Annotated in this window: 52 protein-coding genes (1 of these 52 running past the window's edge); 20 read left to right on the top strand and 32 right to left on the bottom strand. The window is 66.1% G+C overall.

Annotated elements, in window-relative coordinates; translation table 11 throughout:
- A protein-coding gene (locus HU735_RS16970) for an error-prone DNA polymerase (protein ID WP_186714451.1) crosses the window boundary here: on the top strand, positions 1-2,665 show its 3' portion. The gene continues 410 nt to the left of window position 1, outside the view; only the last 2,665 of its 3,075 coding nucleotides appear in the window; its start codon lies off the left edge, out of view; its stop codon occupies positions 2,663-2,665.
- Between the two features lie 17 nt (positions 2,666-2,682).
- Here HU735_RS16970 and HU735_RS16965 read toward each other — a convergent pair whose 3' ends face one another.
- Together HU735_RS16965 and HU735_RS16960 are read right to left on the bottom strand one after the other, a co-directional pair.
- The gene (locus tag HU735_RS16965; protein WP_186714450.1) at positions 2,683-3,969 is read right to left on the bottom strand and encodes a HAMP domain-containing sensor histidine kinase; all 1,287 of its coding nucleotides are present in this window, start codon (positions 3,967-3,969) and stop codon (positions 2,683-2,685) included.
- Positions 3,966-4,706: a response regulator gene (locus tag HU735_RS16960; protein ID WP_050705623.1), complete on the bottom strand. Its 741-nt coding sequence runs from the start codon at positions 4,704-4,706 to the stop codon at positions 3,966-3,968. The genes HU735_RS16965 and HU735_RS16960 overlap by 4 nt, the downstream gene beginning before the upstream one ends.
- Positions 4,707-4,925: 219 nt before the next feature.
- Between HU735_RS16960 and HU735_RS16955 the strand changes: the two genes are divergently transcribed.
- Positions 4,926-5,201, top strand: a complete 276-nt coding sequence (locus HU735_RS16955) for a DUF2790 domain-containing protein (protein ID WP_186714449.1) — start codon at positions 4,926-4,928, stop codon at positions 5,199-5,201.
- Positions 5,191-5,736 (top strand): thioredoxin family protein, encoded by a 546-nt coding sequence (locus tag HU735_RS16950; RefSeq protein WP_186714448.1) that lies wholly within the window; start codon positions 5,191-5,193, stop codon positions 5,734-5,736. The genes HU735_RS16955 and HU735_RS16950 overlap by 11 nt, the downstream gene beginning before the upstream one ends.
- A 109-nt stretch (positions 5,737-5,845) precedes the next feature.
- Here the strand turns inward: HU735_RS16950 and HU735_RS16945 are convergent, their stop codons facing one another.
- From HU735_RS16945 to xthA, 5 genes are all read right to left on the bottom strand, one after another.
- A complete protein-coding gene (locus HU735_RS16945) occupies positions 5,846-6,853 on the bottom strand; it encodes a helix-turn-helix domain-containing protein (protein WP_186714447.1) in 1,008 nt (335 codons plus the stop codon).
- 130 nt (positions 6,854-6,983) lie between these two features.
- Complete coding sequence (locus tag HU735_RS16940; protein WP_186714446.1) at positions 6,984-9,428, bottom strand: TonB-dependent receptor; 2,445 nt, start codon at positions 9,426-9,428, stop codon at positions 6,984-6,986.
- 230 nt (positions 9,429-9,658) lie between these two features.
- A complete protein-coding gene (locus HU735_RS16935) occupies positions 9,659-11,323 on the bottom strand; it encodes a cyclic peptide export ABC transporter (protein WP_050705627.1) in 1,665 nt (554 codons plus the stop codon).
- A gap of 130 nt (positions 11,324-11,453) precedes the next feature.
- Entirely contained in the window at positions 11,454-12,332 is an 879-nt protein-coding gene (locus HU735_RS16930) for a formylglycine-generating enzyme family protein (RefSeq protein ID WP_186714445.1), read from the bottom strand.
- 185 nt (positions 12,333-12,517) lie between these two features.
- Positions 12,518-13,330, bottom strand: a complete 813-nt coding sequence (gene xthA / locus HU735_RS16925; RefSeq protein WP_186714444.1) for an exodeoxyribonuclease III — start codon at positions 13,328-13,330, stop codon at positions 12,518-12,520.
- Positions 13,331-13,493: 163 nt separating this feature from the next.
- On the opposite strand from xthA, the gene HU735_RS16920 reads away from it, so the two are divergent.
- From HU735_RS16920 to HU735_RS16910, 3 genes are read left to right on the top strand one after another with little or no spacing between them, the layout of a single operon-like run.
- Complete coding sequence (locus tag HU735_RS16920; protein ID WP_186714443.1) at positions 13,494-14,144, top strand: GNAT family N-acetyltransferase; 651 nt, start codon at positions 13,494-13,496, stop codon at positions 14,142-14,144.
- Positions 14,145-14,197: 53 nt separating this feature from the next.
- Complete coding sequence (locus tag HU735_RS16915; RefSeq protein WP_186714442.1) at positions 14,198-15,940, top strand: autotransporter assembly complex family protein; 1,743 nt, start codon at positions 14,198-14,200, stop codon at positions 15,938-15,940.
- On the top strand, positions 15,940-19,611 hold the full coding sequence (locus tag HU735_RS16910; protein WP_186714441.1) for a translocation/assembly module TamB domain-containing protein: 3,672 nt from the start codon (positions 15,940-15,942) through the stop codon (positions 19,609-19,611). The genes HU735_RS16915 and HU735_RS16910 overlap by 1 nt, the downstream gene beginning before the upstream one ends.
- A 54-nt stretch (positions 19,612-19,665) precedes the next feature.
- On the opposite strand, the gene HU735_RS16905 is transcribed toward HU735_RS16910, so the two are convergent.
- The 11 genes from HU735_RS16905 to HU735_RS16855 form a co-directional block, all read right to left on the bottom strand.
- Complete coding sequence (locus tag HU735_RS16905) at positions 19,666-20,721, bottom strand: hypothetical protein (RefSeq protein ID WP_186714440.1); 1,056 nt, start codon at positions 20,719-20,721, stop codon at positions 19,666-19,668.
- An 89-nt stretch (positions 20,722-20,810) separates the two neighbouring features.
- A complete protein-coding gene (locus tag HU735_RS16900) occupies positions 20,811-23,207 on the bottom strand; it encodes a hypothetical protein (RefSeq protein ID WP_186714439.1) in 2,397 nt (798 codons plus the stop codon).
- Between the two features lie 10 nt (positions 23,208-23,217).
- The gene (locus HU735_RS16895) at positions 23,218-24,372 is read right to left on the bottom strand and encodes a hypothetical protein (RefSeq protein ID WP_186714438.1); all 1,155 of its coding nucleotides are present in this window, start codon (positions 24,370-24,372) and stop codon (positions 23,218-23,220) included.
- Positions 24,351-25,787, bottom strand: a complete 1,437-nt coding sequence (locus HU735_RS16890) for a nucleotide pyrophosphatase/phosphodiesterase family protein (RefSeq protein WP_186714437.1) — start codon at positions 25,785-25,787, stop codon at positions 24,351-24,353. Before HU735_RS16890 ends, HU735_RS16895 begins: the two co-directional genes overlap by 22 nt.
- Positions 25,774-27,009 (bottom strand): metabolite traffic protein EboE, encoded by a 1,236-nt coding sequence (gene eboE, locus HU735_RS16885; protein WP_186714436.1) that lies wholly within the window; start codon positions 27,007-27,009, stop codon positions 25,774-25,776. Before eboE ends, HU735_RS16890 begins: the two co-directional genes overlap by 14 nt.
- Positions 27,006-27,890, bottom strand: coding sequence for a TatD family hydrolase (locus HU735_RS16880; protein ID WP_186714435.1), 885 nt, complete (start codon positions 27,888-27,890; stop codon positions 27,006-27,008). Before HU735_RS16880 ends, eboE begins: the two co-directional genes overlap by 4 nt.
- Positions 27,891-27,949: 59 nt before the next feature.
- Positions 27,950-28,690 carry an EboA domain-containing protein gene (locus HU735_RS16875; protein ID WP_186714434.1) on the bottom strand — a complete coding sequence of 247 codons (741 nt, stop codon included), beginning with the start codon at positions 28,688-28,690 and terminating at the stop codon, positions 27,950-27,952.
- Positions 28,687-29,577: a UbiA family prenyltransferase gene (locus HU735_RS16870; protein WP_186714433.1), complete on the bottom strand. Its 891-nt coding sequence runs from the start codon at positions 29,575-29,577 to the stop codon at positions 28,687-28,689. The genes HU735_RS16875 and HU735_RS16870 overlap by 4 nt, the downstream gene beginning before the upstream one ends.
- Positions 29,574-31,448: a 3-dehydroquinate synthase gene (locus HU735_RS16865; RefSeq protein WP_186714432.1), complete on the bottom strand. Its 1,875-nt coding sequence runs from the start codon at positions 31,446-31,448 to the stop codon at positions 29,574-29,576. The genes HU735_RS16870 and HU735_RS16865 overlap by 4 nt, the downstream gene beginning before the upstream one ends.
- A 60-nt stretch (positions 31,449-31,508) precedes the next feature.
- On the bottom strand, positions 31,509-31,730 hold the full coding sequence (locus tag HU735_RS16860; protein WP_186714431.1) for a hypothetical protein: 222 nt from the start codon (positions 31,728-31,730) through the stop codon (positions 31,509-31,511).
- A 41-nt stretch (positions 31,731-31,771) separates the two neighbouring features.
- Positions 31,772-32,140: a Mor transcription activator family protein gene (locus HU735_RS16855; protein WP_186714430.1), complete on the bottom strand. Its 369-nt coding sequence runs from the start codon at positions 32,138-32,140 to the stop codon at positions 31,772-31,774.
- A 436-nt stretch (positions 32,141-32,576) separates the two neighbouring features.
- On the opposite strand from HU735_RS16855, the gene HU735_RS16850 reads away from it, so the two are divergent.
- On the top strand, positions 32,577-32,765 hold the full coding sequence (locus HU735_RS16850; protein WP_011533313.1) for a hypothetical protein: 189 nt from the start codon (positions 32,577-32,579) through the stop codon (positions 32,763-32,765).
- Positions 32,766-32,801: 36 nt separating this feature from the next.
- Here the strand turns inward: HU735_RS16850 and HU735_RS16845 are convergent, their stop codons facing one another.
- Positions 32,802-33,164 carry a fe2+ zn2+ uptake regulation protein gene (locus HU735_RS16845; RefSeq protein ID WP_050706026.1) on the bottom strand — a complete coding sequence of 121 codons (363 nt, stop codon included), beginning with the start codon at positions 33,162-33,164 and terminating at the stop codon, positions 32,802-32,804.
- Between the two features lie 214 nt (positions 33,165-33,378).
- Between HU735_RS16845 and HU735_RS16840 the strand changes: the two genes are divergently transcribed.
- On the top strand, positions 33,379-35,670 hold the full coding sequence (locus HU735_RS16840) for an acylase (RefSeq protein ID WP_238349837.1): 2,292 nt from the start codon (positions 33,379-33,381) through the stop codon (positions 35,668-35,670).
- A 150-nt stretch (positions 35,671-35,820) separates the two neighbouring features.
- On the opposite strand, the gene HU735_RS16835 is transcribed toward HU735_RS16840, so the two are convergent.
- Positions 35,821-36,543, bottom strand: coding sequence for a UDP-2,3-diacylglucosamine diphosphatase (locus tag HU735_RS16835; protein ID WP_186714428.1), 723 nt, complete (start codon positions 36,541-36,543; stop codon positions 35,821-35,823).
- Positions 36,540-37,043: a peptidylprolyl isomerase gene (locus HU735_RS16830; protein WP_110699387.1), complete on the bottom strand. Its 504-nt coding sequence runs from the start codon at positions 37,041-37,043 to the stop codon at positions 36,540-36,542. The genes HU735_RS16835 and HU735_RS16830 overlap by 4 nt, the downstream gene beginning before the upstream one ends.
- A 247-nt stretch (positions 37,044-37,290) precedes the next feature.
- Here HU735_RS16830 and HU735_RS16825 point away from each other — a divergent pair, with 247 nt between their 5' ends.
- Positions 37,291-38,994, top strand: coding sequence for a glutamine--tRNA ligase/YqeY domain fusion protein (locus HU735_RS16825; RefSeq protein ID WP_050706022.1), 1,704 nt, complete (start codon positions 37,291-37,293; stop codon positions 38,992-38,994).
- 9 nt (positions 38,995-39,003) lie between these two features.
- Positions 39,004-40,386: a cysteine--tRNA ligase gene (cysS, locus tag HU735_RS16820; RefSeq protein ID WP_186714427.1), complete on the top strand. Its 1,383-nt coding sequence runs from the start codon at positions 39,004-39,006 to the stop codon at positions 40,384-40,386.
- A 157-nt stretch (positions 40,387-40,543) separates the two neighbouring features.
- Here the strand turns inward: cysS and HU735_RS16815 are convergent, their stop codons facing one another.
- The 6 genes from HU735_RS16815 to HU735_RS16790 form a co-directional block, all read right to left on the bottom strand.
- Positions 40,544-41,923 carry a HAMP domain-containing sensor histidine kinase gene (locus HU735_RS16815; RefSeq protein ID WP_186714426.1) on the bottom strand — a complete coding sequence of 460 codons (1,380 nt, stop codon included), beginning with the start codon at positions 41,921-41,923 and terminating at the stop codon, positions 40,544-40,546.
- The gene (locus HU735_RS16810; RefSeq protein ID WP_050706019.1) at positions 41,901-42,581 is read right to left on the bottom strand and encodes a response regulator transcription factor; all 681 of its coding nucleotides are present in this window, start codon (positions 42,579-42,581) and stop codon (positions 41,901-41,903) included. Before HU735_RS16810 ends, HU735_RS16815 begins: the two co-directional genes overlap by 23 nt.
- Before the next feature lie 259 nt (positions 42,582-42,840).
- A complete protein-coding gene (locus HU735_RS16805) occupies positions 42,841-43,860 on the bottom strand; it encodes a branched-chain amino acid aminotransferase (RefSeq protein WP_028690746.1) in 1,020 nt (339 codons plus the stop codon).
- 125 nt (positions 43,861-43,985) lie between these two features.
- Entirely contained in the window at positions 43,986-44,228 is a 243-nt protein-coding gene (locus HU735_RS16800; RefSeq protein ID WP_186714425.1) for a hypothetical protein, read from the bottom strand.
- A gap of 308 nt (positions 44,229-44,536) precedes the next feature.
- Positions 44,537-44,890, bottom strand: coding sequence for a hypothetical protein (locus tag HU735_RS16795; protein WP_186714495.1), 354 nt, complete (start codon positions 44,888-44,890; stop codon positions 44,537-44,539).
- The gene (locus tag HU735_RS16790) at positions 44,887-45,255 is read right to left on the bottom strand and encodes a glyoxalase superfamily protein (protein WP_186714424.1); all 369 of its coding nucleotides are present in this window, start codon (positions 45,253-45,255) and stop codon (positions 44,887-44,889) included. The genes HU735_RS16795 and HU735_RS16790 overlap by 4 nt, the downstream gene beginning before the upstream one ends.
- Before the next feature lie 283 nt (positions 45,256-45,538).
- On the opposite strand from HU735_RS16790, the gene HU735_RS16785 reads away from it, so the two are divergent.
- The 10 genes from HU735_RS16785 (at position 45,539) to HU735_RS16740 (ending at position 51,912) form a co-directional block, all read left to right on the top strand.
- Positions 45,539-46,372 carry an urease accessory protein UreD gene (locus HU735_RS16785; protein ID WP_186714423.1) on the top strand — a complete coding sequence of 278 codons (834 nt, stop codon included), beginning with the start codon at positions 45,539-45,541 and terminating at the stop codon, positions 46,370-46,372.
- 11 nt (positions 46,373-46,383) lie between these two features.
- Complete coding sequence (locus HU735_RS16780; RefSeq protein ID WP_038706005.1) at positions 46,384-46,686, top strand: urease subunit gamma; 303 nt, start codon at positions 46,384-46,386, stop codon at positions 46,684-46,686.
- Between the two features lie 10 nt (positions 46,687-46,696).
- A complete protein-coding gene (locus HU735_RS16775) occupies positions 46,697-47,014 on the top strand; it encodes an urease subunit beta (protein WP_186714494.1) in 318 nt (105 codons plus the stop codon).
- Complete coding sequence (ureC, locus tag HU735_RS16770) at positions 47,011-48,714, top strand: urease subunit alpha (protein ID WP_186714422.1); 1,704 nt, start codon at positions 47,011-47,013, stop codon at positions 48,712-48,714. Before HU735_RS16775 ends, ureC begins: the two co-directional genes overlap by 4 nt.
- 10 nt (positions 48,715-48,724) lie before the next feature.
- A complete protein-coding gene (ureE, locus tag HU735_RS16765; protein ID WP_186714421.1) occupies positions 48,725-49,210 on the top strand; it encodes an urease accessory protein UreE in 486 nt (161 codons plus the stop codon).
- 19 nt (positions 49,211-49,229) lie between these two features.
- Positions 49,230-49,775, top strand: a complete 546-nt coding sequence (locus tag HU735_RS16760) for a HupE/UreJ family protein (protein ID WP_186714420.1) — start codon at positions 49,230-49,232, stop codon at positions 49,773-49,775.
- Positions 49,775-50,449, top strand: coding sequence for an urease accessory UreF family protein (locus tag HU735_RS16755; RefSeq protein ID WP_186714419.1), 675 nt, complete (start codon positions 49,775-49,777; stop codon positions 50,447-50,449). Before HU735_RS16760 ends, HU735_RS16755 begins: the two co-directional genes overlap by 1 nt.
- An 11-nt stretch (positions 50,450-50,460) precedes the next feature.
- Positions 50,461-51,102, top strand: a complete 642-nt coding sequence (ureG, locus tag HU735_RS16750; RefSeq protein ID WP_186714418.1) for an urease accessory protein UreG — start codon at positions 50,461-50,463, stop codon at positions 51,100-51,102.
- A gap of 165 nt (positions 51,103-51,267) precedes the next feature.
- Positions 51,268-51,510, top strand: a complete 243-nt coding sequence (locus HU735_RS16745) for a hypothetical protein (RefSeq protein WP_186714417.1) — start codon at positions 51,268-51,270, stop codon at positions 51,508-51,510.
- A 201-nt stretch (positions 51,511-51,711) separates the two neighbouring features.
- On the top strand, positions 51,712-51,912 hold the full coding sequence (locus tag HU735_RS16740; RefSeq protein ID WP_186714416.1) for a hypothetical protein: 201 nt from the start codon (positions 51,712-51,714) through the stop codon (positions 51,910-51,912).
- A 133-nt stretch (positions 51,913-52,045) separates the two neighbouring features.
- Here the strand turns inward: HU735_RS16740 and HU735_RS16735 are convergent, their stop codons facing one another.
- The 5 genes from HU735_RS16735 to HU735_RS16715 form a co-directional block, all read right to left on the bottom strand.
- On the bottom strand, positions 52,046-52,657 hold the full coding sequence (locus HU735_RS16735; RefSeq protein ID WP_186714415.1) for a cell wall hydrolase: 612 nt from the start codon (positions 52,655-52,657) through the stop codon (positions 52,046-52,048).
- Positions 52,658-52,704: 47 nt separating this feature from the next.
- Positions 52,705-53,622: an AEC family transporter gene (locus HU735_RS16730; protein WP_186714414.1), complete on the bottom strand. Its 918-nt coding sequence runs from the start codon at positions 53,620-53,622 to the stop codon at positions 52,705-52,707.
- A gap of 120 nt (positions 53,623-53,742) precedes the next feature.
- Complete coding sequence (locus tag HU735_RS16725) at positions 53,743-54,606, bottom strand: LysR substrate-binding domain-containing protein (protein ID WP_186714413.1); 864 nt, start codon at positions 54,604-54,606, stop codon at positions 53,743-53,745.
- A gap of 55 nt (positions 54,607-54,661) precedes the next feature.
- A complete protein-coding gene (locus HU735_RS16720) occupies positions 54,662-55,510 on the bottom strand; it encodes an ABC transporter permease subunit (protein WP_050706005.1) in 849 nt (282 codons plus the stop codon).
- On the bottom strand, positions 55,507-56,523 hold the full coding sequence (locus HU735_RS16715; protein ID WP_186714412.1) for an ABC transporter substrate-binding protein: 1,017 nt from the start codon (positions 56,521-56,523) through the stop codon (positions 55,507-55,509). The genes HU735_RS16720 and HU735_RS16715 overlap by 4 nt, the downstream gene beginning before the upstream one ends.
- Positions 56,524-56,612: the final 89 nt, after the last annotated feature.

Raw genomic sequence — 56,612 nt, 5'->3', positions numbered from 1 at the left:
GCGGCCGCTGTTCGGCGAGCGCCTGTGGCTGGCGGTGCACCTGCACCGCGGGGCCGATGACGGCCAGCGCCTGGCGCAGCTGCGCGCCCTTGGGGCACGACTGGATATCCCGCTGGTGGCCTGCGGCGATGTGCACATGCATGTGCGCGGGCGGCGGGCACTGCAGGACTGCATGACGGCCATCCGCGAACATTGCGCGGTCGCCGAGGCGGGGCGCTTCCTGTTCGCCAACGGCGAGCGTCACCTGAGGTCGCTCGACCAGCTGCGCGAGCTGTACCCCGCCGACCTGCTCGCGCAGACCACCCAGGTTGCCGGGCGCTGCACCTTCGACCTGTCACAGTTGAAGTACCAGTACCCACGGGAACTGGTGCCCGAAGGGCAGACCCCGGCCAGCTGGTTGCGCGAACTGTGCCGGCGCGGCCTGCCCGAGCGCTGGCCCCAGGGCCCGAGCGACAAGGTGCGCACGGTGCTGGAGCGGGAGCTGGCACTGATCGAGGAACTGGGCTACGAGAGTTACTTCCTGACCGTCCACGACATCGTCGCCTTCGCCCGCCGCCAGCGCATCCTCTGCCAGGGGCGCGGTTCGGCGGCCAACTCGGTGGTGTGTTTCGTCCTCGGCATCACCGAGCTCGACCCCATGGAGCATCGCCTGTTGTTCGAGCGCTTTCTCTCCCGCGAGCGCAACGAGCCGCCGGACATCGACGTGGACTTCGAGCATGACCGCCGTGAAGAAGTGATCCAGTACGTGTTCCGCCGCTACGGCCGGCACCGTGCGGCACTCACCGCCGTGGTCAGCAGCTACCATGCCGCTGGCGCGGTACGCGACGTGGCCCGGGTGCTCGGCCTGCCGACCGACCAGGTGGACGCCCTGGCCAAGTGCTGCGGGCGCTGGAGTGATCGCATCCCCGATGCCGGGCGCCTGGCCGAGGCCGGTTTCGACGCGCACAGCCCCTCGCTGCGGCGCATCCTGGTGCTGGCGGGGGAACTGATCGGCTTTCCCCGGCACCTGTCGCAGCATCCCGGCGGCTTTGTCATCTCCGAGCAGCCGCTGGACCGGCTGGTGCCGGTGGAGAACGCGGCGATGGCCGAGCGCACGGTGATCCAGTGGGACAAGGACGACCTGGACATGGTCGGCCTGCTCAAGGTCGATGTGCTGGCGCTGGGCATGCTCAGCGCCCTGCGCCGCTGCTTCGACCTGATCGCCCGGCACCGGGGGCGCGAGTACACGCTGGCGACCCTGCCCAAGGAGGACCCGGCCACCTACGCCATGATCGGCCGCGCCGAGACCATGGGCGTGTTCCAGATCGAGTCGCGGGCACAGATGGCCATGCTGCCCCGGCTCAAGCCGGTGAAGTTCTACGACCTGGTGATCGAGGTGGCCATCGTCCGTCCCGGGCCGATCCAGGGCGACATGGTCCACCCGTACCTGCGCCGCAGGCTCAAGCAGGAGCCGGTTACCTATCCATCGGAAAAACTCCAGGCCGTCTTCGAGCGCACCCTGGGCGTGCCGTTGTTCCAGGAGCAGGTGATGGAGCTGGCCATGGTCGCCGCCGACTACAGCCCGGGCGAGGCCGACCAGTTGCGCCGCAGCATGGCTGCCTGGAAGCGCCATGGCGGCCTGGAACCGCACCGCGAGCGGTTGATCGCGGGCATGCTGCGCAATGGCTACGAACTGGCGTTTGCCGAGCGCATCTTCGAGCAGATCAAGGGCTTCGGCAGCTACGGTTTTCCTGAGTCCCACGCCGCCAGTTTCGCCCTGCTGTGCTACGCCAGCAGCTGGCTCAAGTGCCATGAGCCGGCGATCTTCACCTGCGCGCTGGTCAACAGTTGGCCGATGGGCTTCTACAGCCCCGACCAACTACTGCAGGAGGCGCGCCGCCAAGGGATCGAAGTGCGCCCGGTGGATGTGTTCCATAGCGACTGGGACTGCACGCTGGAAGCCGTGGGTGAGGGCGCGCTGGCCATCCGCCTGGGGCTGCGTCAGATTCGTGGCTTCGGGGAAGACGATGCCCGCCGCCTGGCGCAGGCGCGGGCACAGCGTCCGTGGCGCGACGTCGAGGACCTGTGCCTGCGTGCCGGGCTCGACGCTCGGGCCCGTGCGCGCCTGGCGGATGCCGGGGCCTTGCGCGGGCTGGCCGGTGACCGCCACCAGGCGCGCTGGCAGGTGGCGGCGGTGCAGGCGCAGTTGCCGCTGTTTGCCGAGGTCGACTCCGTGCCCGAGCAGGCGGTGATGTTGCCGCTGCCGAGTGTCGCCGAGGACCTGGCCGCCGACTACGACACCCTGGGCACCACCCTCGGACCGCATCCCTTGACCCTGCTGCGTTCACGCTTGCGGGCGCTGGGTTGTCGCAGCTCGACGGAACTGGCGGGGGTCGAGCATGGCGACACGATTGCCGTGGCCGGCATCGTGGTCGGCCGGCAGCGCCCGCAGACCGCCAGTGGCGTGACCTTCGTCACCCTCGAGGATGAGCACGGGATGGTCAACGTGGTGGTCTGGCGCGACCTGGCCGAGCGCCAGCGGCGGGCGCTGGTGGGCTCGAAATTGCTCAAGGTGAGCGGGTGCCTGGAGCAGGAGAGCGGGGTGCGGCACCTGATCGCCCGACGACTGGAGGACATCAGCCCCTTGTTGCAGGGGCTGGATGTGCGCAGCCGGGACTTTCACTAACAGGCAATGCATGGATCTCAGCGCAGTTCGACCTGCGCGCACAGCCCCCCTTCGGCACGGTTGCGCAGGGTTAGGCTGCCGCCCATGGCCTGGGTCAGTTGCTGGGCGATCGCCAGCCCCAGCCCGGTACCGCCGGTGCTGCGGTTGCGCGAACCCTCGACCCGGTAGAACGGCTTGAGCACGTCGTCGAGTTCCGCCTCGGGGATGCCCGGGCCATCGTCGAGCACGCGGATCAGTGTCACGCCGTTTTCGCAGCCCACCTCCAGCTGCGCGGCGCCGGAGAACTTGAGGGCATTGTCCACCAGGTTCACCAGCACCCGGCGCAAAGCATGGGGACGGGTTTGCAGGGTCGCCTGGGCGCTGCCGCGGCGGTCCACCCGGGCGCCGCTGTCCTGGTAGTCGAATACCAGGCTGTCGAGGAAGGCGTCGAGGTTGACCCGGCACGGCGCCTCGGTGCCGCTGTCCATGCTGCGGGCATAGGCCACGCCCTCGCGCACCAGGTGTTCCATGGCGTCCAGGTCGTGCGCCAGCTTGTCCTTCTCCTGGCCGTCGTCCATCTGCTCGACCCGCAGCTTCATGCGCGTGATCGGTGTCTGCAGGTCGTGGGAGATGGCGGCGAGCAGCTGCATGCGCTCCTTGAGGTAGGCGCCGATGCGCGCCTGCAGCGCATTGAAGGCAACGGCGGCGTAGCGCACCTCGCGTGGGCCGCTCTCGTCGAGCTGCGGGCCGGGGCTGTTCGGGTCGAGGTTGTCTACCGCCTGGACCAGGCGGGTCAGCGGGCCGATGGCCAGGCGCACGGCCAGCCAGGTGCAGGCCAGCAGCACCGCCAGCTGGATCAGCAGCACCACCGGCAGCCAGGTGGCCACCGGCACGGCGGCGGGGGTGACATCGATGGTCAGCGGCGCGCCGTCGGCCAGGCGCAGGTGGGCCTGGAAGTGCGCGTTGGGGCCGGGGATTTCCTGGAAGGTCAGGGCGTAGCGGTCACCGATGGCCTTGACGATGGACTCGGCGGCCATCGGCGGGTCGGCGCTGGGCATGGCTTCGCCGGGCAGGCCGCCGTCCAGCCGGTAGCGGTAGGTGCGTCGCTCCAGGCGTGACAGCCAGGCCGGGCGTTCGGCGGCGGGCAGGCGGTCGAGGATGGCCACCGAGGTCGAGACATCCAGCTCCAGGTTGCTGAGCATCATCGAGCGGCTGCTGACGTAACGCTCGTAGGCCTGCAGGCTGAACGACAGGCCGTAGGCCAGCACCAGCCCGGTGAAGAAGATCAGGGCCAGGCGCGAAGCCAGGGTGCGCGGCCATTTCATGCCGGCGACTCCAGCAATTGCACCGGTAGCGAGAACACGTAGCCTTCGCTGCGCACGGTCTTGATGCAGGTCGGCTCGCGGGCGTCGTCGCCCAGGCGCTGGCGCAGGCGGCTGACCAGCAGGTCGATGGAGCGGTCGAAGATGTCCGCCTCGCGGCCCTGGGTGAGGTTGAGCAGCTGTTCGCGACTGAGCACCCGCTGCGGATGGTCGAGGAACACCCGCAGCAGGCGGTACTCGGCACCCGACAGTGCCACCAGGGTGCCTTCGTTGTCGAGCAGGTGGCGGGCGGTGGTGTCCAGCCGCCATGGGCCAAAGGCGATCAGCCGGCTGCTCTCGCTGATGGTCAGGTTCGGCGGCAGCATGCGTGTGCGGCGCAGCACGGCGTTGATCCGCGCCAGCAGCTCGCGGGCGGAGAACGGCTTGGTCAGGTAGTCGTCGGCGCCCATCTCCAGGCCGATGATGCGGTCGGTCTCGTCGTTGCGCGCGGTGAGCATCAGCACCGGCGTGTTGCGGTGCTTGCCGGCGCGCAGTTCGCGGCACAGCAGCAGGCCGTCGTCGCCGGGCATCATGATGTCGAGGACGATCAGGTCGACGGCGTTGTTTTCCAGGAAGGCGCGCATCTGCCGGCCATCGGCGACGATGCTGGTGCGCAGCCCGTTCTTCTTCAGGTAGTTGCCGACCAGTTCGCGGATCTCGCGGTCGTCGTCGACGATCAGGATGTGATCGGCGTGTTCCATCGGGGTGTCCTTGTACGTGGGGAATGGGCGCAGTGTACCGAGTGGATCCGGGCTTGCCTGCCCGGGTTTGTATTGCAGTGTATCTGCTGGCGACATAGATACAGGAAGAAGCACGGCGGCCCCTGGCCGGACACATGCGCGATACCTGGCAGGCGTGAAATGGCTCTCGACCGGGGAGGGAAGCCTTCCCAAACCAGAATCCGCACAAGGAGACACGCCATGAACCTCAAGACCCTTGCCAGCGCCGCCCTGTTCGCCGTCCTCGGCCTCGGCGCCCTGACGGCCCAGGCCAGCAGCAGCTCGCTCAACGACGCCAGCGTGATGCAATACCACTACGGCGACCGGCTGGATGTGAAGAAGGTGCTGTCGGTCAAGGATGCGCCAGGCACCACCTGCGGGCCGGTGAAGACCCGCATGGACTACCTCGACTCCCAGGGCAAGCCGCAGAGCGTCGAGTACCGCTCCTACGCCACCAGTGGCTGCCATGACAACTGAGGCGCGCGGCAAGCGCCGCCTGCTCAAGGCCGGCGGCGTGGCCCTGGCCCTGCTCGGGCTGGGCCTGGCCGGCCACCTGCTGGCCCGTGACAGCTACGGCCCCATGCCGTCGCTGGCGGGGGCCGAGCAGTGGCTCAACTCGCCGCCACTGGATGGCACCGCGCTCAAGGGCAAGGTGGTGCTGGTGGATTTCTGGACCTACGACTGCATCAACTGCCGGCGTAGCCTGCCCCATGTCAACGACTGGGCGCGGCGCTATGGCGAGCAGGGGCTGGTGGTGGTCGGGGTGCATACGCCGGAGTATGACTACGAGCACGACCTGGGCAATGTCCGGGCGCAGGTGCAGCAACTGGGCATCGCCTACCCGGTGGCGGTGGACAATGGCTACCGGATCTGGAACGCCTGGGGCAACCAGTTCTGGCCGGCGCATTACTTTGTCGATCGCAAGGGGCAGGTGCGCCATGTGCACTTTGGCGAGGGGGATTATGCGGGGCAGGAGCGGGTGATTCAGGCGTTGTTGAATGAGCCGGGTTGATTCGTTGTCCGCTCTGGCCCTATCGCGGGGCAAGCCCGCTCCCACACAGGCGGCCAGATGGCGGGCGTGGGAGCGGGCTTGCCCCGCGATAGGGCCGGCCCAGGCAACATCATTCCCCGAGCCGCTGCTCCCGCGACGGCGGATAGCCGAAGTACGCCGCATAGCACTTGCTGAAGTGCGAAACCGAGACGAACCCGCAGGCCACCGCCACCTCCATCACCGACAGGTCCGAATACTGCAGCAATCGTCGGCTCTTGGTGATGCGCAGCTCCATGTAGTAGCGCCTGGGCGAGGTGCCCAGCTGGGCCTGGAACAAGCGGTCGATCTGCCGCCGCGAACGCCCGGAGTAGGTGGCCAGCTGGTCGAGGCTCAGGGTCTCCTCGAGGTTGTTCTCCATCAGCTCGACGATGGTGCGCAGGTGCAGGCTCATGGACTTCTTCGCCCCCGGCCCGACCTGGCGATAGCGCGCCCCGGAGAACGACAGGATCTCCTCGACGCCTTCGGCCAGGGCATCGCCGTACAGCCGCCGGACCAGCCCGAGCATCAGCTCCATGGCGCCGTTGGGACTGGCGGCGCTCAGGCGGTCGCGGTCGAGGGTGAAGCTGGCCGGGGTGATGCGCGTCTGCGGGCTGATCTCGGCCAGGCTGGCGCGCTGCTCGGGGTGCACGCTGCAACCATAGTCGTCGAGCACCCCGGCGCGGCCGAGGAACCAGGCGCCGTTCCACAGCCCGCCGAGGGTCATGCCGTGGCTGGCGCAATCGCCCAGCAGGCGGTCGAGGTCGGGGTATTTCAAGGGTGTGCGCAGGCCGCCGCAGATCACCAGCAGGTCGAGGTCCTGCAGGCTGCGCGGCGCCAGCGGGCTGGCCACCAGTTCCAGGCCCAGGTCGCTGAGCACGCGATCACCCGCCAGGGACAGCGGGGTGGAGGTGAAGCTGTCGGCACGCAGCAGGTTGGCGGTGACCAGCACGTCCATCGCCACGGTGAAGCTGGCCATGGAGAAATGCTCGAGCAGGACGAAGTCGACGCGGTAGGGGCGCTGGTTGCCGGTATCGCCGGACTTGAGCCGCAGCATGTTGCTGGTGCTGGTCTTCTTGCTGAACTGACGTGGCGTGGGCACTGCGGACTCCGCTTCCTGGCTGGCGCGCACGAGTGTGCGGCGGGACGCGGGGAAAGACAACAGGGGCGCTCGCTGGCGCTGAAAGCACAGCGCCCCCTCGAGAGGGGGCGCCGGTCATGCAACGCGGGGCTTAGAAGTCGCCGCGCAGGGTGAACATGTAGCTACGCGGGGTGCCGTAGGTGGTGCCGCGGGTCCAGTAGCCCATGGAGTCGAAGTACTTGCGGTCGAACAGGTTCTCGACGTCCACGCCGACGGTCCAGTGCTCGTCGAGCTTGTAGGCGGCGCGGGCGTCGAAGATCGCACGGCCGCTGTTGTACGCCTCGTTGTAGGCATCGACATAGGAGTTCTGCGCCGAGACACCACCACCGACGCTCAGGCGGTTCCATTCACCCGGGAAGGTGTAGTTGGTGTTCACGCGCACCATGTGTTTCGGGGTCTGCGCCGAGATCGGGCCGCCCTCGGACGAGCTGGTGGTGTTGTAGGTGTAGCCGGCCGCGACCTGCAGGCCCGGCAGCAGTTCGCCGGTGGCCTCGGCCTCGAAGCCCTTGCTGCGGTTGATGCCATCGCCATTGGTCCAGCAGCGGCCGGCCGGGTCGGTCGGGCACTTGCCGCGGTTGGCCGCGTCTTGCTGGGCCACGTCTTCCTGCTCGATGTAGAACACGGCGAAGGACACGTTCAGGCGCTTGTCGAACAGCTCGCCCTTGATACCGGTCTCGTAGTTCGAACCGATGGACGGGTCGAGCACGCTGCCGCTGACGGTGCGGTAGTTGGCCTGCGGCAGGAAGATATCGGCGTAGCTGGCGTACCACGACCACTGGTCGTTCAGGTCGTAGATCGCACCGACGAAGGGCGTGAACTCTTCATCCTGGCGACTGGTCGTCACCTTTGGGCCGTTCCAGGCTTCGTTCTTGTACCAGCTCAGGCGACCACCGAGGACGAAGCTCAGGTCTTCGGTCGCGTGCAGGCGGGCGCTCAGGTAAGTGCCGTAGCGGGTGTCGATGGTGTCGTCCATGGACTTCCAGCCGTTACGCTGCAGCTCAGGGATATTGCTGTGATTGGGATCAAACACATTGAGCGGGATCGGGCTCGGTAGCGCGATGGTGTTGTCCTTGTCGTTCATCTTGCGCTTGGACCAGTTGGCGCCGAGGGTCAACTGGTGGGTCAGGCCGAAGGCCTCGAAGGTGCCGTCCAGGTGGCCGTCGACGGCATTGGAGGTCACATCGAACTTGTGATAGCTGACGGTGTTGACCGTCGGACCGCCGGGAGCGTTGTACTCCAGGGTTTCCCGCGCACCCCACTCGATGGCGCTACGGTTGTAGCCACCCTCGGAATGGGACAGCGCCAGCTTGGCGGTCCAGTTGTCGTTGAAACGGTGGGTGAGGTCGGCAAACACCTCGTCCATGTCGGTCTGCAGCTTGGTCCAGTCCTGGCCCAGGTAGGTCGAGCGCTTCAGGTGCGGGTTGCTGCCATCGGGGTTGTTGGGGATGCCCAGCACGCTGTAGCCGTCGATGCGCGAAGTCTGGCGGCGCAGGCCCAGGGCGACGGTGGTGGCATCGTTCAGGTCGGCCTCGACGATCCCGTACAGCAGTGGCCGCTTGGACTTGGTGACGTCGGTGAAGTAGCCGCGGTCCTCATAGGAGGCGACCATGCGCCCGCGCAGGGTGCCCTGGGGGTTGAGACGGCCACTGGCATCCAGGTCCAGGCGGTAGTTGTCCCAGGAGCCGGCGCGGGTGATCACGGTGAAGCGCGGGTCGGCGGTCGGGCGCTTGCGCACCAGGTTCACCGCGCCGCCCGGGTTGCCGGCGCCGACCAGCAGGCCGGAAGCACCACGCAGCACTTCGACGCGGTCGAAGATCGCCATGTCCGGGGTCATCCAGCCGGTGTAGGCGTAGGCCTGCCCGGGCACGCCGTCGACCATGTAGCTTTCGTCGGTGAGGTCGAAGCCGCGGGAGCTGAAGTGGTGGTTGCCGTAGCCGCGGTTGGCGCGGGTGATACCGGTGGTCTGGGCCATCACTTGGTCCAGCGACACCAGGTTCTTGTCGTCCATCAGTTTGCGGGTGACCACGGTCACCGACTGCGGGGTTTCACGCAGCGACTGCGCGGTCTTGCCGATGGTCACCGCACCGGTGGTGTAGGAGTTGCTGCCCTCGGTGGTGGCGCCGAGCACCTGGCCGTTGATGGTGGTGGCGTCCAGGGTCATGGCCGAGCCGGACTCCGCCGCGCCGCTGATGATCAGGGTGTTGTCCTGCACGCTGTAGCGAATCCCGCTGTTCCTGAGCAGCTCCCCAGCTGCCTGGGTTGGCGAGAAGCGGCCCTTGACCGGGCTGCTGCGCAGGCCCTGGACGGTTTCCGGGCTGAACAGCACCTGCAGGTTGCCCTGGCGACCCAGCTCTTGCAGGGCGCTGGCCAGCGACTGGGCCGGGATGTCGAAGTCCTGCTCCTGGGCCTGCACCTGGGCGGCCAGCGGCAGGGACAGGGCGAGGCCGAGGGTGGCCATGGCCGGCGAGGAGCGCAGCATCCGGCGCAGCATCAGCGCTTTGCTCAAGGGGGTCAGGGTGTTGGCTGGTATTGGCATTTTTATGCTCTGGCTCAAGGTACGCAAAGTAAATGAAAATTATTCCGTTGCGAGTAGGACGCATGCGAATGCCAAAACCGGAAAAATAATTATTGCGGTTGGTAGAGGCGTGACCTGCGACTTCCCTGTAGGCAGGGTTGATTCAGCGTGCGGCAATAGGGGAACGAGCGGTGCGGCGGGGAATTTAAGCGGCGCGGGCGGTGACAGGGCCACCGCCCGTGGAGGAGGGGTCAGGCGGGCAGGGCCGGTTCCTGGTTGCGTTCGACCAGGATCTTGCCGCTGTGCATGCGCACCAGCTGGTCGGCCACCGGGAAGTAGCGGTCGTCGTGGGAGATGACGATGATGGTCTTGCCTTGCTGTTTCAGCTCCGGCAGCAGCTCGGTGTAGAACACCCGGCGGAAGGCCGGGTCCTGGTCGGCGGCCCACTCGTCGAACACCAGCACCGGACGCTGGTCGAGCCAGGCGTTGATCAGCGCCAGGCGCTTGCGCTGGCCGGTGGACAGGTCGGTGGTGGTGAAGCTGCCGTCGCGGATCCCGACCTTGTGGGCGATGTCCAGGCGTTCGAGGTACTTGGCGGCCTCAGGCGGCAGCTCGGCGAGGCCCGGCAGCGGTTCGTCGAACAGGTAGTAGTCGGCGAAGATGGTGGTGAACAGCTGGCGGTAGTCGTCCAGGCGCTGCGGTGTGACCGCTTCGCCGTTGAGGCGCACCTCGCCCTGTTGCGGGGTGTACAGGCCCAGCAGCAGCTTGATCAGGGTGGTCTTGCCGCAACCGTTCTCGCCGACGATGAAGACGATATCGCCCTGGCGGATGGTCAGGTCCACCGGGCCCAGGTGGAACGGCTGGCTGCCTTCGACCTGAGGGTAGTCATAGCGCAGCTGACGCAGTTCGATGGAGCTGACCTCGGTCACCTGCGGTGCACGGTCGCTGACCAGCAGGTGCGGTTCGGGCGAGGAGAAACGCTGGGACAGTTCGGCGATACGGCGCAGGGCGATCTGTGCCCGGCTGATGCTCGGCAGGTTGGTGATCAGCTGTTCCAGTGGCCCCTTCATGTACAGCATCACCAGCACAAAACCACCCAGCACGGTCTTGTCGGTGCTCGGCCACAGGGCCTGGAAGGCGATGGCGATGCCGATCACCGCGAAGAACAGCATCGAGCCGAAGGTCTCGGCGCTGACGAAGATGTTCGCCGCGCGGATGTTGGCCTTGCAGATGCGTTCGGTGGCGCCGTGGATCAGCTGGTCGTGCATGTGCTGGCGGCGCTGGCGCTGGATGCGCAGCTCCTTGGCACCACCGGAAAGGGCCTGGTAGTGCTTCTGCAGCTCGTCCTCGTTGTTACGCGCGGTGAGGATGTTCTTCATGCCGTGGCGGTGGGCGAGGAACTGCGCGCCGGTGCCGATCACCACGGTCAGCACGGTGACCAGCAGGATCTGCCAGGACAGCAGCGCCAGGTAGGACAGGCAGCCGAGGGTGACGGTGAAGGCGATGACCATCGGCGCCACCGACAGGGCGAAGGCGCTGATGGTGCTGACGTCGTTGAGCAGTACCGGGATCAGGCGGTGGGCGCGGTAGCGCTCCAGTTGCGCGATCGGCGCCACCAGCACCTTGGCGGCCAGTTCGCGGCGCAGGCGCGCCACCACCTTCTGCCCGACGTAGTTGGTCAGCAGGTTCGAGCCGGTGGAGCAGGCCAGGGTCAGCAGGCACAGGCCGCCGAACAGCAGGGCGGTGCGGGTGTCCGGCCCGCCCACGGCGTTCATCGCGCTGTTGATGGTGGCCAGCAGGGCGGTGACGCTCAGGCCGCTGACCACGCCGAGGGCCGCCGAAAGCGCGACCAGCATCCAGAACGGCTTGAGTATCCGCAGGGTTTCCTGGGCGAGGCTGGGGGTCTTGGACGTCATGGAGTCATCTCGTGAGTATTCGTTGGCGCAGGGCGGCGGACCAGGCCCTGATCTTGGTAGACGAGAGGGTTTTGCGCGGATTTAGTGGCGAGGCGGATCCGGCGCCAGGGGCGCCGGAAGTGGGGAGGGCTTAGAGTTCGCGGGCGACGCGGAAACCGATCCAGTCGCCGCGCAGGGTGGAGCTGCGTTCGTTGCGGTTGCCCGAACGGGAGAAGATCGGCGCCTCGGTGTAGTCGTTGCCGCGGATCACTCGGCGGTCCTCGCATTCGCTGCTGTTGGTCTGCGGGCTGCCGTCGGTGGGGGCGCTGGCGTAGCTGTCGACGTAGCAGTCGCGGGTCCACTCGTAGACGTTGCCGTGGCCGTCGTAGACGCCGTAGGCGTTGGGCGGGAAGCTGCCGACGGGTGAGGTGAAGGAGAAACCGTCCGTGGGGCCGTAGGTGTTGGCGTGCTTGGAGATCTGGTACTTCTGCTCGTCGTTGTCATCGAGCGGGAAGGGGAACGGCCCGGTGCTGCCGCCGCGCACGGCGTATTCGCGCTGGGACTCGCTGAGCACCTTGTAGACCTTGCCGGTCTTCTTCGACAGCCACGAGGCGTAGGCCTCGGCTTCGTGGAAGTTCAGGCACACGGCGGGTTGGCGGTCACCCTGTTGGTAGCGCGGCACGCCCGCGATGCATTCACGGCCCGGGCGGGTGTCGCCGTTGGGGACCTTGTAGCCACTGGCCTTGAGGTAGGCTTTCCATTCCCCGTTTGTGATCTGGTACTGGCTGACGGCAAAGGCCTTCTTGAAGGTTACCTGGTGCAGTGGGCCTTCGTCGTCCTGGCGGCCTTTTTCGTCGTCCGGGGTACCCATCATGAAGCTGCCGGCGGGCAGCACCACCATTTCCGGGCAGGTCTTGGCGCAGTCGCGGAACACCGTGCCGGGTTTGTGCGCGGGCGCCGCGGCCAGGGCCGGCAGGCTGCAGGCGACCAGCAGGGCGGCCAGGGTGAGGCGGTTCAGGGGTGCGGTCATGGGGAAGCCTTGTTCAGGGTTGCTGGGCAGACAGCGGGAGTTCGTGCTGATGGACGAAATGAACGAGGCGATGTTTAAGGGGGATTTGTGTAAGTGTTTGACGAGAGAGGTGTGGCGCCTATGAGATCGAGCGCCGCTCGATCTCATAGGCGCTGCAAGGCTATCGCCCAGCGCCTGATAGCGGCTCAACCCAACTCAAGCCAGATCGGCGCATGGTCCGAAGGCTTTTCCATCCCGCGCAGCTCATAGTCGACCCCGGCGGCCTTGACCCGTGGCAGCAAGCCCTGGGAGGCCATGATCAGGTCGATGCGCAGGCCGCGCTTGGGCTCGTCCTCGAAGCCGCGGCTGCGGTAGTCGAACCAGCTGAAGCGGTCGGCCACTTCCGGGTGCAGGTGGCGGAAGCTGTCGACCAGGCCCCAGCCCTTGAGCCGCTCCATCCATTCGCGCTCCTCGGGCAGGAAGCTGCACTTGCCGGTCTTCAGCCAGCGCTTGGCGTTGTCCGCGCCGATACCGATGTCGCAGTCCTGGGGCGAGATGTTCAGGTCACCCATCACCACCAGCGGCTGGCTGTTCTGGAACTGGCTTTCCAGCAGCGCCTGCAGGTCGCTGTAGAAGCGCTGCTTGGCCGGGAACTTGGTGGGGTGGTCGCGGCTCTCGCCCTGGGGGAAGTAACCGTTCATCACGGTGATCGGCGTGCCGTCGGCATCGGCGAAAGTGCCCCAGATGAAACGGCGCTGGGCGTCCTCTTCATCGCTGGCAAAGCCTTTGAACAACGACAGCGGCGCCTGGCGCGAGAGCAGGGCGACGCCGTAGTGGCCCTTCTGGCCGTGGTAGTGCACGTGGTAGCCGAGCGCCTCGACGTCGGCCAACGGGAACTGATCGTCGCTGACCTTGGTTTCCTGCAGGCCGATCACGTCCGGCTGGTGTTTGTCGATCAGCGCCGCCAGCTGGTGCGGACGGGCGCGCAGGCCATTGATGTTGAACGAGACGATCTTCATGGAAAGATGATCCTGGTAAAAGCCACGGATGCTAGCCGACATCGCCGGCCACGGCCAGCATGGCGCCGCGCGGCGGGCACTGCTAACGTGCTGGAGGAGGTGAACCCAGCGCCGGAATCTGGCTCCAAGGCACTGTACGCCCATTCCAGGAGGACTGCCCGCAATGCCCGACGTCATCGCCGCCCCGGCCCGGACCTGCCTGCTCGACGCCGGCTACGCCCGTGAGGCGCGTTCGCTGCTCTACCATGCCTATCGCCACGAGCCGACCTTCGCCTGGCTGTTCGAGGGCCAGCGCCCCGGCTACGAGCGTCGCCTGCGGGTGATGGTGCGCGAATGGGTGCGCCAGCACTTCTACTTGCAGTTACCGGCGATCGGCCTGCTGCTGGAGGACCGCCTGATCGGCCTGGCGCTGATCGTGCCGCCGCAGCGGCGCCTGGGCGTAGCCGACAGCTGGGCCTGGCGCCTGCGCATGATCCTCGGCACCGGCCTGCGCTGCACCCGGCGCTACCTGGACTACCAGGCCGCGCTGGCCGGCTGCCTGCCGGGCGACAATGTCCATGTCCTGCCGCTGCTGGGCGTGCACCCGCAGTTCCAGGGCCGGCACTACGGCGAGCAACTGCTGCAGGCCGTGCACGACTGGTGCGCGGAGGACGCCAGCACCGAGGGCGTGGTGCTGGACACCGGTAATGCGCACTACCTGGCGTTCTACCAGCGCCAGGGCTATGAAGAGATCGGCGAGATCGCGGTGGGACCGATCAGGGAGCGGGTGTTCTTCCACCCCAATCCCCGATCGTCCAGGGTGGCGAACCTGTGACAGGTGGTTGCCGACAACCCTCTTGACCCCTTTGCTCTGGTAGCATGCCGCGCATGACGTATTCAGGAAGACTTGGCTGGGGCCTGCTGTTGCTGGCCGCCAGCTCCATGGCATGGGCGCAGAGCGAATTGCTGGTGCGGGTCAAACCCGCCAACAAGGCGCTCAAGTCCAATATCGAAGGGTATATCGGCAGCCTGGGCGAGCGCGACGAAGAAGCCCTGTTGCGCTTCAGCCGGGGCGCCGAGGAGCAGACGCGCAAGGCGGCCCAGGCCCTGGGCTACTACCAGGCGCGGGTCGAGACCGAGGTCAAGCCCGCCAGCGACAAGGACAAACCCGCGCAACTGATCATCCGGATCGAGCCCGGCGAGCCGGTGCGCCTGCGCAACGTGACCGTGCGCATCGACGGGCCGGCCAGCGAACTCAAGGCCTTTCGCATCCCCGACAGCAAGGCGCTGCGCCCGGGCGAGCAACTCAACCACGGCACCTACGAGGATGCCAAGCGGTTGATCCAGAACCAGGCGTCGCGCTACGGCTTCTTCGCCGGCCGTTTCGAGCGCCAGCGCCTGGCAGTGGACCCGCAGGCCGGCGTGGCCGACATCGAGCTGGTCTACCAGAGCGGCCCGCGCTACCGCCTGGGCGCGGTGACCTTCGGCGGCGACGCGCCGCTGGACAACGACCTGCTGCAGCGCATGGTGTCGTTCAAGCCCGGCACCCCCTACGACTCGGAACTGATCGCCGAACTCAACAACGACCTGCAATCAAGCGGCTATTTCGACAGCGTGCGGGTCGACGCCGCACCCACCGCCGCGGTGGGCGAGGACATCCCGGTGGACGTGCGCCTCGATACCCGCAAGCCGCGTACCTTGGGCCTGGGCCTGGGCTTTTCCACCGACGTCGGGCCGCGCGGCAAGGCCAACTGGACCCGCCACTGGGTCAACCCGCAAGGGCACAGCTATGGTTGGGAAACCGAGCTGTCGGCGCCCCGGCAGAACGTCGGGCTGTGGTACGACATCCCGCTCGACCCGCCGCTCACCGACAAGCTGCGCTTCGCCGGCGGCTACCAGAACGAGGATATTTCCGGCACCGACACCTTGAGCAAGCTGCTCACCGTTGGCCCCGAGTGGCACAGCAAGCTGCCCAGTGGCTGGCAACGGGTGATCTCGCTCAAGTACCAGCGCGAGGAATACCGCCTGGGCGACGATTCGGGCTTGAGCAACCTGCTGATGCCGGGCGTCAGCTTCTCGTACCTGCGCAGCGACAACCGCATCGACCCGCACAACGGCTACCGCCTGCAGTTCGACCTGCAGGCGGCCAAGGAAGGCCTGGGCTCGGACACCAACCTGATCCACGGCAACGTGCTGCTCAAGGGTTTGACCACCCTGGGTCAGAACCATCGCTTCCTTGGACGCGTGCAGTTCGGCGGCAGCGCCACCAACGGCTACCAGCAGAACATCCCACCGTCGCTGCGCTTCTTCGCCGGTGGCGACCAGAGCGTGCGCGGCTACGACTACCAGTCGCTATCGCCAAAGAACAACCAGGGCGACCGCATCGGCGGCCGCTACCTGGTGGCCGGCAGCGCCGAGTACCAGTACTCGATCGCGGAAAAATGGCGCCTGGCGACCTTCGTCGACCAGGGCAACTCGTTCAACTCGCTGGAGTTCCCCAGCCTCAAGACCGGTGTCGGCATCGGTGTGCGCTGGGTGTCGCCGGTCGGGCCGCTGCGCCTGGACCTGGCCCGCGCGCTGGATGATGACGGTGGTTTTCGCTTGCACTTCTCCATGGGGCCCGAGCTGTGATGCGTGTGTTCAAACCGATCCTGCTGGTGCTGGCGGGCCTGCTTTTGCTGATCGTCCTGGCGCTGGGGCTGGTGCTCGGCACCCAGGCGGGCAGCCGCTGGGCGCTGGCGCGGGTGCCGGGGCTCGAGGTCAGCGATTTTACCGGGCGCCTTGGCGGCAGCTGGCAGGCCAGCCTGCTGCGCTGGTCCGCCGGCGACGATCGGGTCGAGCTGCTGGCGCCACAATTGGCTTGGTCGCCGACCTGCCTGCTGCGTGCCACATTGTGCGTCGAGCGCCTGCAGGCCGAACGCATCGACATGGCCTTCGCGTCGGGTGAGGACAGCCCCGACAGCGGCCCGCTGCAATTGCCGGCGCTGAAGCTGCCGCTGGCCATCGAGCTGGGCGAAGTCAAGGTGGGCCGGTTGCGCCTGGATGGCAGCGACCTGCTGGGCGACCTGAGCCTGGCCGCGCACTGGACCGCCAGCGGGCTGCGGGTGGATAGCCTGCAACTGCGCCGCGACGATCTGCACCTGGATGTTCAAGGTGACCTGACGCCCCAGGGTGATTGGCCACTGCAGCTGCAAGGCACGCTGCTACTACCGACGGTGGATGGCAAACCGTGGCAGCTGGCATTGAACGCCAAGGGCGAGCTGCAGAAGACCCTCGTCATCGAGGCCACCAGCAGCGGTTACCTGGACGCCCGGCTGAACGGCGAATTGCAGGCGCTGGCCGAGCACCTGCCGGCCCGCCTGAGCATCCGCTCGGAGGCCTTCAAGCCCGCCGGCGAGTTGCCCGACACCCTGCAACTGAACCAGCTCAAGCTCGATGCTCAGGGCGACCTGCTCAAGGGCTACCAACTCTCAGGCTCGGCCACCTTGCCCGCCGAGCAAGGGCCGGTGGGCCTGGTGCTGGCCGGTAAGGTGGACGCCAAGGGCGCACGGGTCGATGCCCTGGACCTTAATGCCAGCGACACGCAGCGGCTCAAGCTGCAGGCCAGCGCCGACTGGCAGCAAGGCCTGAGCGCCGAGGCTAGCCTCGACTGGCTGGACTTCCCCTGGTTGCGCCTGTATCCGTTGGAACAGCCGCCCCAGGTCACCCTCAAGCGCTTCAACGCCCAGGTGCAGTACCGCGACGGCAACTACAAGGGCACATTCAACGGCGACCTGGACGGCCCGGCGGGCGCTTTCAGCCTGGCCAGCCCGTTCGAGGGCGACCTGGGCCAGGTGCGCCTGCCGCAGTTGCTGCTCAGCGCGGGGCAGGGCAAGGCCGCCGGTAGTGTCGCCTTACGCTTTGCCGATACCCTGGCCTGGGATGTCGACCTGCAATTGTCGGCGCTGGATCCGGCCTATTGGCTGGCGGAGCTGCCGGGCACCCTGGCCGGGCCGCTGCGCAGCCAGGGCGAACTGAAGCACGAGCAGCTGGCGCTCAAGGCGCAACTGGACCTCAAGGGTCGCCTGCGCGGCCAGCCGGCGCTGGTCAAGGTCGACGCCGAGGGCGCTGGCGAGCGCTGGACCCTCGGCAGCCTGGCGGTGCAACTGGGTGACAACCGCATCAGCGGCAGCGCCAGCCTGCAGCAGCGCCTGGCCGGGCGCATCGACCTCGACCTGCCGCGCCTGGGCCAGCTCTGGCCGCAACTGCAAGGGCAGGCCAAGGGCCGTCTGGACCTGGCCGGTACCCTGGCCGCGCCCCAGGGCACCCTGACCCTGCAGGGCCAGCAACTGGGCCAGGCCGACAACCGTGTGCAGCGCCTGGACCTCGATGCGCGACTGGACAACGCCCAGCGCGGCCAGCTGACGCTCAAGGCCGGTGGGATCCGCCTGGGGGACACCGCCCTGGGCAGCCTCGATGTGCAAGGCAAGGGCGATATCCGCCAGCAGGCCGCGACGCTGGCCCTCGATGGCCCGCAACTCAAGCTCGACCTGGCGCTGGACGGTGCGCTGAACAAGGGCGACTGGCGTGGCCGCCTGGCCAGCGGGCGCATCCAGGCCGGCGGCCAGGATTGGCAGCTGCAGGCACCGGCGCGCCTGCAACGCCTGGCCAGCGGCCAGCTCGACTTCGGTGCCCACTGCTGGCGCTCCGGGCAGGCCAGCCTGTGTGGAGAGGACCAGCGTCTGGCGCCGGAGCCGCGCCTGCGCTACCACCTCAAGCAGTTCCCGCTGGACAGCCTGGCCCAGTGGCTGCCCAAGGACTTCGCCTGGCAGGGCCTGCTCAATGCCGACATCAACCTCGACATCCCCGCCAGCGGGCCAAAGGGCAGCATTCGCATCGATGCCGGCGGCGGCACCCTACGGGTGCGCGACAAGGACCGCTGGATCGACTTCCCCTACCAGGTGTTGCGCCTGGACAGCACCCTGGCGCCGCGCCGGGTCGACACCCGCGTGGATTTCCGTGGCGAGCGCCTGGGCGAGCTGAGCCTGAATGCCCGCATCGACCCGCTGGGCCGCAACAAGCCGTTGTCCGGCGACTTCCGCCTGGCCGGGCTCGATCTGTCGGTCATCCGCCCGTTCCTGCCGATGGTCGAGCGCCTGGCCGGCCAGCTCAACGGCAGCGGGCGCCTGTCGGGCAGCCTGCTGGTGCCCCAGGTCAATGGCAACCTGGCCTTGAGCGGCGGCGAAGTCAGCGGCGCGGAGCTGCCGGTCAGCCTCGAGGACCTGTCGCTGCAGGCACTGATTGCCGGCGAGCAGGTGCAGTTGAACGGCAACTGGCGCAGCGGCGCCGCCGGCCGTGGGCAACTGGCCGGTCACCTGACCTGGGGGCAGGCGCTGGGCATGGACCTGCGCCTGCAGGGCCAGCAACTGCCGGTCAGTGTCGAGCCGTACGCGGCACTGGAGGTGGCGCCCGACCTGACCCTACGCCTGCTGGACGACCGCCTGGCGGTCACCGGCAAGGTGCTGGTGCCCAAGGGCAAGATCACCGTGCGCGAGTTGCCGCCGTCGACGGTCAAGGTCTCGGATGACACGGTGATCGTCGGCCACCAGACCGAGCAGGGCAAGCCGCCGATGGCGGTGGCCATGGACATCGATGTCGAGGTCGGCAGCGAAAAGCTGTCGTTCAAGGGCTTCGGCCTGACCGCCAACCTGCTGGGCCATGTACATATCGGCGACAATCTCGACACCCGCGGCGAACTGAGCCTGGCCGACGGGCGCTATCGGCAGTATGGGCAGAATCTGACCATCCGCCGCGCGCGGCTGTTGTTCGCCGGGCCCATCGACCAGCCGTACCTGGACATCGAGGCCATCCGCCAGGTCGATGACGTGATTGCCGGTATCCGCCTGAGCGGCAGCGCCGAACAGCCGACCACCAAGGTGTTCTCGGAGCCGGCGATGAGCCAGGAGCAGGCATTGTCCTACCTGGTGCTGGGCCGGCCGTTGAACAGCTCCGGCGAGGACAACAACATGCTTGCCGAGGCGGCGCTGGGCCTGGGCCTGATGGGCAGCGCCGGCCTGACCGGCGGCCTGGCCTCGAACCTGGGCATCGACGACTTCCAGCTCGACACCCAGGGCACGGGCAACAAGACCAGTGTGGTGGCCAGCGGCAATCTCACCGAGCGCCTGAGCCTGCGCTATGGCGTCGGTGTGTTCGAGCCGGCCAACACCATCGCCTTGCGCTACAAGCTCAGCAAGAAGGTCTACCTGGAGGCCGCCAGTGGCCTGGCCAGCTCGCTGGACATCTTTTACAAGCGCGATTTCTGAGCAGGCAATCAGTAGCGGCAACGCTGGCTCCCTCGGGGCCCGCGTTGCCGGGCGTCAGAGTGCCACACGGCGCAACCGGCCTTCCAGTGGCACCACTCGGCCATCGGGCGTCGGCAGCGGACGGCCTGGCAGGCCCATGCCTTCGCTGACCACCACCGCAGCCTCCACCAGGCACAGGTTCGACGGTGTATCCAGTTCGCGGGCGAGGATGCTCACCACGCCGCTGTGCAGGTCGCAATGCAGCAAGCGTCCGCTGAAGCGGGTGAAGCCGCCGTGCAGCGCCTCGCCGTTCCAGTCGGCGCGCAGGGGTTGCTGCAGGCTGGCGCAGAGTTCCAGGACCAGCACGTTGCCCTGCGCGTCCAGGGCCAGGCCGGTGGGCAGTTGCAGGCCGTCGATCAGCACCTCGAGGCGCCCGCTGTCCGGCCAGACCCGGACCACCTGGCCGGCCTTGTCGGCGAAATCCACGCCCTTGCGCGCCGGATCGCCATGCAGCTCGCCGGAGAACAGGCTGACCAGCACCGCTCCGGTAGCCGGCTCGTATACCAGGGTGACAGGCACGGCCTCCTGGTTCTGCGTCAGGTTCGGCAGGTGCACCAGCACCTGTTCTGGTGCGCCGGGGCGCAACTCCACCAACTCGTTGGTATCCGGCTTGACCGCCAGCCAGCTGCGCCGGCCGGGGTAATAGCACAGGGCATTGAGATTGCCCTGGCTGTGACACACAGGTTCCGGTGGGCTGTATTGCAGGTCGAGGAGTTTCGAGCCGGCGACGTAATCGGTCTGGCTGACCAGGCAGCGACCGTCGCCAAAGGCGATGTCCGACAGGCCCATGATCTCGTCGCGCAGCATGCGTGCCTGCATGTTCATGGCACGGTAGCCCTGGGCGAGGGTTTCGCGGGGTAGGTACGCGCCTGGCTTGCCCGGATCGACAGGCAGGCGGCTGATCCGTCCGCTGAACGGGTCGTCGGGCAGGCCGCTGCCGGCTTCGACCAGCAGCAGGCTGCCGTTGTCCTCGGCGTGGACGCCGCGGGGGTTGAGCAGGCCTTCGGCGATGATCGAGGAGGGGCGCAGGGTTTCGCGGGGGTGTTGCGGAATATGCAGTGTCGTTGGCATGGATCCTTCCTGTCGCGGGGGTTCTCGGGCCTTGTTCCCTGAACCATGAAAAGCGCCGGGCGACATCACTGCCACCCGGCGCTCGTGCCTCAGTTGATCTTCAGATGGTTGTAGTCATCCATGCTCAGCTGCTTCGGTGGGTACTTCAGTTGCACCAGCTTCTGCGCCCAGAGTTCGAGCACCGATCGACGGCTTTGCGGCATGTCCCGGGTGATCGGCATGGCCACGGTGCTTTCTTCCTGGTACGCCTTGCTGATCAGGCGGGTGAGCTGGTCCACCGCGCCTTCGATGCGCGACAGGTCATTGAGCGGCATGTACTTGCCCATGATCGGGTACAGGTAGTAGTAGGGCTCGAAGATCCTCGGGTAGATGAAGCTGTCCCAGATCAGTTGTCCCGAGTCGGGTTTCGAATAGACCTTGTTCCATTGGTCGACGAACTCCTGCTTCAGCGTGGGTTCCTCCGGCAGTACCCGCAGCGGCGCGAGGAAGTCCACATAGGCGCCCAGGTAGTTGAAGCTGAAGACGATATCGGCCTTGCCGTCTTCGTTGGGGAAGAAGCGCAAGGTCGGGAAGCCGGGAAGCTTGCCGGTGACCGTCACGCTGGCGATGCCGTTGTCGTCGGTGGTGATCTGCAGGTAGTTGTAGGTCACCTGTTCGTTCGCCGGCTCCTGCAGGTCTCGGCTGGCGATCTTGGCGCCCTCGAGGACCAGGCAGGCGCCCAGCGATATGCCAGCGGGGGTGGTCTTGTACTGCTGGTACGTCACCTGCGTGCCGCCATCGGTCGCCACCTCGCTGCGCAAACCCACCAGCTTGCGTCCCGCGCCCTCGGTGGCCATGGCAGCGACCTCGGGAGCACCGACGAACTGCGGCCAGACTTCGACGTTCTGCGTGCGATCAGCCGGGAAGTCCTTGAACAGGGTAAAGTTCGGATTGTTGCTGAAACCCAGGTAGTAGCTGGAGGTGCCCAGCAGATAGGGGTTGTTGTATTCCGCCACCAGCAGGTTGGTGTTCTTCGCCGGCACGCCGTTCTTCTGCACCATGATCTGCAGGGTCCTGGTTTCGCCCACGTCGATGAAACTGCCGCTCTGGATCACTTCGGCGGTCCAGATCGCCTGCGTGGAGGTCGGGATCCCGGTCGCCTGCTGTTGCAGCGCCAGCGGTGCGCCGCTGGTCAACTGCGCCTGCTGGCTCTCGGTGAGCAGCAGGTCAAGGATGCCCGAGCGCTGCTCGAACATGCTCTGCTGGTAGTCCGCGTAGGTGAAACTGGTCACCGGGACGAACGTGCCGCCTTGGTCGATGCCCACGTCGAAGCTGCCGAGATCGAGTTTTTCCGCCGTCGGGATATCGGGATTTTGACCTGCTTGTGGTGTGGCGGGTTTGAACGGGAAGGTATTCATCAGGTCCAGCGACAGCATGCTGTCGTGAACCTGCGCCGAGACGACACCCAGTTGTACCTCGGGCGGAGACTTGAAGTTGTACTGCGGGGGCACGGCCACTGCAAGGTCAGGCACCAGGCGCACGCCGGCCGGAGCGGTCGGGTACTCGTCATCGAGCCACAGGCCGAGGACACCGGAGGTGCAGCTGTAGGCCGGGTTGAAGAAGATGTCCGCGGGATTGCTCAGGCCTTTCTGGTACAGCGTCTGGACCCTGGCCATGTCCATCGGGCTCTGGGATTTGGCACTGATGGGAGGCTGGTCGTTGAACACGCCGTTCTTGTCGTAGAAGGTCAGGTAGGTGCAGAAACGGAACATCAGGCCCTGCACACCCGGCGCGTCCAGTTGCGCCTGGAGGTTCTTCAGCAGCGCCGAATCGCCGACCACCCAGCTCAGGTTTTCTTTCGGGAAGCAGGTCTGCCAGGTGGTGGTGACATAGTTCAGCCCGCCGAACGCGCCCCAGTTGAAGTTGAGGAAGCGATCGAGCATGCGGAACTGCCGCTTGGCGGTCAGGCCGCAGGTGGCGTCGCCCAGGACCAGCCTGTCGAAGTACAGCGCGGTGAAAGTGTTCTGCCAGGGGCTGACGTCGACGAAGCGCGCCGGGCTCGGATTGGTGCTGCCGAACGGATTGCCGTACAGGTTGTAGGGCAGGGTGATCAGCGGGTCGCTCTTGACATAGCCACCTGTGGGCAGCTCGCCGCCGATGATGGTGGAGGTGGTCTCTTTGTAGGTGACGGTGCCGCAGCCGTTGTCGCCGAACAGATCCCACTCGGCGGGCATCATGGTGGGGTAGGGATTGCGCGGTGACTGCGCGTTGGGCGGCGCCTGGGTGACATAGTCCGGCGCCTCGTGCAGCGCCCGGGGCGTGATCATCCAGTTCAGCAGCAGGTCACCGGCATTGTCCTTGTTGATGTTGTAGTACTGGAGGAAGCGCCAGTTCATCTCCATGTTCACCGCGTCGTACAGGGGGAACATATCGTTGTTGTTACCCGTTGGCGGGTTCCAGAACATGTGGCCTTTCAGGTAGATGCGGGGGAAGTTCAGTACGCTCATGTCATGCTCCTCAAGGACGCTGCCACTGGGCGCGCTTCAGCGACCAGACAAAATCGAGTTTGTTGTAGCCCTTGAACTCGGACGCGGGCACCGGCTCGGTCGGGTAGACGATGCCACCCTGGCCGGCCTCGCCGCCCTGGGCGAAGTTGAAGTAGCCGTCGCTCTTCGAATAGGCCGCCGTGCCGTGGCAGGCAAAGCACGAGGACTGGGTCTGGAAGGCCGACTCCAGCTGGGAGTTGGCCAGCAGAGTGGGGTTGGTCTGCAGTTGCGTGCCGATCAATTCGTAGCGCGACAGATCCCCGTACCAGCCCTGGAACTGCGTGTTGACCGGGACCGCCGCCGGCGTCGGCCCGGTGCTGTTGGTCATCGGCTGGGACGGTATGGCGTTGGTCACGGTGTACAGGTGATTGTTGACGTTCTCGAAGGTGGTCCAGACCCAGCCGGTGACCAGCTTGTTGATCACGTGCAGGGCCGTGAGCGCGGCGTAGCCGACCTCGTAGGTGCCGTCCTTGTTCTGGTAGTAGGCCTGGGCGATGTAGTAGCCGTCCTTCTCCAGTTGCGCCTGGTAGGTGGCGTCGCTGCCGATCCACAACCAGCCGGCCTTCACTTCCCAGGCGGTGGCCGGGAAGTCCAGGCCGGTGGTGAGGGCGTCCTGGCCATTCATGTTGTAGACGCCCTGGTCGACGATGTAGTTGAAGGTGGACTCGCCCATCAGCAACTGGAAGCGCACGGGCTTGCCGCGTTGCGATTCCGGTACCGCTCCGCCCATTTCCAGGGACAGGCCGTCGACCTGCTGGGTGGCGTTGAGGTTGTGGAAGGCGCGCTTGAGGTTCATCCCGGGAATCGCGGCGGCCTGTTTCGTCACGTCCTCCGGAGGGGTGAAGGGCGTGCCGTAGGGCGTGGGTTTGGCACCATCGGCCAGGTACACCTGGTCCGACGGCTTCATGGTTTCCCAGACCCGGTCGAGACCGTTCGGCGCCAGCTGGTTCAGGCAGTTGAACCAGTTCCAGCTCAGGGTTTCCTTGCTCGTCTCGAGCAGGGCCTGGGCCTGCGCCTGATTGCCGTTGAAGGTCAGGAAGTTGCTGCAACTGAAGGTGTTGGTGTTGTCAGCCTGGGCCAGTCCGGCCAGTGTACTGAGAACGGTTATCGTGATGGCTCGCCGCATGTGTGCTCCTTGGCATTGGCCAGGTCATGTTGGTTCTGCTCCAGGAAATGCAGAAGCAGCAGGTGCTTGACCGCCGTTGCCGCAATGTTCCGCGGCAGCGGTACGTCGCAATCGGTGATCAGCAACGGGCCTGTCTGCTCGCTGGCGGGCGGGCGGCCGTGACTGCCACGGACCAGGCCGCTGTCCAGCGGGATCAGGTCCATGTAGTAGCGCATGCCGAGCTTCTTCTGCAGCAGACGGCGCGCCACCTTCAACCTGGGGAAGCGGATGGCCGGGTCGACGAACAGCTCCACCGGGTCGTAGCCGGGCTTGCGGTGGATATCCACGGTGCGGGCGAAGTCCGGCGCCTTGCGCTCGTCGAACCAGTAGTAGTAATCGAACCAGAATCCCGGGGCGGCCAGCGCCACCAGCTCGCCGCTGCGCGGATGGTCCAGTTGCCAGGTGCGCTGCCCGGCCCGGTCCAGCACCTGCTCGATGCCGGGCTGGCGCAGCAGCAGGGCCTTGATGCGCGGAACATCCTCCTCGCGCCTGACATAGACATGGGCGATCTGGTGATCGGCCACCGCGAAGGCCGCGCTGGCACCGGGGTCGAGTAATTCCCAGGTCAGCGACTGGCGCACCTGCAACAAGCCTTGCTCGCGCAGTACGCGGTTGATGGACACCGATTGCCCGACCGCTTCGATGCCGTACTCCGACAGCAGCATCACCGCCGCGCCCTGGTCCCGGGCGAAGCTCAGCAGGCGTCCGACTTCATGGTCGATGGCCCGCACCTCAGCGGCGATCGATGGGTGCTCGGGGCCGACCCTCTGCAGGCTGTAGTCGAGGTGGGGCAGGTAGACCAGTTGCAGGTCGGGGCGATTGATTTGGAATTCGAGCAGGGCGCAATCGACGATCCAGCGGCTCGAGGCGATGCCTGCCGCCGGCCCCCAGAAGCCGGGGAAGGGGAACTCGCCGATCTGCGCTTCGATCCGTTCGTGCAGGCCCGGCGGCGACGAATACAGCCCGAAGAGCTTGCGCCCGTCGGCCGGGTAATGCGGGCGCGGGGTGATCGAGGCATCGACGTTGGCGTACATGTTGTACCACCAGAACAACTGGCTGCAGCGAAACCCGGGCAGCTCGCGCTTGAGCGTGTCCCAGACCTTCTCGCCCTGGATCAGCGCGTTGGGTTGCAGCCAGAAGCGCACCTCGGCCTGGTCGCGGAAATACCAGCCGTTACCGACGATACCGTGCTGCGACGGCGGTGTTCCGGTCAGGATCGAGGCCTGCACCGTGGAGGTCACCGCCGGGAACGATGGTTGCAGGTTGGCCATCTGTGCGGTTTTCAGCAGTTCGTTGATATGCGGCGTGTTCGGCCCCAGCAACGAGGGTGTCAGGCCGACCACGTTGATCAGCAGCAGGGGTCTACGGGCAGGCATCGGCATGCCCCTCGTGTATTGGCGCGTGCAGCAGGCGACGCTGGCGCAGCTGGGCCTCGACCCAGTGCAATTCGGCGGCGATGCCGCGCAGTTGGTCCTGCTCATTGCCCGGCCGCAGCTGTGCGGGCAGGACGCCCCAGCTGTAGGTTTCCACCTCCAGCACCGGGCGCAGGTCGCCGTGGGCGGCCAGATAGTCGAAGGTCTGCCCCAGTGCGACCTGGCTGCCACTGAGTTCGGGCAGCAGGAGCTGCTCGCTGAACAGCGGGACGTGGAAGTGAATCCGCAACTCGTCATGGCGTCCGGGATCACGGGCGCAGTCGGCCAGGGCGGCAGGCAGGTCGGACCAGGCCATCAGGCGGCCCTGGTTGTCCCGCGCCTTGACCTGATGCAGGTAGGTGGCTTCGCAGAACTGCCCGAGCGCGTCGAGGACCTGCGCGAAACGCTGCGGGTCATCGACCGGCAGGCGGCAGATCATGGCGTTGGACAGCTGGATCTTGCCGATCGGTACCCCGGCCAGGCGCAGGTGTTCCAGCGAGCGATAGCAGTCCTCGAACATCACGGCCTGATGGCAGACGTCGAAGCACAGGGCCAGGTACTCATGGTGCGGATCGCTGGCTTGCCAATGGGCAAAGAAGGCGATCGCCTGGTCGGTGTTTTCCAGTACGCAGTCCGGCTCCATCTCCAGGCAGAACACCACCTTCCGGCCGCTCTCGCGATGCAGCTCGGCCAGCCCGGCGGTGAGCTGGCGCAACTGCTGTTCGGCACGCTGCTGTTTGGCCGGACTCCAGCTGGCGGCGTAGCCCAGGGGCACGCTGGAAATCACCCCTTGCCGGCAGTCCGTCGGCAAGGCCTGCGCCAGGATCCGCGCGAGGTCCAGGCTGTAGATCAGGCGCTCGGGCATGGACCAGTCAGGCAGGTAGACCTCGGCCTTCACCGCGCCCTCATGGAATTCGCCATAGGGAAAACCGTTCAACGAGGTAAGGCGCAACCCGGTGTCCTGCAACAGGTCGAGGAACCGGCCGCGTGCCGAAGCATCCTGCAACTCGCTGGCGGCACGGGCGCAGATCCACAGGCCGCTGTCCTGTTCGCGCAGGCCGCGCAGGTGGCGCACGCCCTGGAAGTGGCGCTCGATCGAGGCGCGCAGCCCGGCCAGGTCGCGGGTCGGGTGCACATTGGCGCAGTAACCGAGCTGGGTGGGCGTCCAGCACAGGGCGGCGCTCATTTGATCACCGGGTCCTGGCCGCGCAGGGCCGAGTTTTCCTGCCAGGTCTTGCGCTGGTCGATCGGCAATGGCGTGCTGACCAGGGCCTTGTCCAGCTGGCCGCTCTGGGCGAAGAAGTCGACCGGGTTATGGAACAGCACCTGCTCGACCTGGGCCTCGCTGAAGCCGGCTTCGCGCATGGCCTGGCCGGTCTTCGGCACTTTCAGCGGGTCGCTGACGCCCCAGTCGGCGGCGCTGTTGACGATCATTTTCTCCGTGCCGTACTGCTGCAGCAGGGCGACCATGCGCTGCTCCGACATCTTGGTGTTGGGATAGACCGAATGGCCGCGCCAGCAGTCGGTCTCCAGCACCAGGGGCAGGGTCAGCTCGTTGAGGTGATCGATCACCACCAGGTGCTCGGGGATGCCGACTTCGCGGATCACCGCCAAGGTGCGCTTGGTGCCGCCGATCTTGTCGCGGTGCGGGGTGTGCACCAGGACCGGTAGTTTGAACTGCTTGGCCAGCTCCATCTGCATGGCCAGGAAGCGGTCTTCTTCCGGGGTGATGTCGTCGTAGCCGATTTCGCCGACCGCCACCACGCCATCCTTGACCAGGTAGCGCGGCAGGATCTCCAGCACTTCCTCGGCCAGCCGCAGGTTGTTGGCTTCCTTGGGGTTGATGCCGAGGGTGCAGAAGTGGTGGATGCCGAACATGCTGGCGCGAAAGCGCTCCCAGCCCAGCAGGGTGTCGAAGTAGTCGACGAAGCTGCCGACGCTGGTCCGCGCCTGGCCCTGCCAGAACGCGGGCTCGATCACCCCGGTGATGCCGGCGGCCGCCATGTTCTGGTAGTCGTCGGTGGTACGGCTGACCATATGAATGTGCGGGTCGAAATACGTGGGCATGGTGAATCCTCATCAAGGGCAAGGAGATGTCGGTTGTGCGGGGGCCGGCGGTGGATGGGTCAGCTGCCGAAGAGGTGCTCGTGCCACTGCGTCGGCAAGCGTTGCTGCTGGTACAGGTCTGCCAGGCGCTTGCGCTGCGGCGGGCTGAGCAGGTCGAAGGCGATCAACCGGGGCAGGCTGGGCGATACCGGGCGCCCGGCGGCGAGCTGTTCGTCCATCAGGTCGAGGGCCAGCTGGTTGAGGGTCGCGCCCTGGCGCTGCGCCAGGCCGATCACCCGCGCGGCGTCCAGGCCCATGCCCAGCGCCTTGAGCACCAGTTGATGGAAGGCCCGCTCCGGGTAGTGACGGGACGCATAGGGTGTGTCCAGTGCCAGGGCGGCGAACACCCGCGGGTTGCTGGTGCGGCCGGCGAGCAGGGCCAGCTCGAGGCAGCGCCCCTCGCTGTCGAGGTCATCGAGGGCCTTGAGCAGGGCAGCCTTTTCCTGGTCGTCGCCCCATTGGAACAATTGCTCCAGCAGCGCCGGGCGGGCCGCGCCGGGCTGCAGGCCGACGACATGGGCCAGCAGCAAGGCGCGGGCCAGCTCGATGGTGCTCCAGCCATCGGCGCCGGGCACCGCCTGTTCACGCAGGTGGCGCTTGCATTGGCTGCTGAGGATGGCGGCGGTATTGGCATCCGGCGATTGCCGCAGGCGTTCCTGGGCCTGTTGCCACCAGCGTTTTTCGCTTTCATCGAGCAGTTGGCCCAGGGCCTGGCTGCGTTCGGCCAGCCGTGGCTGGGGCACGCTGACGTCCATGTTCATGTCGGTTTGATCCAGCGTTGGAAGTGGGGAAGCAGGAAAAACATCAGTACGCAGAACAGGCTGCCCAGGGGCTGGTTGGCCACGGCCATCACCAGGGCATCGAACAGGGGCAGGGCTGCCAGGCCCGCACCGATGAAGGCGCGGACCTTCAAGTGCTGCGGATTGGCCAGGTGCAGCCAGTAATGGCGACCGAGCCAGCCCAGCCAGAGCAGCAGCAGCGGCCAGAACCACAGGGTCTTGGCGTAGATCGCCAGGGCCAGCGGGCTGAGCATCAGCAGCAGGGGCAGGCGGCTGAGCAACTGGTTGCGGTGCTCCTGGCTGGCCAGGTAGGTCAGCCCGCTGATGTACACGCCAAGCAGGATCGCGCAGAGCCAGATGGGCTCCGGTGGCACCGTCAGGCTGGCCGCTGCGGTGAGGTACAGCGCCGAGCGGCAGGCACCCATCAGCCAGACGCTGTGCACGTACTTTTTATGCAGCAGGTTGTAGCCGAGGATGCAGCCGACCAGCAGGGTGATGCAGCCGAGCAACCACTGGGGCTGCTCGGTCAACCGGCTCAGGCCCAGTGCCGAGGCACCGGCCAGGGCCAGCAGGAGCAGGGTCGCGAGCCGCACTTGCCGGCAGCTGACCAGGCCCAGGGTAATCGGGCGGGGGTTGTTGTGCCGCTGGTCCCAGTCGGCGTCCAGCAGGTCGTTCAGCAGCATGCCGGCCAGGTAAAGCAGTGACAACGTCACCAGCAGTAGTGCCCACACCAGCCCCGACGGTGGCGCCAGGGCACCGGTGCTGCTGGCCAGGAGGGCGGCGGCGAGGGCGTTGGTCCACACGGTCGGCAGGTTGGAGACCCGGCCCAGGGTCATCCAGGTCTTGAGGTTCGCCTGGGGCTGGCTCATTGCGCGCAACCCTCGCTCAGGCCGAAGGGTGCCGCGTCGAGGCTGGCAAGGCGCAGCAGGGCCTGCTGCATCAGACGGTCATCGATTTCATGCAGGTCGATCGAGGCACCGATTCGGCTGAGCATGGGGATCGACAGCTGGCCGCCCAGATGCTGACGGAACTCCTCCAGCCCGAGCATCACCTGGAAGCGTCCCAACCCGTCTTTCAAGGTCAGTTCCGTCGGGCACAGATCGAACCCGAGCTTTTGCAGGAGGTTCACCACCCGCTTGCTGTCGGTATCGCTCAACAGCCCCAGGGCATTGGCATAGAACGCGTCGAGGGCCATGCCCACGGCGACCGCCTCGCCATGGCGCAAGCGGTGCTGGCTGAGGTTTTCCAGCTTGTGCGCGGCCCAATGACCGTAGTCCAGCGGCCGGCCGTTGCCGCGCTCGAACGGATCGCCGGCCCCGGTGATATGCCCCAGGTGCAGTTGGGCGCAGCGGAAAATGGCATGGCGGCTGGCCGGATGATCGAAACGGGCGAGGGCTGCGGCCTGCTCTTCCATCCATTGGAAGAACGCCGCGTCCTTGATCAGCGCCACCTTCACTGCCTCGGCCAGGCCGGCGATCTGGTCGCGGCGGCTGAGGCTGGTCAGCAATTGGAAGTCGTTGATCACGGCGGTGGCGGGGTAGAAGGCGCCCAGCAAGTTTTTCTGGCCGAAGGCATTGATGCCGTTCTTAACGCCAATGCCGGCGTCGTTCTGCGCCAGCACCGTGCTCGGCAGGCGGATCAGGCGGATGCCACGGTGGAAGGTGGCGCAGGCGTAACCCACCGAATCCAGCAGGGCGCCGCCGCCCATGGCCAGCACGTAGCAGTGCCGGTCGAGGCCGTGCTTGAGCATATCGGCGTACAACTGCTGGAGTACCTGCGCAGTCTTGCTCAGCTCACCGGCCGCCACGGCGATCGGAGCGGCCTGCAGGTGCAGGTCGCGGGCATGGCTGGCGAACCAGGTCTCGATCTGTCCGGGCAGATGCGGATTGCACTGCAACAATTGCTGGTCGGCGAAGATCAGCACTGTCACCCGGCCGTGCTGTCCGGCGGTGAGCTGCTGGTGCAGGCAGGGGTTGCCCAGGTCGAACAGATGATCGGTAAAGCGCACCGGATAGTCGTAGCTGACCTCGAAGCGGCCGTGCAGGACCTCTGGCGTGGCGGATTTGCGCAGCCTCCTGAACAGGCTGTAGGCGGCGATGAAAAGCCCCGGCAGGACCATGCTGGCGAGGAGCGTGACCAGCAGCGCGTTCTCCTCGATGAGGAAACTGCCGATGGCGCTATAGGCCAGCGCCAGGCCCATGTTGGCCAAGGTCGTGACCAGGACGAAGGCGCGCAGCGGATAGCGCTGCATGCCGGCGGCGACCACCGAGGTCTCCGCCAGTACCGGCACGCCGCGCAGGCAGACCAACGACAGGGTACCGAGCTTTTGCACCAGTTGCCCGGGCTTGCGCTGATGCAGGCCGAGGCGGCCGGACAGCACGCGCAAATAGCCGGCGCCCAGTGCATAACCCAGCCAGGCGCCGAGGCACAGGCCCACGAAGATCACCAGGTAGCCACCGACGCTGCCCAGGGCGGCCACGGCGAGCAGCGCGACCACGCTCGACGGCACCGGCAGCACGACGTCCAGTGCCAGCAAGGCGATCAGCAGCAGGGCCAGGTTGGCTTTGCGCGCGGGGGTATCGGGCAGGTACAGCGCCAGGTGGGCCAGGAAGTCCTGGATTTGTTGCTCGAACAACAGAAAGCTGGCGATCACCAGTGCACTGAAACAAACAAGTGATACCCAGAAATATTCGGCAGGCGCTTTGTTGCAGAGCGCACGAAGCCAATGGCCGCACTTCATCAAGCATCCCTCTTGATATTGTTATGACTGATTTCCGTTTCAGTTTTTCAAAGCAGGGTGTTAATGCGTGGACGGAATAAAAAGCTCCAGGCTGAGTGATATTGTTTTAATGGCTACTTCGACGGTTTCCGAAAACTTAGACGCTCGCGAGGCTTTTGCAAGGCGGGATTGAACGATTTCTTCTCCATATGTCGGTTGCACCGCGAGCGCTGCCGGCAGGGCATGGCCGGGCGTTTTTTCCAACCGCGCAGGTTCATGGCGGGCCAGCACGGTGAGCGCCATGGCTGGCCACTCCAGCAGCGCGGATGAACGAAAATGAAGAACTACGCCTGGCGACGAATATTACCGATCTGTCGCAGGCTCAGGCCGTACTTGTTGGCCAGCAGGCTGCGCGACAGCCCGCTGGCGCTTTCCTTCTGGATCTGCTGATTGCGCAGCTGGCGCTGGAAGTGATCGGGCTTGGGGATTTCCAGGGCAAGACCGGCGTAGCGCTCGATCAGTGCGTCGAGCGCCTGCGATGGCAGCACATCGGCCAGCTTGCTGCGGTCACGGTGCTTGGGAATGTACTTGGGGCGTCCGCCGAAGGCGCAGGTCAGGCGGTAGGCGCTGTCCAGGCCGATGCACTCGATCAGCGCCTGCAGCGATTGAGGCAGTTGGGTGATGTCGATATTGCTCAGGTCTGGCTTTTCCACGAAATGGTTCCTTCCGTCATGTAGGTTTGGCAGACGCCGAGGCCCGGTTGGCTGCGGCGTGGTCGGCCACGGGTGGCGGTCCGAGTGGCGTGGTCCGATTTTCGAACAGCAGCGGAAAGGGTCGCTAGGCGCGAAGCGGACCGGAGCTTGTAGCCGCAACTGCCTGTTGTTTGCGGGCAGCCTGATCTCGTGAAGTAGGAAACGCCTTCACCCTTTAGCTACAGGCCCCAAATCGTCTAGTGAAGGGGTTCCATGATGGCGGTTTGGGTGTGTGACCCAGGCGTTCGCGCGCAGACGCGCCGGGGTGTCCTGGGGTGAGAAGGTATGTGCAGGGAAAGGGGGGCGGGCAGGAACTTCAGCGGGGGAAAAGCGGGCGAGGTATCATGGCGTCGGCTCCGCTGGAGCCTCATGTCCCCGATGTCGCAAGGAATTTCCGATGACCCACGTGCAGCGCCTCAAATACTCGATCCTGATCATCCTGGTGGTCCTGGGGATCATGCTCGGCCTAAGCTACCTGCAGAAGCAGGGCACTATCAGCGAGCAGACGTTCCAGTACATCGCCATCGCCATCGCGGTGGTCGTGGTGGTGATCAACGGGATCCTGCGGCGCAAGGTCAAACCCTGAGACGGGCGGGCCGGCATATCCTTGCCGGCCAGGCGCTCAACGCGAGACAGGTTGCTCGAGCACGGCCCGGGCCTGGGGGTTGAGGCTGTAGCACTTGTCGCTACCCAGGCTGATGACGCCTTCGCTGCACAGGCGCTTGAGCACCTCGCGCACACTCAGGAACGACAGCGGAATATCCAGTTGCTCGAGTTGCGCATGCACGCCGCGCACGCCAATGCTGCGGCCACTGCGCCCGGCGGTGTGCAGCGCGTCGATGACCTTCAGGCGGATCAGGCTGGTGCGCAGGCCATAGGCGCGCAGCAGCTCGCGGATCTGTTCGTTGCCCACGCGTTCCTCCTGGGGGGCGGCGGCCTGGCCTGGGGCGGGCGGCGCCGATAGCGATTGTTGCGGGTTGTACATGTGAATGCTCCTTTTCGTGGACTGTCCCGAAATCATGGGTGCCTCACATCTAAAGACGTATGAGATCGACAAAACTGCAACCCTCGGTGAAAAAAATCTGACACGTTCTGTTGAGAACGTTGCAGCCTCACGTCGAACGTAAAATTTTCATCCGGCCATTCGTCTGTTCGGGATGACCCCGATAGCACGAGGAGTGCCTGTGATCCCTCTTCCCCTGTTCCGCCTGGGCCTTGCCGCCGCCCTGGTTGCCTCCAGCCTGGCCGTCCAGGCACGGGAGGTCGCCGACGAGGCCTCTGCGCAGATCCGCCGCACCAGTTTCGGCGTGCCGCATATCCTGGCCAAGGACGAACGTGGCCTGGGCTACGGCATCGGCTATGCCTACGCCCAGGACAACCTGTGCCTGCTGGCTGGCGAGGTGCTGACGGTCAATGGCGAGCGCTCGCGCTATTTCGGTGGCGACGCCAAGACGGTCGAGCAGCGCGACAACCTGTCCAGCGACCTGTTCTTCACCTGGCTCAACGAGCCGGCGGCGGTGGACGCCTTCCTGCAGGCGCAGCCGGTGGCGGTACGCGACCTGCTCGACGGCTATGCCAGCGGCTACAACCGGGCCCTGGGCGAGCGCCGTGCCCAAGGCCTGCCGGCCGAGTGCGGGGCAGGGGGCTGGGTGCGGCCGATCAGCAGCCGCGACCTGGTCAAGCTGACCCGGCGCTTGCTGGCCGAAGGCGGTGTCGGCCAGTTTGTCGAGGCGGTGGTGGCCGCGACCCCGCCGAAGCTGGCGGCGCAACGCCCGGCGGTCGACTACAGCGTGGCCCTGGCGCGCCAGGCACAGTTCGCCGCCGAACGTGGCAGCAACGCCGTGGCGGTGGGCAGCGAGCGTTCGGCCAATGGTCGCGGGCTATTGTTGGCCAACCCGCATTTCCCTTGGATCGGCGGCATGCGCTTCTATCAGATGCAGTTGACTATCCCCGGACAGCTCGACGTCATGGGCGCGGCCCTGCCGGGTCTGCCGGTGGTCAATATCGGCTTCAACCGCCATCTGGCCTGGACCCATACCGTCGACACCTCGAAGCATTTCACCCTCTACCGCCTGCAGTTGGACCCCAAGGACGCGACCCGTTACCTGTATGACGGCCAGTCGCTGCCGCTCGAGCGCAAACAGCTCAAGGTCATGGTGAAGAGCGAGGACGGCACGCTAAGCGAGGTGGAGCGCACCATCCACCTGTCGAAGTTCGGCCCGGTGGTGCAGTGGCCAGGGCGGCTGGACTGGGACAACCAGGCGGCCTACAGCCTGCGCGACGCCAACCTGGACAATACCCGGGTGCTACAGCAGTGGTACCGGATCAACCGCGCCGATAGCCTGGAGGCGCTCAAGGCTTCGGTGGGGCAGCTGCAGGGCATTCCCTGGGTCAACACCCTGGCGGTGGATGCCGCCGGCCAGGCCCTGTACCTGAACCAGTCGGTGGTGCCCTATGTCGACCAGGCGCTGCTGGCTCAGTGCAGCAATCCGGCGGCTTCCGGCCCGCTGGTGGTGCTCGATGGCTCGCGCAGTGCCTGCCAGTGGAAGGTCGACACGCAGGCGGCCCAGCCGGGGATCTTCCCGGCGAACCTGCTGCCGAGCCTGGAACGCCGCGACTATGTGCAGCATGCCAACGATTCGGCGTGGATGGCCAACCCGGCCCAGCCGTTGACCGGCTTCTCGCCGCTGGTCAGCCGTGCCGACCAGCCCTTGGGCATGCGCAGCCGTTTTGCCCTGCAGCGCCTGCAGGGCCGGGACAAGCTGGGTGTCGCCGAGCTGCAGCGCATGGTGTTCGATGACGAGGTGTACCAGGCCAGCCTGCTGCTGCCGGACCTGCTGCAGTGGTGCAAGGGCGTGGAGGCGGAGATTGAGCCAGTGTGTGCCAGCTTGCGGGACTGGAACGGCAAGGCCGACCTGGACAGCGGCGTCGGCCTGGTTCATTTCATGAACATCGCCGGCGCGTTGGCCGAACACCCGCAAAGCTGGCGCGTGCCGTTCGACCCGGCCGACCCGCAGCACACGCCTCGTGGCCTGGCGGTGGAGCAGGCTGCGGTAGGCAAGCTGCTGCGCGAGGCGGCGCTGGCGTCGCTGGAGCAGGTGGGCAAGGCGGGCATCGCCGCCGATCAGCGCTGGGGGCAGATCCAGCAGGCTGCCGATGGCACGCCGGTGCCTGGCGGTCCGCAGGCCCTGGGGGTCTACAACGCGATGGTCAGTGTGCCGGTGGGGCCGGGCAAGCGTCTGGTGGTCAGTGGCTCGAGCTATCTGCAGGTGGTCAGCTTTACCGAACAGGGGCCACAGGCCCAGGGGTTGCTGGCGTTCTCGCTGTCGAGCGAAAAGGCGTCGGCGCATGCTGCCGACCAGACGCGGGCTTTCGCGGCCAAGCAACTGGCGCCGATCCCGTTTACCGAGGCGCAGATCAAGGCTGATCCGCAGTATCGACAGTATGTGATCAGTGAGCGGGATAAGGGGCGGGTGGTCAGCGCTCAGTGATCCGGCGTCAGATGATGTAGGAGCGGCCTCGTGCCGCGAAAGGGCCGCAAAGCGGCCCCCGATTTCAGCGATTATGCAAAGATCGCCGGGGCTGCTTTGCAGCCCTTTCGCGGCACAAGGCCGCTCCTACAGGGGGCAAGCGTCTGTCGTTCAGGAAAACTCGAACGGCGCCAGCTGGAAGCCCTGTTCGTCCACCTGCAACGCCCAGCCCCGACGATCCCAGTCCCCCAGCACGATACGCCGCGCCGGCTGGCCGTCGACCACCAGCTTGTGCAACGCCGGCCGGTGGGTGTGGCCGTGGACCAGGGTGCGCACGCCATGGGCGGCCATCACCTTGGGCACTTCCTCGGGGGTGACATCGACGATCTCGGTGCTCTTCATGCGCACCTGCGTACTGCTTTCGCTGCGTAGCTTGCGCGCCAGCTTGTGCCGCGTGCCCAGCGGCAGGTGCCGCAGGACCCACAGGGTCAGCGGGTTGCGCAGGTAGCGGCGCAGCTTCATGTAGGCTACGTCGCGGGTGCACAGGGTGTCGCCGTGCATCAGCAGCACCGCCTCGCCACCGAGCTCGACCACACTGGGGTCGGCCAGCAGGGTGCAGCCGGCGGCGTCGCAGAACGCCTGGCCGATGAGGAAGTCGCGGTTGCCGTGCATCAGGTAGATCGCCGTGCCGCTGTCGCTCAGCCGGCGCAGGGCCTGGCAGATCGACTGCTGGAACGGCGTCATCGCATCGTCGCCGATCCAGGCCTCGAAGAAGTCGCCGAGGATGTACAGCGCCTTGGCGTGGCGGGCGCGGCCGTCGAGCAGATCAAGAAACGCCCGGGTGATGTCCGGGCGTTCTTCTTGCAGGTGCAGATCGGAGATCAGCAGTATCACTCAATGATCTCGGCTTTCTCGATGATCACGTCTTCTTTCGGTACGTCCTGGTGGCCAGACTTGGAACCGGTGGCGACCTTTTCGATGGCGTCGACAACCTCGGTGCCTTCGGTCACTTTACCGAACACGGCGTAGCCCCAGCCTTGGACATTCTTGCCGCTGTGGTTGAGGAAGTCGTTGTTCGAGGCGTTGATGAAGAACTGCGCGGAGGCCGAGTGCGGCTCCATGGTACGGGCCATGGCGATGGTGTACTTGTCGTTCTTCAGGCCGTTGTCGGCTTCGTTCTGGATGCTGGCACGCTTGTCACGTTTTTCGTTCATGCCTGGCTCGAAACCGCCGCCCTGGATCATGAAACCCTTGATCACACGGTGGAACACGACGTTGCTGTAGTGCCCGGCCTTCACATATTCGAGGAAGTTGGCCACGGTGATCGGGGCTTTTTCGTCATTCAGTTCAATGACGATATCGCCGTGGTTGGTGCTCAGTTTGACTTTGGACATGCTGAAATTCGCTCTTTCAAGGCATTCGGGAAATAGGGTGCGCGGTGCGCTCGGATGACCTGACGCAGGATCAGGCCGCCGCGGCACACGCCACTGGGGCGCCATTGTGCCGGATTGTAGACCGCTGCGGCGACAAAACGCGCCACTTTGTCGGTGCTCCGGCTGTCAGCAGCTTGACTGCTTCGGCTATGATAGGCGCTTTGATTCAATCGGCCTACCCGGCCGGCTACCTGCATTCAAGGACACTATGAGCAAGCCCACTGCCGACAACGCGCCAAACGCCGCTGCCAAAGGCGCACCCGCCGTCCCTGTGAACTTCCTGCGGCCGATCGTCCAGGCCGACCTGGACTCGGGCAAGCACCAGAGCATCGTCACCCGTTTCCCGCCGGAGCCCAACGGTTACCTGCACATCGGTCACGCCAAGTCGATCTGCGTCAACTTCGGCCTGGCCAAGGAATTCGGCGGTGCCTGCCACCTGCGTTTCGACGACACCAACCCGGCCAAGGAAGACCAGGAGTACATCGACTCCATCCAGCGTGACGTCAAGTGGCTGGGCTTCGAGTGGGCAGGCCCGGTGCGCTACGCCTCGGACTACTTCGAGCAGCTGCACGCCTGGGCCGTGGAGCTGATCAAGTCGGGCAACGCCTATGTCTGCGACCTGACCCCCGAGCAGGCCAAGGAATACCGCGGCAGCCTGACCGAGGCCGGCAAGAACAGCCCGTTCCGCGAGCGCAGCGTCGAGGAGAACCTCGACCTGTTCGCGCGCATGAAGGCCGGCGAGTTCAAGGACGGCGAGCGCGTGCTGCGCGCCAAGATCGACATGGCCTCGCCGAACATGAACCTGCGCGACCCGATCCTGTACCGTATCCGCCATGCCCACCACCACCAGACCGGTGACAAGTGGTGCATCTACCCCAACTACGACTTCACCCACGGTCAGTCGGACGCCATCGAAGGCATCACCCACTCGATCTGCACCCTGGAGTTCGAAAGCCACCGTCCGCTGTACGACTGGTTCCTCGACAAGCTGCCGGTGCCGGCGCACCCGCGCCAGTATGAATTCAGCCGCCTGAACCTGAACTACACCATCACCTCCAAGCGCAAGCTCAAGCAGCTGGTGGATGAAGGTCACGTCGAGGCCTGGGACGATCCGCGCATGTCGACCCTGTCGGGCTACCGCCGCCGCGGCTACACCCCGGCCTCGATCCGCAACTTCTGCGAGATGATCGGCACCAACCGCTCCGACGGCGTGGTCGACATGGCGATGCTCGAGTTCAGCATCCGCGACGACCTCGATCGCACCGCGCCACGCGCCATGTGCGTGCTGCGCCCGCTGAAGGTGGTGATCACCAACTACCCCGAGGGCCAGGTCGAGCAGCTCGAACTGCCGCGCCACCCGAAGGAAGACATGGGCGTGCGCGTGCTGCCGTTCGCCCGCGAGCTGTACATCGACCGCGACGACTTCATGGAAGAGCCGCCCAAGGGCTACAAGCGCCTGGAGCCGGCCGGTGAAGTGCGTCTGCGCGGCAGCTACGTGATCCGCGCCGACGAGGCGATCAAGGACGCCGACGGCAACATCGTCGAACTACGCTGCTCGTACGACCCGGACACCCTGGGCAAGAACCCCGAGGGCCGCAAGGTCAAGGGCGTGATCCACTGGGTGCCGGCGCAAGGCAGCGTCGAGTGCGAAGTGCGTCTGTACGACCGCCTGTTCCGCTCCGCCAACCCGGAGAAGACCGAAGACGGCGGCAGCTTCCTCGACAACATCAACCCCGATTCGCTGCAGGTACTCAGCGGTTGTCGCGCGGAACCTTCCCTGGGCCAGGCCCAGCCAGAAGACCGCTTCCAGTTCGAGCGCGAAGGCTACTTCTGCGCCGACCTGAAAGACTCCCAGCCGGGTCGCCCGGTATTCAACCGGACCGTGACCCTGCGCGATTCGTGGGGCAGCTGAGGAACCTTCGTGCTTACCATCTACAACACGCTGAGCAAGACCAAGGAAGTTTTCAAGCCGCTGGACGGCAACAAGGTGCGCATGTACGTGTGCGGCATGACCGTGTACGACTACTGCCACCTGGGCCACGGCCGCAGCATGGTGGCCTTCGACCTGGTCACCCGCTGGCTGCGCAAGAGCGGCTATGAGCTGACCTATGTGCGCAACATCACCGACATCGACGACAAGATCATCAACCGGGCCAACGAGAACGGCGAGTCGTTCGACGCGCTGACTGCCCGCATGATTGACGCGATGCACGAGGACGAGCGGCGCCTGAGCATCCTGCCGCCAGACCTGGAACCGCGTGCCACCGACCATATCCCCGGCATGCACGCGATGATCCAGACCCTGATCGACAAGGGCTATGCCTACGCGCCGGGCAATGGCGACGTGTACTACCGGGTCGGCAAGTTCGTCGGCTACGGCAAGCTGTCGCGCAAGAAGATCGAAGACCTGCGCATCGGCGCCCGCATCGAGGTCGACGAGGCCAAGCAGGACCCGCTGGACTTCGTCCTGTGGAAGGGCGTCAAGCCGGGCGAACCGTACTGGGATTCGCCGTGGGGCCCGGGCCGTCCGGGCTGGCACATCGAGTGCTCGGTGATGTCCACCTGCTGCCTGGGCGAGAGCTTCGACATCCACGGTGGCGGCAGCGACCTGGAGTTCCCGCACCACGAGAACGAGATCGCCCAGAGCGAGGCGGCCACCGGCAAGCAGTACGCCAACGCCTGGATGCACTGCGGCATGATCCGTATCAATGGCGAGAAGATGTCCAAGTCGTTGAACAACTTCTTCACCATCCGTGACGTGCTCGACAAGTACCACCCGGAAGTGGTGCGTTACCTGCTGGTGGCCAGCCACTACCGCAGCGCGATCAACTACTCCGAGGACAGCCTGCGCGACGCCAAGGGTGCGCTCGAGCGCTTCTATCACGCGCTGCGCGGCTTGCCGCGGGTCGCGGCCAAGGGTGGCGAGGCATTCGTCGAGCGTTTCACCGTGGCGATGAACGACGACTTCGGCACGCCGGAAGCCTGCGCTGTGCTGTTCGACCTGGTGCGCGAGATCAACCGCCTGCGCGACAGCGACCCCGAGGCCGCCGCCGGCCTGGCGGGTCGCCTGCGTGAGCTGGGGGATGTGCTGGGCGTGCTGCAGCTGGAGGCCGATGACTTCCTGCGCGCCGGTGCCGAGGGCAAGGTCGATGCTGCCGAAGTGGAGGCGCTGATCCAGGCGCGTCTGCAGGCGCGCACCGACAAGAACTGGGCCGAGTCCGACCGCATCCGCGATCAGCTGACCGCCATGGGCGTGGTGCTGGAAGACAGCAAGGGCACCACTACCTGGCGCCTGGCTGACTGAGTTCGAGCTTCAATCGTCGGTCAGGGCTTGTTGTTGAAGGTCTGACCGGGGACGAGACGGAAAAATCGCGGGGCAAGTCGCATCGGCGCACCGCCGCTCCCACGCCAGAACCCCCAAGCAGTGCTGGCGTGGGAGCGGGCTTGCCCCGCGATGCTTTTCAAGCGACGGAACAGTGCAGCACTAATTTGGCACCACCCAGTTCGCTGGACCCCACCTCAAGCCCAAAGCCATGCAGGTCGACGATCGCCGCGACGATCGACAGCCCCAACCCGAACCCCGGGTGGCGATGGCCTTCCTCGCTGCGGTAGAAGCGTTTCAACACCGCCTCGCGCTCATCCGCCGGAATCCCCGGCCCGCTGTCCTCGACGGCGATATGCACGCCTTGATCGTCTTCGCTGGCGACCATGCGCACCTGGCCGCCTTGCGGGGTGAACTTGATCGCATTGCCTACCAGGTTGGCCAGGGCCTCGAACAGCAACTCCCGATCGCCATGCAGGGCCGCCAGTTGCGCGGGCTGGCTCAGTTGCAGGCGGATGCCGCCATCCTCGGCCAGTGGCAGGTAGAAGTCGTGTAGCTCCACCAGCAAGGCCTGCGGGTCGAGCTGGACGAAGCCGGCGCGGCGCTGGCGGTCCTCAAGCTCGCTGATACGCAGCAGGCCACGGAAGCGCGCCATCAGCGTGTCGGTCTCGCCGATCGCCTGGTCCAGTGCTTCGCCTTCGGCAGAGTCGGCGCCGCTTTGCTGGCGAATGCGATAGAGCTGCGCGCGCAGGCGGGTCAGGGGCGTGCGAAGGTCGTGGGCGATGTTGTCACAGACCCCCTTGACCTCATGCATCAGCCTTTCGATGCGGTCGAGCATCGCGTTGACGATGGCGGCCAGCATGTCCAGTTCATCACGGCGCACCGACACCGGCAGGCGGTGGGTCAGGTCACCGGCGACGATGAGTTCGGCCTGGGCCTGGATCGCCCGGATGCGTTTGAGCGGTCGGCGGCGTAGCAGGTACCAGCCGGCGAAGCCTGGAATCAGGGTCAGGGAAATGCCCCAAAGCAGCGCGTCGAGAATGATCCGGGTGACCACGAACAGCGAGCCGTTGTCGCGCACCAGCACCAACCAGCGACCGTCCTGGACCTTGATCGCCACGGCGTCGCAGCTGTCGCGGGGCAGGTGCGGATCGTCGGCGTCCAGGCAGCGCTTGAGTTCATGGACCTTGCCGTCCAGGCCGAGCTCCGGCGGGATGCTGCGGATGCGCCCGCCAATCGGGTTGAGCTGGGGGTCGAACAGGCCGTAGGCGTCGAAGCTGCGCTCTTCGAAGGCCTGGCTTGCGATCAGTGCGTCGTCCAGCTGCTTGCCGCTCATATGGGCGAACAGGTGCTGGCGTTGCAGCATGGAATGACGGGTGAGCTTGTTCAGGTAGCTGGTGACCTCGAAGTACAGCACCCCCATGAGGATGCTGCTCCAGGCCACGAACAGGAAGCTGTACAGCGCCAGCAGGCGGCTGGTGGAGGAACTCCAGCCCTTAGACGGGTTCGGCAATGGCATAGCCGGAGCCCCGCACGGTACGGATCAGCGGGTTCTGCCCGGGCGAGTCGATCTTCTTGCGCAGGCGGCCGATGTGCACGTCGATCAGGTTGGTGCCCGGGTCGAAGTGGTAGCCCCAGACTTCCTCGAAGATCATCATCCGGGTGATTACCTGGCCGGAGTGGCGCATCAGGTACTCGAGCAGCTTGTACTCGGTGGGCAGCAGGTTCAGTGCCTGTTCGCCGCGGCGCGCCTCGTGGCTGATCAGGTCCAGCTCGAGGTCGGCGACCTGCAGGCGGGTCTGGGTCATCGGCACGCTGTTGCGGCGCAGCAGCACCTCGACCCGGGCGGCCATCTCGTCGGAGGCGAATGGCTTGGTCAGGTAGTCGTCGCCGCCGGCGCGCAGGCCGCGCACGCGCTCGTCGACGTCCGACAGGGCGCTGATCATCAGGATCGGCGTGGTGATCTTCAGGTTGCGCAGGGTGGTGACGATGGTCAGGCCATCGACCTCGGGCAGCATGCGGTCGAGGGTGATCAGGTCATAGCCGCCGGCGATGGCCTTGGCCAGGCCTTCACGGCCATTGTCGGCCCAGTCGACTTCCAGACCGTGGCTGGACAGTTCGGCGACGATTTCCTGGGCGGTGACGGCGTCGTCTTCGATAGTCAGTACGCGAGGCATGCTGGTTCCTGGGCGGCGAGTGGAGACCTGATTGTGCCAAAGAATAGACAACCGGCGATTTAAGAAAAATTCATCTGGCTGTATGGGAGACGCATCCCCCTGTAGGAGCGGGCTTGTCCCGCGAACACCGGCGATGCCGGTGCCATGCAGCGTGGTGCCTGCTTCGCGGGGCAAGCCCGCTCCTACAGGGGCCGTGGAGTCCAAGAAAAACGGGGCATGCCATCGCTGGCATGCCCCGTCTCTACTGCAGGCTGGTGCCTCAGGCGACCTTGACGATCCAGCCCGCCGGGGCTTCGACGTCACCGCTCTGGATGCCGGTCAGCTCGGCATAGAGCTTCTGGGTGACCGGGCCGACTTCGGTTTCGCTGTGGAACACGTGCAGCTTGCCGTTGTACTGGATACCGCCGATCGGCGTGATCACCGCGGCGGTACCGCAGGCGCCGGCTTCGACGAAACGGTCGAGCTTGTCGATTTCCACGTCGCCTTCGATCACTTTCAGGCCCAGGCGCGATTCGGCCAGTTCCATCAGCGACAGGCGGGTGATGCCCGGCAATACCGAGATCGACTTCGGCGTGACGAATTCGTTGTTGGCGGTGATGCCGAAGAAGTTGGCCGAGCCGACTTCCTCGATCTTCTTGTGGGTCAGCGGATCGAGGTAGATGCAGTCGGCGAAGCCGGCTTTCTTGGCCTCGTAGCCGGGTTGCAGGCTGGCCGCGTAGTTGCCGCCGACCTTGGCTGCGCCGGTGCCTTGCGGGGCTGCGCGGTCGTAGTCGGAGATCAGGAACTTGTGCGGGGTCATGCCGCCCTTGAAGTACGAGCCGACCGGGATGGCGAAGACCGAGAAGATGAACTCGGGGGCGGTGCGCACGCCGATGTTGTCACCGGTGCCGATCACGAACGGACGCAGGTACAGCGCGCCCTTGCCGTGCGGCGGCACGAACTTTTCGTTGGCCTTGACCACCTGCTTGCAGGCTTCGATGAACTGTTCGGTCGAGACCCGTGGCATCAGCAGGCGGTCGCAGCTGCGCTGCATGCGCGCGGCGTTCTGGTCGGGGCGGAACAGGTTGATAGAACCGTCCTTGCAGCGGTAGGCCTTCAGGCCTTCGAAGCACTGCTGGCCATAGTGCAGGGCGGTGGAGCCTTCACTGATGTGCAGCACGTTGTCTTCGGTCAGGGTGCCCTTGTCCCACTCGCCGTTACGCCATACGGACAGGTAACGTTTGTCGGTCTTGATGTAGTCGAAACCCAGCTTGTCCCAGTTAATGCTTTCGTTACTCATGACACCCTCATTGCTCTGGCCCGAACACGGCGGGCTGCTTTTATATGCGCACCCCGCCACCATAATACATCCGGCGCGGATCGGAAACGGCCAGTCACACAATCCGCCGGGCGTGTACGTTCGGGTCAGTCGCTGTCACGATGGCGATTACGATGAACGAACAGGCCTGAGCCTGTGCAGAGCAGAAATGTCACCCACATGGACCACTCCACGTTCAGGTACAGACCCTGAGGCAGGAACCACCAAGCCAACACACCTGCGCCAAGCAGAGACAGCCCGGCCCATTTGCGGAGCTTTGCAGCGCGAAGGCGGTGGTGGAGCACGGCTGCTGCAAGTGTGAGCAGTATCGCGGCGATGAAGGCGTTCATGGGTGCGCCTGGATAATCAGCGATTGGCTGGAGCGCTGCGGCCCGATACCTGCGCTGAGGGTTGCCTCAGCGCACACCATCCTGTCGCCGGTACGATAAGTCGGCAACCTGCTGCAAACATCAAGCACGATTCCGCAGTTGGCGATGACTTGATAGGTTTTCTCGAATTGCACTGTGACTTCCCTTTCGTTGCCGGGACGTGTTTCCCAGGGCCTGACAGTGAAAGGTTTTTGCAGTTGAACGAAGCTCCGTGCTTCCGAATTGGCTGTGGGATTTTTCTGTAATTTTGACCCGGGTGCGGGTCGGCCTCAGCGCAAGCGCCGGTTCCAGTCGCCGCCATGATCGCTCCAGCATGCCTCTTCGCTGTCGAAGCGCACATGCCAGGCCACATGGTCCAGTTCGATCCCCGCGTCGCTCAGCGCCTTGGCCGTCAGCGCGATCATCCGCGCCTTGTCCGCGCCGGCGAGTGCCCGGGCCTTGTCGGTGTCGTCGGTGAACACCCAGGTGATGCGCAGGCTGGCGGGGAAGTCGTCGAGGTCCACCTGGTGGGTGAGCCAGGCGAAACCGACGATCTCGCCCTGGGCGGTGGCGCAGGCCTCGGTCAGGCAGGCGACCATCTCCCGCTCCAGGCGCGCCAGGGCACGCTTGCCGCCGGCCATCAGACGTTGTCGATCTGCTGGCAGAAGCGCAGGCGGTTGCCGAACGGGTCGGTCACCTGCATCTCCAGGCCCCAGTCGACTGCCTCGGCGTGCGGTCGCGCATAGCCGTAGCGCTTGGCCAGCAGTTCGCGCTCCAGGGCCTTGAGGTCCTCGACCCGGGCGAACACCGCCGCGCCCGGCGTGGCGTCGCCGTGGTGCTCGGACAGGTGCAGGATCAGGCCGTCGCGGTGGACCTGCATGTACAGCGGCAGGTCCGGGGCGAAGCGATGCTCCCAGTCGAGCTGGAAACCGAGAAAGTCGAGGTAGAACTCCCGGGCCTTGTCGACCGAGAAGATCCGCAGGATCGGAATGGCGGGGGCGAATTGCATGGGGGCGTCCTTGGCTCGAAAAAGGGCAGGGTGGTCACTTTAGCGCACTTCGCCATCGAGGCTGGCACCCGAATTGCGCGCCGGGGCGCAGCCGCTCTGGGCCGCAGCCTGACGGCATGACTGACGGTTCGAAAGTTTCATCATCGTTCATCTGCGCAGTTGGCCCGCTCCCTGCTATATCCCCTCAGCGAATATTGATCGAGTGGTCAGCCCGGTGCGCCCGCAAGCCCCCGCGCTTGACCCTCAATCCGGCCACCAGGCCACGGATTTCAGGGGTTCCAGGATGTCGTTGGCGCAACAGATCGACCCACCGCAGGCAGACCCGGGCTGGAGCGCCCATCTGCAGTTGCGCTTCGTCCAGCGCGAGGGCGTGACCCGCCTTGGTGCGCGTCGTCATGTCGGACCTCTTTTGGTGCAGCGGCCGTTCTACCCGGAGGGTGCGCCGTGCCATGTCTATGTGCTGCACCCGCCCGGCGGGATCGTCGCCGGTGACCGCCTGGAGCTGGACATCCACCTGGAGAGCGGCAGCCACGCCTTGCTGACCATGCCCGGCGCCAGCAAGTTCTACCGCAGCATCGGCCCCACCGCGCGCCTGGCCCAGCGCTTTCACCTCGCCGCCGGCAGCACCCTGGAGTGGCTGCCCCAGGACAGCATCTTCTTCAACGGTGCCCGAGCCTGCCTGGACAGCCGTTTCACCCTGGAGCCCGATGCCCGCCTGCTGGCCTGGGAGACGCTGTGCCTGGGCCGTCCGGTAATGAACGAGCGCTTCGAGCAGGGCGCCCTGGACAGCCGACTGTGCATCGAGCTGCCCGGCGAGCCCGGCCTGCACGAGCGCCTGCGCATCGAAGGCGGACAACTGGACAAACTGGCCGGTTACCCGCTGGTCGCCACGTTCTGCGCTGCACCGGCCGATCAGGCGTTGCTCGACCAGGTGCGCCAGGCCCTCGACGAACTGGCGACACCCGCCGGCGCGACCCTGCTCGGCCCGCTGCTGGTGATCCGCCTGCTCGACCACGACAACCAACACCTGCAACGCAACCTGCAGCGCCTCTGGCACCTGCTACGCCCAGCCGTGCTCGGCCTGGCGCCGTGCCCGCCGCGCATCTGGGCCACCTGAAGAGAGCCGCCATGGAGCTGACCCCGCGAGAGAAAGACAAACTGCTGCTGTTCACCGCCGCCTTGCTGGCCGAACGGCGCCTGGCCCGTGGCCTGAAGCTCAACTACCCGGAAGCGGTGGCGCTGATCAGCGCCGCGGTGCTCGAAGGCGCCCGCGATGGCCGCACGGTGGCCGAGCTGATGAGCCTGGGCCGCGAGGTGCTGGTGCGCGAGCAGGTCATGGCCGGCGTGCCGGAGATGCTGCACGACGTCCAGGTCGAGGCGACCTTCCCCGACGGCACCAAGCTGGTGACCGTGCATGAACCCATCGTTTGAGGAGGCCGGCATGATCCCCGGAGAAGTCCAGGTCGCCGCAGGCGACATCGAGCTCAACGTCGGCCGCCAGACCCTCAGCGTCAGCGTGGCCAACCATGGCGACCGCCCGGTGCAGGTGGGCTCGCACTACCACTTCCACGAAGTCAACGACGCCCTGGTGTTCGAGCGCGAGCCGACCCGTGGCTTTCGCCTGGACATTCCGGCCGGCACCGCGGTGCGCTTCGAGCCGGGGCAGGCCCGCACCGTGCAACTGGTGGCCTATGCCGGCAAGCGCGAGGTGTACGGCTTCCAGGGCAAGGTGATGGGCGCGCTGGAGGGCAGGGCATGAGCCGCATTTCCCGCCAGGCCTACGCCGATATGTTCGGGCCCACCGTCGGTGACCGCGTACGCCTGGCCGATACCGCGCTGTGGGTGGAGGTGGAGAAGGACTTCACGATCTATGGCGAGGAGGTCAAGTTCGGTGGCGGCAAGGTGATCCGCGACGGCATGGGCCAGGGTCAGATGCTCGCGGCCGAGGCCATGGACCTGGTGCTGACCAACGCACTGATCATCGACCACTGGGGCATCGTCAAGGCCGATATCGGCGTCAAGCACGGGCGTATTGCCGCCATCGGCAAAGCCGGCAATCCCGATGTGCAGCCCGGCGTCACGGTACCGGTGGGGCCGGGTACCGAGGTGATCGCCGCCGAAGGCAAGATCGTCACCGCCGGCGGCATCGACTCGCATATCCACTTCATCTGCCCGCAGCAGGTGGAGGAGGCGCTGACCAGCGGCGTGACCACCTTCATCGGCGGTGGCACCGGCCCCGCCACCGGCACCAACGCCACTACCTGCACCCCCGGCCCCTGGTACCTGGCGCGCATGCTTCAGGCCGCCGACTGCCTGCCGATCAACATCGGCCTGCTGGGCAAGGGCAACGCCTCGCGGCCCGAGGCCCTGCGCGAGCAGATCGCCGCCGGCGCCGTGGGCCTCAAGCTGCACGAAGACTGGGGCTCGACGCCCGCCGCCATCGACTGCTGCCTGGGGGTGGCCGAGGAGATGGACATCCAGGTGGCGATCCACACCGACACCCTCAACGAGTCGGGCTGCATCGAAGACACCCTGGCCGCCATCGGCGAGCGCACCATCCATACCTTCCACACCGAAGGGGCGGGCGGTGGCCATGCGCCGGACATCATCCGCGCGGCGGGGCAGGCCAACGTGTTGCCGTCCTCGACCAACCCGACGCTGCCCTACACCGTGAACACGGTGGACGAGCACCTGGACATGCTCATGGTCTGCCACCACCTGGACCCGAGCATCGCCGAGGACGTGGCCTTCGCCGAGTCGCGCATCCGCCGCGAGACCATCGCCGCCGAGGACATCCTCCACGACATGGGCGCCTTCGCCATGACCTCGTCCGACTCCCAGGCCATGGGCCGGGTCGGCGAGGTGGTGCTGCGCACCTGGCAGGTGGCGCACCAGATGAAGCTGCGCCGTGGCCCGCTGGCGCCGGACGGCGCCTACAGCGACAACTTCCGGGTCAAACGCTACATCGCCAAGTACACCATCAACCCGGCGCTGACCCATGGCATCGCCCACGAAGTCGGTTCGGTGGAGGTGGGCAAACTGGCCGACCTGGTGCTGTGGGCGCCGGCGTTCTTCGCGGTCAAGCCGGTCCTGGTGCTCAAGGGCGGGATGATCGCCACGGCTCCGATGGGCGATATCAACGGCTCGATCCCGACCCCGCAACCGGTGCACTACCGGCCGATGTTCGGCGCCCTGGGCGCGGCGCGGCATGCCACGCGCATGACCTTCCTGCCCCAGGCCGCCGTGGACCGTGGCCTGCCCCACGAGCTGAAGCTGCAGAGCCTGATCGGCGTGGCCCATGGCTGCCGGCGGGTGCGCAAGGCCGACATGGTCCACAACACCCTGCAACCGCTGATCGAGGTCGATGCCCAGACCTACCAGGTGCGCGCCGACGGCGAGCTGCTGGTGTGCGAGCCGGCCCACGAGCTGCCGCTGGCGCAGCGTTATTTCCTGTTCTGAAGGAGCGAACATGATTGTCCTCACCCGTCGCATCACCCAGGCCGAGGCCATCACCGGCACGGTCACCCTCGATGTCGACAGCCGCATCAAGAGCCGACTGCGGGTCACCCTCGACGATGGCCGCGAGGCCGGATTGATGCTCGAGCGCGGCCATCTGCTGCGTGGCGGCGAATTGCTGGGCGATGCCGAAGGCACCCAGGTGATCCAGGTACTGGCCGCGCCGGAGGCGGTGTCCACGGTGCGTTGCGCCGACCCACACCTGCTGGCCCGCGCCGCCTACCACCTGGGCAACCGCCATGTGCCGCTGCAGATCGAGCCGGGCCTGTTGCGCTACCAGCACGACCATGTGCTCGACGACATGCTGCGCGGCCTGGGGCTGGAAGTGGTCGCCGAACAGGCGCCGTTCGAGCCCGAGGCCGGTGCCTACCAGAGCGCGCCCCATGGCCATTCCCATGGCCACGACCATCCATTCGTACGTTTGCCAGCCCATTCCTGACCTCACCCTGGAGCCCACAATGAAAAAGATTTTCGCCCTGGTACTGCTGATGGCGGCCCTGCCGGCCTTCGCCCACCCCGGCCACGACGCCAACCCGCTGCAAGATGGTCTGCTGCATCCGCTGACCGGCCTCGATCACCTGCTGATGCTGCTCGGTACTGGCGTGCTCGCCGCCCTGACCCGGCGTAACCTGACCCTGCCGCTGGCGACCCTGGCGGCGATGTTCGGTGGCGCGGTGTGCGGCCACCTGTTCGGCGATGTGGTCGGCATGGAGCAGATGATCCTCGGCTCGCTGCTGGTGGCCGCCGCCGCCATGCTGCTGCCGAGCCGCCAGCTGCTGCTGTCGCTGATCATGCCGGTGTTCGCCTTGTTCCACGGCTGGGCCCATGGCGTGGAAGCCACGCCCAGCGCGTTCTGGCAGTTCAGCGCCGGCTTCGTCACGGTCAGCGGCCTGCTGCTGGCGGTAGGCTTCGGTGTCGGTTGCCTGCTGCGCCGCCATGCCGGCCTGCAGAAAGCCTTTGGCGGCGGCCTGCTGGCCGGAGCCGCGCTGGTGCTGGCCGGCTGATGAACAGCGACCTGGCGCTGCTGCGCCTGCTGCAGCTGGCCAGCCCCGGCCTGCCCGTGGGCGGCTTCACCTACTCGCAAGGCCTGGAGTGGGCCGTGGAAGCCGGCTGGGTGACGGACGCCAAGGGCTTCGCCGCCTGGCAGCGCGAGCAGTTGCACGACACCCTCGGCCATCTCGACTGGCCGCTGCTGGCGCGCCTCTACCGGGCTTGCCAGGAGGACGATGCCGAGGCCTTCGCCCACTGGAGCATGTTCCTGCTGGCCAACCGCGAGACCGCCGAGTTGCGCCTCGAGGAGCGCCAGCGCGGCAGCGCCCTGGCGCGTCTGCTCGATGGCTGGCAGCTGGCGCAGGCTCCGGCCTGGCGCACCAGCCTCGAACTCAGCCAGCTGGGCGGCATGGCCTGGCTCGGCGCGCACTGGTCGATCCCGCTGCGCCAGCTCGCCCTGGGCCATGGCTTCGCCTGGCTGGAAGGCGCGGTGATGGCGGGGGTGAAGTTGGTGCCGTTCGGCCAGCAAGCCGCCCAGACCTTGCTGCGCGACCTGGGCGAGGCACTGCCCGCCGTGCTCGACCATGCCCTGGCGCTCGACGACGACCAGCTCGGCGGCGGCCTGCCGCTGCTGGCCATCGCCTCATCGCGTCACGAAACCCAATACACCCGTTTGTTCCGTTCCTGAGGACTGCCTAGATGGAAAACTACCAGCAACCCCTGCGCGTCGGTGTCGGCGGCCCGGTCGGATCCGGCAAGACCGCGCTGCTCGAGTGCCTGTGCAAGGCCATGCGCGACCACTACCAGATCGCCGTGGTGACCAACGACATCTACACCAAGGAAGACCAGCGCATCCTCACCGAGGCCGGGGCCCTGGCGCCCGAGCGCATCGTCGGCGTCGAGACTGGCGGCTGTCCGCATACCGCGATCCGCGAGGATGCCTCGATGAACCTGGCCGCCGTCGAAGCATTGGCACGCCGGTTCGGCAACCTCGAAGTGATCTTCGTCGAGAGTGGCGGCGACAACCTCAGCGCCACCTTCAGCCCGGAGCTGGCTGACCTGACCATCTACGTGATCGACGTCGCCGAGGGCGAGAAGATCCCACGCAAGGGCGGGCCTGGGATCACCAAGTCGGACTTCCTGGTGATCAACAAGACCGACCTGGCGCCCTATGTCGGTGCTTCGCTGGAAGTGATGGAGCGTGATACCCGGCGCATGCGCCCGGAGCGGCCATGGACTTTCAGCAATCTTAAGAAGGGCGAGGGCTTGCAGGCGGTGATCGACTTTATTGTCGAGCGGGGAATGCTGGGGGAAAGAGGTTGTAGGAGTGATGGAGCGTAAGCCAATTACTCGATTGATTTCCTGCGGTTCGGAAGTGGGTTTCTGGCGGCGGAGTTGGCTTTTCCTAAAGCTGAATGGCCTGGCTGACAGATAAAGTCTGTCGGGCTGCAGGGGAAAGAATTCGCCGGCGGTAAATGAAACCAAGACTCACTGAAAGGACACCGTATGAAAAAGGTCGTATTGGCAGCGTTGTTTGCATCTGCTGGCTTGATCCAGGCTGCCCATGGCGATGAAATGGCGGGCGCAGTCGTTGCCAAAGGGCATTCGCCGTTCAGTCGCGGCGCCGCTGCCGAACAGAGGCTGCAGCTTGCCGCCGCCTACCTTGGCGATACCGGATACGGGGCATGTCCGGAAGGAACGGCGCGGACACCGGCCGGAAACTGTCAGCCTCCCTTCGATTTCGATTGATTGTCGCTATTGGGGGCGTACCAGCGACCGTAGGTACGGAGCCATCGAGATGAGGGCTTTTCTCCTGTTCGTGGTTAATGTGTCCTAAAGCCAGAGTGCTGCGTGAGGGATAAATTCGATTGGGTTGTTACGCCGGAGAAGCCATAGCGGTTTGCCTGGCTGGCAGCGAAAAATCAGTAATCCTCACTCAAGGAAGCACAAATGAAAAAAGTCGTTCTGGTTGCTCTGATGGCAGCTGCGGGTATGGCCCAGGCCGCCCACAAAAATGAGAGCCTGCGTGCCGGTGTGATTGCCTCGCAGCCGGCGTTCTATACGTCGGTTCACCTGAGCTGCCCGCCTGGTACCAAGGAGATTGGTGACGACTGCGTACCGACCGCTCAGCTGGATATCGATTTCGAGTAATTGTCGGTAGCGTTACCCCATCGCCCGATACTGTCGCTTTAACGATAGTGTCGGTGCCATGGTTTCCATGCAACATCGCGTATCGAAGTTCGCTCATTTTCGTGTGAGGATGGGCACCTCGGTCCAGCAGGTTTCATCGAGCCAGCGCCTGGTTCGGCTTGTAGAATAGAAAGTGCGTGGTCTCGGCCGTCTTGCGGTAGGCCTTGGCCCAGTCCGGGCTCACATTGCGGTCGTGGAAGTACAGCGCGCCGCCGGTGGGGTCCCGTAACTGCTGGTTGAGGGCCTTGCGGGCGATCTCCTTGGCCACCGTGTAGCGTTCCTCTTCTTCCACCTGATCGGGGCGTCCGTCGCACCACCAGGAGAACTGGCAACTCTTGCTCTCCACCCCTTGCTTGACCACCCCGCAGATGCTATCGGGGAAGCCCTCGTGGCCCAGGCGGTTGAGCACCACGCTGGCCACCGCGCTCATGTCATTGGCGTCGGCGCCCTTGGCTTCCCAGTAGATGGTGCGCGCCAGGCAGGTGATGCTGTCGTCCATCGGCGCCTGGCCGGCCGGGTCGACGGCCTGGACTTCACCGGGGGTAAGGGTTTCCTGCTTTTTCGGCGGTGGCGCATCCTCGACCACTTTTTCTTCCAATACCTGTGCCTTGTCTTCGGCAACCGCGGCCTTCTGGCTGACGGCGGCGGGTAGGGGGCCTGCAAGCAGGCTCAGGGACAGGCCGAGCAGCATCCACGATAGGCGCATGATCGAGTTTCCGCGAGGTTGGCTGTCCACAGTCTAGCCGTATCGCTTCAACTCAGCGTCAAGGTCAGCACCAGTGGCAGGGTCGCCGCGGCAACGACGGTCTGCAGGGCGATGATGGTGGCCATCAGCGGCGCGTTGCCGCCCATCTGCCGGGCCATCACATAGGATGACGAGGCGGTGGGCAGGGCTTGGAACAGCACCGCCACCACCGCTGCCTGGCCGCCCAGCCCCAGGAGCCGGCACAGACCCCAGGTGGTCAACGGCATGACCAGGAACTTGAACAGCGACGCGGCCAGCAGCGGTTTGACTTGCTGGCCCAGGCGCGCCCCACCCAGCGCCGCGCCAACGCACAGCAGGCCCAAGGGCAACGCCGCCTGGCCCAGGGCCTTGACCGTGGGCTCCAGACCGGCCGGCAGGCCGAGTTCGGTCACCCGTAGCAGCAGCCCTCCGGCGCAGCCGATGATCAGCGGGTTGGCGAAGATCGCCTTGAGCACGGTGGCCGGTGAACTGTGGCGGGCGCTGAAACGGGCGAAGACCAGCACGCAGAGCAGGTTGACCAGTGGCACGATGGCCGCATTGGCCACCGCCGCCAGGGCGATGCCGGCCGTGCCGTAGATACCGGCGGCCAGGGTCGCGCCAATATAGTTGTTGAAGCGCACGCCACCCTGGAACACCGAGGTGAAGTCGGCGCCGTCATGGCTGGCCGCGCCCTGGTAGAGCACCAGCAGCAGGGCGCCGAGCAGCGTCGAGAGCATCAGCACGCCGACCATGCCCAGCACCGGCACGCCGTCGAGGTTGGCGGTGGCCAGGCCGTGCAGGAACAGCGACGGCAGCAGCACGTAGTAGCTCAGGCGCTCGGCGCCGGGCCAGAAGGTTTCGGCGAGAAAACCACGCAACCGCAGCCAGGTGCCCAGGGCGATAAGCAGGATGATCGGAACGAGGGTGGTGAGCAGCAGATGGAGCATGGGCGTGGGTCCGTGGTCGGGTACGGCCACAGACTAGCGGAGTGCAGTGAACAGAAAAAACGGTGTTTTCTTAAGCGACTGTTGAGGAAAACTGCACGATTAAAGCAGGGCTGAGTGATCTCAGGCCTCCAGCGCGGTCCTCAACACCGCGCTCAAGTGCCGGCGCTGGCTCTTCTCGTGCTCCAGCAGCACCATGCGCCGGGTCAGCTGCGGCTCGCCGAAGGGCAGCACGGTGGCGGCAGGCAGTCGTTCGAGGTCGTCGTCGCTCATGGGAATCACCGCTACCCCAAGCCCCATGGCCGCCATCCGCGCCAGGGCCTCCTGGCTGTCCAGTTCCATCTGCTCGTTGACCTGCAGGCGCTGGCGGCGCAGTTCCTGTTCGATCTGCCGGCCGGCCCAGGCGCGTTTGTCGAAACGCAGGAACGGCTGGCTGGCGAGCAGCGTCGGCAGGCTCTGGCCGGCCAGGTCCGGGCTGGCGATGGCCCAGAAGCGGTCCTCGAACAGCGGCGTGTATTGCAGGCTCTGTGGGTAGGGGCTGACCGGTTCGGTGGTGATCGCCGCGTCCAGCTCGCCATCCTCGACCCGCCGTGCGAGCTCTGCCGACATGCCCGAGACCACGCTGACATGCAGCTCGGGATGGTGGGCCTTGATCCACACCAGCGCCCTGGGCAGGCGCCGGGCGAGCACGGTGTGGATCGCGCCGATGCGCAGGCGTCCGCGCAGGCTCGGGCCGCTGGCCAGGGTGTCTGCCAGTTCGTCGTAGGCCGCCAGGATGCTTTCAGCACGGGCCACGGCCAACTGGCCGGCCTCGGTCAGCACGACCTGACGGCGGCTGCGGTCGAACAGGGCGACTTGCAGCTCGTCCTCCAGGGTCTTGATGTGCAGGCTCACCGCCGACGGGGTCAGGCTCAGCAGGTCGGCGGCGCGGGCGAAGGTGCCGTGGCGGGCGATGGTGACCAGGGTGCGCAGGGCTTTGAGGGACACGCGTGGCAGGCTCCGGATGTTGGCAGGGCTCGGCTACGATACGCGAATGTGGGCCTCAGCGCCCGGGACGACCATAGGCCTGGCTGATGCGGTCGATGACCATCGCCAGGGCGACGATCGCCAGCCCTGCCTCGACGCCCTGGCCGACGTTCAGGGTCTGGATCCCGGCCAGCACATCCTCGCCCAGCCCGCGGGCACCGATCATCGAGGCCACCACCACCATCGACAGGGCCATCATCACCGACTGGTTGAGCCCGGCCATGATGCTTGGCAAGGCCAGCGGCAGGGCGATGCGCCGCAGGCGCTGCCAGCGACTGGCGCCCAGGCCGTGGGCGGCCTGCAACAGCGACGGGTCGATCTGCGCCAGGCCCAGGTCGGTCAGGCGCACCAGCGGCGGCAAGGCATAGATCAGGGTGGCGAACACCGCCGGCACCTTGCCCAGGCCGAACAGCATCAGCACCGGGATCAGGTAGACGAAGGCCGGCAGCGTCTGCATCACGTCGAGCACCGGCAACACCAGGCGCCGGGCCAGCGGACGGGTGGCCAGCAGGATGCCCAGCGGCACGCCGACCAGCACGCACAGGCCGGTGCTCACCAGAACCAGGGCGAGGGTCTGCAGCAGTTTGTCCCACAGGCCGAGCATGCCGATCAGCGCCAGCAGCAGCGGCAGCACCAATGCCCGCGCCAGGCTGCGGCTGGCGTGCCAGGCCAAAAGCCCGACCAGCAGCAGCAACAGCCACCAGGGCAGCAGCCGGAGCAGGTTTTCCAGGCCTACCAGCAGTTGCAGCAGCTGGTCGGAGATGCTGCGCAGGTGATCGCCATAGTGCAGCACCAGCCAGTCGACCAGGCGGTTGACCCAAGCGGCGAAGGAGAATTGCAGGGCTTCGGGGAAACCACCACTCACAGGCCGGCCTCGACCTTGGCGGCGTTTTCGGCGGGTAGCCAGGCTTTCCACACAGTGGGGTTGTCGCGCAGGAAGGCGAGGGCGGCCTCGCGTGGTGGCTGGCGGGTCTCGCTCATGCGTGCCAAGGCCTTGTTCAGGGTGGCGATGGGCAGATCGACCTTTTCGAATACCGCGACCAGCTCGGGGTGGGCGTCACGGAATGCCTTTGACACGCCGATCGAGAGCTTGGCCGGCAACGAGCGGCTGCCTTTCGGGTTGGGGTTGGCGGCATCGGTCAGGGTGGCCCAGGCGCTGGCATCGAACGGGGGTTCCTCCAGGCGCACCAGTTCGTAGCGGCCCATCAACGGCGTCGGGCTCCAGTAGTAGAACAGCACCGGCTGACCTCGGCGGATGGCAGAGCCGATCTCGGCGTCAAGGGCGGCGCCGGAGCCGCTACGGAAGTTGTTGTACAGCCCATCCAGGCCATAGGCCTTGAGCTTCTGGCTGTTGACGGTCTCGGAGGTCCAGCCGCTGGGGCTGTTGAGGAAGCGGCCCTTGCCGGACACCTCGGGGTCCTTGAACACCTGGGGGTAGCGCTTGAGGTCGTCGACGCTGCGCAGGTCCGGGGCCAAGGGTTTCAGGTTACGTGCGGGGTCGCCCTTGATCACGTAGGCCGGCACCCACCAGCCTTCCTCGGCGTTCTTCACCGTGTCGCCCAGGGCGAACACCTGGCCGGCCTGCTCGGCCTTGACCCAGGCGGGGCTGCGTCCGGCCCATTCCTCGGCGATAACTTGCAGGTCGTTGCGCGCCAGGGCCACTTCCATGCTGACGGTGCTGCCGGGGAGGGTATCGGTGGGGTAGTCGTAACCGTGTTCGACGATCAGGCGCAGGATCTCGGTGGTCAGGGCACCGCTTTCCCAGCCGATGGCGCCGAAGTGGATGGGGGCGGGTTGTTCGGCGGACGCCGCGCTGTCGGTGCTGGCCAGGCCGATGGCGAGCAGCAGGCTGGCCAGCAGGGTGGGAACTTTCTTCATCGGGGCCTCGTCGGTTGCCGGTCCTTGGGTTCCGGCAGAAGTGTAGACGACGAGGTTGCCGGGGCCGCCAAGCGGCCCCGCCGCGGAGG

The organism is Pseudomonas sp. BW16M2 (genome assembly GCF_014268865.1).
In the GTDB taxonomy this organism is placed as follows: domain Bacteria; phylum Pseudomonadota; class Gammaproteobacteria; order Pseudomonadales; family Pseudomonadaceae; genus Aquipseudomonas; species Aquipseudomonas peradeniyensis.
The sequence above is the reverse complement of the archived record's forward strand: the minus strand, read 5'-3'. Positions and strand labels throughout refer to the sequence as shown.

Bases quoted from the DNA above. Each gene is read 5' to 3' on its own strand.
- HU735_RS16965 (WP_186714450.1), bottom strand. From the start codon at position 3,969: ATGAAATGGCCGCGCACCCTGGCTTCGCGCCTGGCCCTGATCTTCTTC.
- HU735_RS16960 (WP_050705623.1), bottom strand. From the start codon at position 4,706: ATGGAACACGCCGATCACATCCTGATCGTCGACGACGACCGCGAGATC.
- HU735_RS16955 (WP_186714449.1), top strand. From the start codon at position 4,926: ATGAACCTCAAGACCCTTGCCAGCGCCGCCCTGTTCGCCGTCCTCGGC.
- HU735_RS16950 (WP_186714448.1), top strand. From the start codon at position 5,191: ATGACAACTGAGGCGCGCGGCAAGCGCCGCCTGCTCAAGGCCGGCGGC.
- HU735_RS16940 (WP_186714446.1), bottom strand. From the start codon at position 9,428: ATGCCAATACCAGCCAACACCCTGACCCCCTTGAGCAAAGCGCTGATG.
- HU735_RS16935 (WP_050705627.1), bottom strand. From the start codon at position 11,323: ATGACGTCCAAGACCCCCAGCCTCGCCCAGGAAACCCTGCGGATACTC.
- HU735_RS16930 (WP_186714445.1), bottom strand. From the start codon at position 12,332: ATGACCGCACCCCTGAACCGCCTCACCCTGGCCGCCCTGCTGGTCGCC.
- xthA (WP_186714444.1), bottom strand. From the start codon at position 13,330: ATGAAGATCGTCTCGTTCAACATCAATGGCCTGCGCGCCCGTCCGCAC.
- HU735_RS16920 (WP_186714443.1), top strand. From the start codon at position 13,494: ATGCCCGACGTCATCGCCGCCCCGGCCCGGACCTGCCTGCTCGACGCC.
- HU735_RS16915 (WP_186714442.1), top strand. From the start codon at position 14,198: ATGACGTATTCAGGAAGACTTGGCTGGGGCCTGCTGTTGCTGGCCGCC.
- HU735_RS16910 (WP_186714441.1), top strand. From the start codon at position 15,940: ATGCGTGTGTTCAAACCGATCCTGCTGGTGCTGGCGGGCCTGCTTTTG.
- HU735_RS16905 (WP_186714440.1), bottom strand. From the start codon at position 20,721: ATGCCAACGACACTGCATATTCCGCAACACCCCCGCGAAACCCTGCGC.
- HU735_RS16900 (WP_186714439.1), bottom strand. From the start codon at position 23,207: ATGAGCGTACTGAACTTCCCCCGCATCTACCTGAAAGGCCACATGTTC.
- HU735_RS16895 (WP_186714438.1), bottom strand. From the start codon at position 24,372: ATGCGGCGAGCCATCACGATAACCGTTCTCAGTACACTGGCCGGACTG.
- HU735_RS16890 (WP_186714437.1), bottom strand. From the start codon at position 25,787: ATGCCTGCCCGTAGACCCCTGCTGCTGATCAACGTGGTCGGCCTGACA.
- eboE (WP_186714436.1), bottom strand. From the start codon at position 27,009: ATGAGCGCCGCCCTGTGCTGGACGCCCACCCAGCTCGGTTACTGCGCC.
- HU735_RS16880 (WP_186714435.1), bottom strand. From the start codon at position 27,890: ATGCCCACGTATTTCGACCCGCACATTCATATGGTCAGCCGTACCACC.
- HU735_RS16875 (WP_186714434.1), bottom strand. From the start codon at position 28,690: ATGAACATGGACGTCAGCGTGCCCCAGCCACGGCTGGCCGAACGCAGC.
- HU735_RS16870 (WP_186714433.1), bottom strand. From the start codon at position 29,577: ATGAGCCAGCCCCAGGCGAACCTCAAGACCTGGATGACCCTGGGCCGG.
- HU735_RS16865 (WP_186714432.1), bottom strand. From the start codon at position 31,448: ATGAAGTGCGGCCATTGGCTTCGTGCGCTCTGCAACAAAGCGCCTGCC.
- HU735_RS16860 (WP_186714431.1), bottom strand. From the start codon at position 31,730: ATGGCGCTCACCGTGCTGGCCCGCCATGAACCTGCGCGGTTGGAAAAA.
- HU735_RS16850 (WP_011533313.1), top strand. From the start codon at position 32,577: ATGACCCACGTGCAGCGCCTCAAATACTCGATCCTGATCATCCTGGTG.
- HU735_RS16845 (WP_050706026.1), bottom strand. From the start codon at position 33,164: ATGTACAACCCGCAACAATCGCTATCGGCGCCGCCCGCCCCAGGCCAG.
- HU735_RS16830 (WP_110699387.1), bottom strand. From the start codon at position 37,043: ATGTCCAAAGTCAAACTGAGCACCAACCACGGCGATATCGTCATTGAA.
- HU735_RS16825 (WP_050706022.1), top strand. From the start codon at position 37,291: ATGAGCAAGCCCACTGCCGACAACGCGCCAAACGCCGCTGCCAAAGGC.
- HU735_RS16815 (WP_186714426.1), bottom strand. From the start codon at position 41,923: ATGCCATTGCCGAACCCGTCTAAGGGCTGGAGTTCCTCCACCAGCCGC.
- HU735_RS16810 (WP_050706019.1), bottom strand. From the start codon at position 42,581: ATGCCTCGCGTACTGACTATCGAAGACGACGCCGTCACCGCCCAGGAA.
- HU735_RS16805 (WP_028690746.1), bottom strand. From the start codon at position 43,860: ATGAGTAACGAAAGCATTAACTGGGACAAGCTGGGTTTCGACTACATC.
- HU735_RS16800 (WP_186714425.1), bottom strand. From the start codon at position 44,228: ATGAACGCCTTCATCGCCGCGATACTGCTCACACTTGCAGCAGCCGTG.
- HU735_RS16790 (WP_186714424.1), bottom strand. From the start codon at position 45,255: ATGCAATTCGCCCCCGCCATTCCGATCCTGCGGATCTTCTCGGTCGAC.
- HU735_RS16785 (WP_186714423.1), top strand. From the start codon at position 45,539: ATGTCGTTGGCGCAACAGATCGACCCACCGCAGGCAGACCCGGGCTGG.
- HU735_RS16780 (WP_038706005.1), top strand. From the start codon at position 46,384: ATGGAGCTGACCCCGCGAGAGAAAGACAAACTGCTGCTGTTCACCGCC.
- HU735_RS16775 (WP_186714494.1), top strand. From the start codon at position 46,697: ATGATCCCCGGAGAAGTCCAGGTCGCCGCAGGCGACATCGAGCTCAAC.
- ureC (WP_186714422.1), top strand. From the start codon at position 47,011: ATGAGCCGCATTTCCCGCCAGGCCTACGCCGATATGTTCGGGCCCACC.
- ureE (WP_186714421.1), top strand. From the start codon at position 48,725: ATGATTGTCCTCACCCGTCGCATCACCCAGGCCGAGGCCATCACCGGC.
- HU735_RS16760 (WP_186714420.1), top strand. From the start codon at position 49,230: ATGAAAAAGATTTTCGCCCTGGTACTGCTGATGGCGGCCCTGCCGGCC.
- HU735_RS16755 (WP_186714419.1), top strand. From the start codon at position 49,775: ATGAACAGCGACCTGGCGCTGCTGCGCCTGCTGCAGCTGGCCAGCCCC.
- ureG (WP_186714418.1), top strand. From the start codon at position 50,461: ATGGAAAACTACCAGCAACCCCTGCGCGTCGGTGTCGGCGGCCCGGTC.
- HU735_RS16745 (WP_186714417.1), top strand. From the start codon at position 51,268: ATGAAAAAGGTCGTATTGGCAGCGTTGTTTGCATCTGCTGGCTTGATC.
- HU735_RS16740 (WP_186714416.1), top strand. From the start codon at position 51,712: ATGAAAAAAGTCGTTCTGGTTGCTCTGATGGCAGCTGCGGGTATGGCC.
- HU735_RS16735 (WP_186714415.1), bottom strand. From the start codon at position 52,657: ATGCGCCTATCGTGGATGCTGCTCGGCCTGTCCCTGAGCCTGCTTGCA.
- HU735_RS16730 (WP_186714414.1), bottom strand. From the start codon at position 53,622: ATGCTCCATCTGCTGCTCACCACCCTCGTTCCGATCATCCTGCTTATC.
- HU735_RS16715 (WP_186714412.1), bottom strand. From the start codon at position 56,523: ATGAAGAAAGTTCCCACCCTGCTGGCCAGCCTGCTGCTCGCCATCGGC.